The organism is Duganella sp. BJB1802, assembly GCF_013369445.1.
In the GTDB taxonomy this organism is placed as follows: Bacteria; Pseudomonadota; Gammaproteobacteria; order Burkholderiales; family Burkholderiaceae_D; genus Rugamonas; species Rugamonas vulcania_A.
On sequence record NZ_JABWEF010000002.1, the window covers coordinates 398,078 to 455,373 of the forward strand.

General features: G+C 66.3%; 49 protein-coding genes (2 of these 49 running past the window's edge). 27 read left to right on the forward strand and 22 right to left on the reverse strand.

Annotated elements, in window-relative coordinates:
• From HUX88_RS04945 to HUX88_RS04965, 5 genes are all read right to left on the reverse strand, one after another.
• Nucleotides 1-10, reverse strand: the 5' end (the start) of a protein-coding gene (locus tag HUX88_RS04945; RefSeq protein ID WP_176361026.1) for an aldose epimerase family protein. The gene continues 1,037 nt to the left of window position 1, outside the view; only the first 10 of its 1,047 coding nucleotides appear in the window; its start codon is at nt 8-10; its stop codon lies off the left edge, out of view.
• Nucleotides 11-96: 86 nt separating this feature from the next.
• Nucleotides 97-1,044 (reverse strand): family 43 glycosylhydrolase, encoded by a 948-nt coding sequence (locus HUX88_RS04950; protein ID WP_176361027.1) that lies wholly within the window; start codon nt 1,042-1,044, stop codon nt 97-99.
• Nucleotides 1,045-1,063: 19 nt separating this feature from the next.
• A complete protein-coding gene (locus tag HUX88_RS04955; RefSeq protein ID WP_117015538.1) occupies nt 1,064-2,416 on the reverse strand; it encodes an MFS transporter in 1,353 nt (450 codons plus the stop codon).
• 56 nt (nt 2,417-2,472) lie between these two features.
• Complete coding sequence (locus tag HUX88_RS04960; protein ID WP_176361028.1) at nt 2,473-5,370, reverse strand: TonB-dependent receptor; 2,898 nt, start codon at nt 5,368-5,370, stop codon at nt 2,473-2,475.
• A gap of 182 nt (nt 5,371-5,552) precedes the next feature.
• Nucleotides 5,553-7,025 carry an AMP nucleosidase gene (locus HUX88_RS04965; RefSeq protein WP_229219197.1) on the reverse strand — a complete coding sequence of 491 codons (1,473 nt, stop codon included), beginning with the start codon at nt 7,023-7,025 and terminating at the stop codon, nt 5,553-5,555.
• Nucleotides 7,026-7,193: 168 nt separating this feature from the next.
• On the opposite strand from HUX88_RS04965, the gene HUX88_RS04970 reads away from it, so the two are divergent.
• The 3 genes from HUX88_RS04970 to HUX88_RS04980 are packed head-to-tail and all read left to right on the forward strand — an operon-like array spanning nt 7,194 to nt 12,618.
• The gene (locus HUX88_RS04970) at nt 7,194-11,315 is read left to right on the forward strand and encodes a Pls/PosA family non-ribosomal peptide synthetase (protein WP_176361029.1); all 4,122 of its coding nucleotides are present in this window, start codon (nt 7,194-7,196) and stop codon (nt 11,313-11,315) included.
• Nucleotides 11,315-11,902 (forward strand): 4'-phosphopantetheinyl transferase superfamily protein, encoded by a 588-nt coding sequence (locus HUX88_RS04975; protein ID WP_229219198.1) that lies wholly within the window; start codon nt 11,315-11,317, stop codon nt 11,900-11,902. Before HUX88_RS04970 ends, HUX88_RS04975 begins: the two co-directional genes overlap by 1 nt.
• Nucleotides 11,899-12,618: a polysaccharide deacetylase family protein gene (locus HUX88_RS04980; protein ID WP_176361031.1), complete on the forward strand. Its 720-nt coding sequence runs from the start codon at nt 11,899-11,901 to the stop codon at nt 12,616-12,618. The genes HUX88_RS04975 and HUX88_RS04980 overlap by 4 nt, the downstream gene beginning before the upstream one ends.
• Here the strand turns inward: HUX88_RS04980 and HUX88_RS04985 are convergent.
• Both HUX88_RS04985 and bla read right to left on the reverse strand, forming a co-directional pair.
• Nucleotides 12,615-13,130, reverse strand: coding sequence for a hypothetical protein (locus HUX88_RS04985; RefSeq protein WP_117013797.1), 516 nt, complete (start codon nt 13,128-13,130; stop codon nt 12,615-12,617). The two genes, HUX88_RS04980 and HUX88_RS04985, sit on opposite strands and share 4 nt — an antisense overlap.
• 29 nt (nt 13,131-13,159) lie before the next feature.
• On the reverse strand, nt 13,160-14,047 hold the full coding sequence (bla, locus tag HUX88_RS04990) for a class A beta-lactamase (protein WP_176361032.1): 888 nt from the start codon (nt 14,045-14,047) through the stop codon (nt 13,160-13,162).
• A 105-nt stretch (nt 14,048-14,152) separates the two neighbouring features.
• Here bla and HUX88_RS04995 point away from each other — a divergent pair, with 105 nt between their 5' ends.
• Both HUX88_RS04995 and HUX88_RS05000 read left to right on the forward strand, forming a co-directional pair.
• Nucleotides 14,153-15,682: an FAD-dependent monooxygenase gene (locus HUX88_RS04995; RefSeq protein ID WP_176361033.1), complete on the forward strand. Its 1,530-nt coding sequence runs from the start codon at nt 14,153-14,155 to the stop codon at nt 15,680-15,682.
• Between the two features lie 66 nt (nt 15,683-15,748).
• A complete protein-coding gene (locus tag HUX88_RS05000) occupies nt 15,749-17,602 on the forward strand; it encodes a DUF885 family protein (protein ID WP_176361034.1) in 1,854 nt (617 codons plus the stop codon).
• 11 nt (nt 17,603-17,613) lie between these two features.
• Here the strand turns inward: HUX88_RS05000 and HUX88_RS05005 are convergent, their stop codons facing one another.
• A complete protein-coding gene (locus HUX88_RS05005) occupies nt 17,614-19,293 on the reverse strand; it encodes a S41 family peptidase (protein ID WP_176361035.1) in 1,680 nt (559 codons plus the stop codon).
• Nucleotides 19,294-19,702: 409 nt separating this feature from the next.
• Between HUX88_RS05005 and HUX88_RS32930 the strand changes: the two genes are divergently transcribed.
• Nucleotides 19,703-20,848 (forward strand): flagellin, encoded by a 1,146-nt coding sequence (locus HUX88_RS32930; protein WP_176361036.1) that lies wholly within the window; start codon nt 19,703-19,705, stop codon nt 20,846-20,848.
• A gap of 17 nt (nt 20,849-20,865) precedes the next feature.
• Here the strand turns inward: HUX88_RS32930 and HUX88_RS05015 are convergent, their stop codons facing one another.
• Complete coding sequence (locus HUX88_RS05015; protein WP_117013791.1) at nt 20,866-21,345, reverse strand: cache domain-containing protein; 480 nt, start codon at nt 21,343-21,345, stop codon at nt 20,866-20,868.
• 163 nt (nt 21,346-21,508) lie between these two features.
• Between HUX88_RS05015 and HUX88_RS05020 the strand changes: the two genes are divergently transcribed.
• The 3 genes from HUX88_RS05020 to HUX88_RS05030 are packed head-to-tail and all read left to right on the forward strand — an operon-like array spanning nt 21,509 to nt 24,379.
• Nucleotides 21,509-22,105: a YdeI family protein gene (locus HUX88_RS05020; RefSeq protein ID WP_176361037.1), complete on the forward strand. Its 597-nt coding sequence runs from the start codon at nt 21,509-21,511 to the stop codon at nt 22,103-22,105.
• A gap of 43 nt (nt 22,106-22,148) precedes the next feature.
• Nucleotides 22,149-23,420: a D-amino acid dehydrogenase gene (locus HUX88_RS05025; RefSeq protein WP_176361038.1), complete on the forward strand. Its 1,272-nt coding sequence runs from the start codon at nt 22,149-22,151 to the stop codon at nt 23,418-23,420.
• 41 nt (nt 23,421-23,461) lie between these two features.
• The gene (locus HUX88_RS05030; protein WP_176361039.1) at nt 23,462-24,379 is read left to right on the forward strand and encodes a tetratricopeptide repeat protein; all 918 of its coding nucleotides are present in this window, start codon (nt 23,462-23,464) and stop codon (nt 24,377-24,379) included.
• 7 nt (nt 24,380-24,386) lie between these two features.
• On the opposite strand, the gene HUX88_RS05035 is transcribed toward HUX88_RS05030, so the two are convergent.
• A complete protein-coding gene (locus HUX88_RS05035) occupies nt 24,387-25,358 on the reverse strand; it encodes a LysR family transcriptional regulator (protein WP_176361040.1) in 972 nt (323 codons plus the stop codon).
• A gap of 111 nt (nt 25,359-25,469) precedes the next feature.
• Between HUX88_RS05035 and HUX88_RS05040 the strand changes: the two genes are divergently transcribed.
• On the forward strand, nt 25,470-26,423 hold the full coding sequence (locus tag HUX88_RS05040; protein WP_176361041.1) for an MBL fold metallo-hydrolase: 954 nt from the start codon (nt 25,470-25,472) through the stop codon (nt 26,421-26,423).
• Between the two features lie 10 nt (nt 26,424-26,433).
• Complete coding sequence (locus HUX88_RS05045) at nt 26,434-27,072, forward strand: response regulator transcription factor (protein WP_117013785.1); 639 nt, start codon at nt 26,434-26,436, stop codon at nt 27,070-27,072.
• 6 nt (nt 27,073-27,078) lie between these two features.
• On the opposite strand, the gene HUX88_RS05050 is transcribed toward HUX88_RS05045, so the two are convergent.
• The 5 genes from HUX88_RS05050 to HUX88_RS05070 form a co-directional block, all read right to left on the reverse strand.
• Entirely contained in the window at nt 27,079-27,735 is a 657-nt protein-coding gene (locus tag HUX88_RS05050; RefSeq protein ID WP_176361042.1) for a YoaK family protein, read from the reverse strand.
• The gene (locus tag HUX88_RS05055; RefSeq protein WP_117013783.1) at nt 27,735-28,139 is read right to left on the reverse strand and encodes a DoxX family protein; all 405 of its coding nucleotides are present in this window, start codon (nt 28,137-28,139) and stop codon (nt 27,735-27,737) included. The genes HUX88_RS05050 and HUX88_RS05055 overlap by 1 nt, the downstream gene beginning before the upstream one ends.
• Nucleotides 28,139-30,049, reverse strand: a complete 1,911-nt coding sequence (locus HUX88_RS05060; protein ID WP_176361043.1) for an amidohydrolase — start codon at nt 30,047-30,049, stop codon at nt 28,139-28,141. Before HUX88_RS05060 ends, HUX88_RS05055 begins: the two co-directional genes overlap by 1 nt.
• The gene (locus HUX88_RS05065) at nt 30,049-30,318 is read right to left on the reverse strand and encodes a DUF1427 family protein (RefSeq protein ID WP_117013781.1); all 270 of its coding nucleotides are present in this window, start codon (nt 30,316-30,318) and stop codon (nt 30,049-30,051) included. The genes HUX88_RS05060 and HUX88_RS05065 overlap by 1 nt, the downstream gene beginning before the upstream one ends.
• Before the next feature lie 113 nt (nt 30,319-30,431).
• Nucleotides 30,432-31,097, reverse strand: coding sequence for a response regulator transcription factor (locus HUX88_RS05070; protein WP_176361044.1), 666 nt, complete (start codon nt 31,095-31,097; stop codon nt 30,432-30,434).
• A gap of 177 nt (nt 31,098-31,274) precedes the next feature.
• Between HUX88_RS05070 and HUX88_RS05075 the strand changes: the two genes are divergently transcribed.
• The 12 genes from HUX88_RS05075 (at nt 31,275) to HUX88_RS05130 (ending at nt 43,384) form a co-directional block, all read left to right on the forward strand.
• Entirely contained in the window at nt 31,275-31,961 is a 687-nt protein-coding gene (locus tag HUX88_RS05075) for a response regulator transcription factor (RefSeq protein ID WP_176361045.1), read from the forward strand.
• 55 nt (nt 31,962-32,016) lie between these two features.
• On the forward strand, nt 32,017-32,349 hold the full coding sequence (locus HUX88_RS05080) for a hypothetical protein (protein ID WP_229219199.1): 333 nt from the start codon (nt 32,017-32,019) through the stop codon (nt 32,347-32,349).
• Between the two features lie 123 nt (nt 32,350-32,472).
• Nucleotides 32,473-34,644 (forward strand): TonB-dependent receptor, encoded by a 2,172-nt coding sequence (locus tag HUX88_RS05085; RefSeq protein ID WP_176361047.1) that lies wholly within the window; start codon nt 32,473-32,475, stop codon nt 34,642-34,644.
• 50 nt (nt 34,645-34,694) lie between these two features.
• Nucleotides 34,695-35,348, forward strand: coding sequence for a MarR family winged helix-turn-helix transcriptional regulator (locus HUX88_RS05090; protein ID WP_176361048.1), 654 nt, complete (start codon nt 34,695-34,697; stop codon nt 35,346-35,348).
• A 78-nt stretch (nt 35,349-35,426) separates the two neighbouring features.
• Nucleotides 35,427-35,969 carry a carboxymuconolactone decarboxylase family protein gene (locus tag HUX88_RS05095; RefSeq protein WP_176361049.1) on the forward strand — a complete coding sequence of 181 codons (543 nt, stop codon included), beginning with the start codon at nt 35,427-35,429 and terminating at the stop codon, nt 35,967-35,969.
• A gap of 9 nt (nt 35,970-35,978) precedes the next feature.
• Entirely contained in the window at nt 35,979-36,491 is a 513-nt protein-coding gene (locus tag HUX88_RS05100; protein WP_176361050.1) for a redoxin domain-containing protein, read from the forward strand.
• Between the two features lie 70 nt (nt 36,492-36,561).
• The gene (rhlP, locus tag HUX88_RS05105; protein ID WP_117013775.1) at nt 36,562-37,392 is read left to right on the forward strand and encodes a rhombotarget lipoprotein; all 831 of its coding nucleotides are present in this window, start codon (nt 36,562-36,564) and stop codon (nt 37,390-37,392) included.
• On the forward strand, nt 37,385-37,906 hold the full coding sequence (rrtA, locus tag HUX88_RS05110; RefSeq protein WP_176361051.1) for a rhombosortase: 522 nt from the start codon (nt 37,385-37,387) through the stop codon (nt 37,904-37,906). The genes rhlP and rrtA overlap by 8 nt, the downstream gene beginning before the upstream one ends.
• A gap of 133 nt (nt 37,907-38,039) precedes the next feature.
• Nucleotides 38,040-40,436, forward strand: coding sequence for a TonB-dependent receptor (locus tag HUX88_RS05115; protein WP_229219200.1), 2,397 nt, complete (start codon nt 38,040-38,042; stop codon nt 40,434-40,436).
• Entirely contained in the window at nt 40,437-41,828 is a 1,392-nt protein-coding gene (locus HUX88_RS05120; RefSeq protein WP_176361053.1) for a serine hydrolase, read from the forward strand. It abuts the gene before it with no gap.
• On the forward strand, nt 41,825-42,745 hold the full coding sequence (locus tag HUX88_RS05125) for a MaoC/PaaZ C-terminal domain-containing protein (RefSeq protein WP_176361054.1): 921 nt from the start codon (nt 41,825-41,827) through the stop codon (nt 42,743-42,745). Before HUX88_RS05120 ends, HUX88_RS05125 begins: the two co-directional genes overlap by 4 nt.
• Before the next feature lie 63 nt (nt 42,746-42,808).
• Nucleotides 42,809-43,384, forward strand: a complete 576-nt coding sequence (locus tag HUX88_RS05130; RefSeq protein ID WP_117013770.1) for an NnrU family protein — start codon at nt 42,809-42,811, stop codon at nt 43,382-43,384.
• A gap of 4 nt (nt 43,385-43,388) precedes the next feature.
• Here HUX88_RS05130 and HUX88_RS05135 read toward each other — a convergent pair whose 3' ends face one another.
• Nucleotides 43,389-43,787 carry a hypothetical protein gene (locus HUX88_RS05135; protein WP_117013849.1) on the reverse strand — a complete coding sequence of 133 codons (399 nt, stop codon included), beginning with the start codon at nt 43,785-43,787 and terminating at the stop codon, nt 43,389-43,391.
• A gap of 98 nt (nt 43,788-43,885) precedes the next feature.
• On the opposite strand from HUX88_RS05135, the gene HUX88_RS05140 reads away from it, so the two are divergent.
• Nucleotides 43,886-45,421, forward strand: coding sequence for a class I SAM-dependent methyltransferase (locus HUX88_RS05140; RefSeq protein WP_176361055.1), 1,536 nt, complete (start codon nt 43,886-43,888; stop codon nt 45,419-45,421).
• On the opposite strand, the gene HUX88_RS05145 is transcribed toward HUX88_RS05140, so the two are convergent.
• The 6 genes from HUX88_RS05145 to HUX88_RS05170 form a co-directional block, all read right to left on the reverse strand.
• A complete protein-coding gene (locus HUX88_RS05145) occupies nt 45,398-46,435 on the reverse strand; it encodes a GGDEF domain-containing protein (protein WP_117013768.1) in 1,038 nt (345 codons plus the stop codon). The genes HUX88_RS05140 and HUX88_RS05145 overlap by 24 nt on opposite strands.
• Before the next feature lie 20 nt (nt 46,436-46,455).
• Nucleotides 46,456-49,545, reverse strand: coding sequence for an efflux RND transporter permease subunit (locus HUX88_RS05150; RefSeq protein ID WP_117013767.1), 3,090 nt, complete (start codon nt 49,543-49,545; stop codon nt 46,456-46,458).
• 13 nt (nt 49,546-49,558) lie between these two features.
• Complete coding sequence (locus HUX88_RS05155) at nt 49,559-50,704, reverse strand: efflux RND transporter periplasmic adaptor subunit (protein WP_117013766.1); 1,146 nt, start codon at nt 50,702-50,704, stop codon at nt 49,559-49,561.
• 37 nt (nt 50,705-50,741) lie between these two features.
• Nucleotides 50,742-52,262, reverse strand: a complete 1,521-nt coding sequence (locus HUX88_RS05160; RefSeq protein ID WP_176361096.1) for an efflux transporter outer membrane subunit — start codon at nt 52,260-52,262, stop codon at nt 50,742-50,744.
• A 207-nt stretch (nt 52,263-52,469) separates the two neighbouring features.
• Nucleotides 52,470-53,081, reverse strand: a complete 612-nt coding sequence (locus HUX88_RS05165; protein WP_117013764.1) for an EF-hand domain-containing protein — start codon at nt 53,079-53,081, stop codon at nt 52,470-52,472.
• 168 nt (nt 53,082-53,249) lie between these two features.
• The gene (locus HUX88_RS05170; RefSeq protein ID WP_217916225.1) at nt 53,250-54,815 is read right to left on the reverse strand and encodes a protease pro-enzyme activation domain-containing protein; all 1,566 of its coding nucleotides are present in this window, start codon (nt 54,813-54,815) and stop codon (nt 53,250-53,252) included.
• Between the two features lie 128 nt (nt 54,816-54,943).
• Here HUX88_RS05170 and HUX88_RS05175 point away from each other — a divergent pair, with 128 nt between their 5' ends.
• The 3 genes from HUX88_RS05175 to HUX88_RS05185 form a co-directional block, all read left to right on the forward strand.
• Complete coding sequence (locus HUX88_RS05175; protein WP_176361056.1) at nt 54,944-55,504, forward strand: XRE family transcriptional regulator; 561 nt, start codon at nt 54,944-54,946, stop codon at nt 55,502-55,504.
• A complete protein-coding gene (locus tag HUX88_RS05180; RefSeq protein ID WP_176361057.1) occupies nt 55,492-56,010 on the forward strand; it encodes a GNAT family N-acetyltransferase in 519 nt (172 codons plus the stop codon). Before HUX88_RS05175 ends, HUX88_RS05180 begins: the two co-directional genes overlap by 13 nt.
• 119 nt (nt 56,011-56,129) lie before the next feature.
• Nucleotides 56,130-57,296: the 5' portion of an alkaline phosphatase family protein gene (locus tag HUX88_RS05185; protein WP_176361058.1), read on the forward strand. It continues 507 nt past the right edge of the window; only the first 1,167 of its 1,674 coding nucleotides appear in the window; the start codon lies at nt 56,130-56,132; its stop codon lies off the right edge, out of view.

Here is a 57,296-nt window from a genome sequence, read left to right on the forward strand (position 1 = left end):
TGGGCTGCATGGAGGCTTTCTACGGCAACGGCGGCCGACGGAATTTGTTCCGTGGCCGCCGCGAGTGTTCTATAAATTTCCGCTTTCGCGGTGCGTTCAGGCTATCGAGGGCTTTCCAAATACCGGCATGCCCTGCTCGTCCCACTTCAGTGGTTTGACATAGGTGTGCCGGTCCGGGTTCCACAACGGATCGCCGATAATCTCGGTATAAGTGCGTGCATGATAAACCAACATCACGGTCTCGCCGTCGTCGCCGATGGTGAAGCTGTTATGTCCCGGTCCGTACACGCCGTGTTCGAAGCAGGTCTGCAGCACCGGCTGGCGCGACTTGGTCCACGATGTCGGGTCCAGCAGGTTGGCGCGGTCGTCCGCCCACAACAGGCCCATGGCGTAGTTCTCGTCGGTGGCGCTGGCCGAGTAGCTGATGAAGACCTTGCCGTTTTTCTTCAGCACCGACGGCCCTTCGTTGACCCAGAAGCCGCGGATCTCCCAATCGAATTCCGGCTTGCTCAGCATGACCGGCGGGCCGCCCAGCTGCCACGGCGTCTTCATCGGCGCGATGTACAGGTTGGAATTACCCTCGATGGCCACGTCCTTCTGCGCCCACAGGTAGTACAGCTGCCCCTTGTGGGTGAAGGTGGTGGCGTCCAGGCAGAAGGTGTCGATGCCGGTGTCGATCTGCCCCATGAACTCCCACTCGCCTTCCAGCGGATTGGGATTGGCGTTGCGGATCGCGTACATGCGGTGCTGGAACAGCTTGTGTTTGATCTCGCGGCTCGGCGCGGCGGCGAAGTAGACGTACCAGGCGCCGTCGTTGTAGTGCAGCTCCGGCGCCCAAACCAGTTCGCTGTACGGGCCCGTGTCGGGCTTGTGCCAGACATCGACCTTCTCCGCGTCCGCCAGGCCCGCGATGGTCTTGGCGCGTCGCAGCTCGATGCGGTCGTACTGCGGCACCGAGGCGGTGAAGTAGTAGTAGCCGTCGCTGTGACGAATGATAAAAGGATCGGCGCGCTGCTCGATCAGCGGGGTGAGGACTTCTTCCATTGCTTCCATTTCCTGAAAATTAGACTGCCACATAAGCTTTGACTCCCATCGCCGCCTTGACTTCGGTGTAGTACTTGTCGTTGATACGGTACTTGAACATCAACAGCCCCATGACGGTGTGGAAGAAGCCCGGTATCAGCGTCATCATCAAGACGATGCCGTGCAGCGCATAGGCGCTCTGCTCGACGTTGGGCACATAGGCGAAATGCGTCAGCAGCTTGCCGACCAGGATGCCGGCGATGCCCATGCCCGCCTTCTGGCAGACCGAGATGCCGCCGAACGCGAAGCCCGATACCCGCTTGCCGGTCTTGACGACGCCGTAGTCGATGGTCTCGGCGATGGACGACCAGAACACCGGCGCATGCAGGTCCACCACGAACGACAGCAGGAAGTACAACACAAACGCCAGCATGGTGTCGCCCGGTCCGACGAAGAAGTACATCGCGGCGCTGATCAGACCCACGCCGATCTGCGTCCAGCGGAACAGCTTGACCTTGCAATAGAACTTGGTGATCCAGGTCGAGGCGATCATCGACAGGATGGCGGCCACCACGCCGGTGGACAGGAAGGCCGAGATGGTCGGGCCGTCGGCGCCGAGATAGTATTTGGCGTAGTAGATGGCCACCGAGCCGCGCACCACGTAGCCGATGGTGCCGGTCACGCAGACGCCGCACAGGATCAGCCACTGGTCGTTCCGGACCAGCACCTTCACCTGCTCCCACAGCGACTGGCGCTGCACCACGTGCCGCACGCGCTCCTGGGTGGTGAAGAAGCAGAACAGGAACAGCAGCACGCCCATGCCGGCCATCACGGCCATGGCGAACTGGTAGCCGGCGGCCGCGTTGCCGCCGCCCCAGCGCTCCGACAGCAGCGGCACGATCACCGTCACCATGAAGGCGCCGATCTTGGCGAAGAACAGGCGGTAGCCGTTGGCGGACAAGGTCTCCTGCGGATCCTTGGACAAGGCGCTGGGCAGCGAGATGTACGGAATGCCGACGCCCGCCGTCATGATGGTCATGATGATGTAGGTCGAATAGGCCCAAACCAGCTTGGCGCTGTAGCCCCAGTCCGGCGTGGTGAAGACGAAGAACACGCTGAGGCCATACGGCACCGCCAGCAACAGCAGCCACGGACGGTAACGCCCCCAGCGGCTGGTGAAACGGTCGGTGATCTGGCCCATGGTCAGGTCGGCCATCGCGCCGACGAACTTCACCACGCCGAACATCAGCGCCAGGTCCATCGTCTTCAGGCCGTAGATGTCGGTGTAGAAGAAGGTAATGATCAACATCATCGACGAGATCACCACGTTCAGCGCCATGTCTCCAGCGCCGAAGCCTATTTTTTCCACCAACGACAATTTTTGATTCGACATCTGATACTCCAACAGGTTGGCGTTCCCGCTGACGGGAACGCTCTTAGGTCTTCCAGTTACATCTGCCAGCGCAAGGCGGCCGAGACCGAACGTCCGATCTGCAGCGTACCGAAATTGGTCAACTGCGGCGTACCCGCGCTGCCGAAGTGGTAGTACTGCTGCTGCATTTCATTGGTCAGGTTGACGCCGCTGATATCGACCGACATCCGGTCGTTGATCTTGTAGGAGATCTGCATGTCCACGCTCTTTTCCGGCTGACGCCAGATGCCGATCGGATTGGCGAACAAGGCCGCTTCGTTCCTGGCCAGGAAGCCGGAGCGCCACACATAGGACAGGCGCGCGCTGACCGGACCCTTTTCGTAGGCCAGCGTGGCGTTGTACGAGCTGTGCGACACGCCGAAGAACGGCGTCTCGAGCTGCGAGACGATGACGCCGGCATCATTGGCGTCGGGGACGTTCTGCGACGAGGTCAGCCGCGTGTAGCTGCCCTGGATGCCCAGGCCGTCCAGCAGGCTCGGCAGCCCTTTCGGGAAGTAGATCAAGCCGAGCTCGCCGCCTTTGATGTCGCCGTTGGAGGCGTTGACCGGCGAGTTGATGACGTAGTCGTAGCCGTTCGTATGGTCGCCGCCCGAGGTCGAGTTGCGGAACGGGTCGTTCGCCGGATCGACGTGCACCTTGTGACGCAAGCTCACCACCAGGCCGTCGATCTTGCGCTTGAACAGCGTGCCGTACAGCGCGCTGTCCTTCTGGAAGTACCACTCGCCCGTCAGGTCGAGGTTCTTGGAGTGGGTCGGCTTCAGGTCGGGATTGCCGCCGCTGCCCGAGCCATAACCCACCTTGGACACGTCGTCGCCCAGTTGCAGGACGGGATTCAGGTCGCCGAAAGTCGGGCGGCGCAGGGTTTCGCCGTAGTTGAAGCGCACCACGACGTCCTTGGCCGGGTCGTAAATCAGGGTCATGCTGGGCAGGACCTTGCTGGTCGACTTGCTGGCGCCGGACGGCGTGACCGCCTTGGTGGTGGCGTCGACCTTGTAGAAGTTCATGTCGGTATCGACCTTGACATAGCGCGCGCCGAAATTGCCGCGCAGGCGATGGCCGAACAGCTCGTTCTGGGTGTTCCCCATCACGAACAGGTTCTTCGTCTTTTCATCGACGTCGAAGGTCTTCTGCAGGCTCAGCTTGTCGGTCGTCAGGAAGTTCGCATCGGCCGCGTTGTACATCTTGCGCCACTCGTCGATATGGTCGCGGATGTAGTAGGCGTTGGGCTCCACCCAGGAGCGCGGAACGTCCGAGATGGACGTGCCGAAGTTCGCGTTGGTGGAGGAATACGCCGCGCCCAGCGAGGCCAGGTTGCGGCCCAGGAAGGCCGATTGCGTCCGGTTGGCCTCCGACGCCTTGCGGTCGTCGAAGCGCGCGCCGAACTGGATCGACTGCAGCGCACCCCAGTCGGCATCGTAGACGCCGCCCAGGCTGGCGGTCGCGGCGCTGCCCTTGTTGCGGTTGGCGGTGTCGTAGAACTGCGCGACATTCCACTTGCTCGGGTCGGTCAGGTCGGCGTTGTTGTTGAAACGGAAGGCCGTGTTGCCGCCGCCGCCATTGAAGTCGACCGAGATGGACGGCGCGACGCGATCGATCCGGGTGGCGGTGAATTCCGAGTGGAAGGTGCTGGTCTGGTACGACAGGTCGCCTTCCAGCTTCAGCTTGTCGCTGATGTCCCACTTGCCGTTCAGGGCATACACGTAGGAGTCGGTCGCCGACGTGGTGTAGTCGCCGCTGTTGAAGCCGTAGACGTTGTTGACGTTGCGGCTCTTGATGATGTTCGTCCCCGGGAAGGTCGTGATCGAGCTGGCGGGGTTGCTGCCGAGGTCACCCCACCAGTCGACAAAGCTGAACAGCAACTGGTTGAAGGTCTTGTCGCGATAACCGTTGTACATCGATTCGAAGGTGTAGACCGAATCGCTGTTCGGTTTCCACTGCAGGGCGATGTTGGCGGCGGGACGCTCGCGGTCGCCCTTGAGGTCGCTCTGAAAAACGGCGTCGCGCGCCAGGTAGTACGGATAAGCCTTGCCGTTGAAATCCAGCGTCGAACCGGCCGCGGTCGGCAAGCCGGTGTGGGTGCCGGGCGTCCAGATGTTGTTGTCGAAGATGCGCTGCAGCGGCGTGTAACCCGCGGGAACCTCGGCGGCGTTCGGGCTGGTGAACGGCACCATCGCGCCCGGCGTCACGCTTTCGTTGCGGTATTTCGTCTTGACTTCCGACAGGTTGACCAGCGCGCCGACTTCGCCGATGCCGGTTTGCCAGCGGTTGCTGAACATGGCGCTGAGCTGCGGGTTGGCCTTGTTCGCGGGTTCGAGGTAGGTTTCACGGGCCGACAGCGAAATCTTCTGGCCCTTGAAATCGAACGGCCGCAGCGACTTCACGTCGACCTGGCCGGCGATGCCGGTTTCCAGCTGGCTGGCGTCGCGCGTCTTGTAGACGTCGATCTGGCGAACCAGGGTCGACGGGATGTCCTGGAGCGCGACCTGGGTGCCGGACGCGGTGAAAATGGTGCGGCCGTTCCAGGTTGTCTGGACGTCGGGCAGGCCACGGATGGACAAGGTGCCGACCTCGCCGCCGGCGCGGTCGGTGACCTGGATCCCGGTCACGCGCTGCAGCGCTTCGACGACATTGTTGTCGGGCAGCTTGCCGATGTCTTCGGCGACGATCGATTCCACCACCTGGTCGCTGGTGCGCTTGATCGCCAGGCTCTTGATCAGCGATGCCTTGACGCCCGTGACCACCACGGTCGCGGCGTCGGTCGGGGTGTCGGTCGGTTGCGTCTTTTCGGCGGCGGCTTGCGCCCACACCGAGGCGCTGCTGAGCAGGCCGGCCGCAGCCAGTACCGCGACGCCGGTTTTCAGGACAAGGCGATGCTTCGCCTGGGACTCGACAGTCCCGGTCATTTGCTTGTTCATATGTCTCCAGTGTTATCTTTTTTATGTGTTTTCGACTAACTCGGAATTCATCTTATGGGCTGGCAAAAAAACAAACCAATCAATTTTTTCCGGTTTTTGATATCGAAAAAGGTATCACCAAAGGCGGAGCAAACGAAAAAAAAGCCCGCGCTTGGCGGGCTTCATGCATTTTTTGCATGGATTTACTGGAACGCGACCTCCGTGAAGCTGCGTAACTTGCGGCTGTGAAGCTTGTCCACGCCCAGCGCGCGCAGCAGTTCCAGCGCGCGAATGCCGATCCGTAAATGCTGGTCGACACGCTCGCGGTAAAACTGGTTAGCCATGCCGGGCAATTTGATCTCGCCGTGCATGGGCTTGTCGCTCACGCACAACAAAGTCCCGTACGGCACGCGGAAACGGAAGCCGTTGGCGGCGATGGTGGCGCTTTCCATGTCCAGCGCGATCGCCCTGCTCTGGCTGAACCGGCGCTCCGGCGTGCGCTGCGGCAGCAGCTCCCAGTTGCGGTTGTCGGTGCTGGCGACGGTGCCGGTGCGCATCACGCGCTTCAAATCGTGGCCGGTGAGCTGCGTGACCTCAGCCACGGCGGCCTCGATCGCCACCTGCACCTCGGCCAGCGGCGGGATCGGCACCCACAGCGGCAGGTCCTCGTCGAGCACGTGGTCCTCACGCACATAGCCGTGCGCCAGCACGTAGTCGCCCAGCTGCTGCGTGTTGCGCAGGCCGGCGCAGTGGCCCAGCATCAGCCACGCATGCGGGCGCAGCACGGCGATGTGGTCGGTGATGGTCTTGGCGTTGGCCGGGCCGACGCCGATGTTGACCATCGAGATGCCGGTGCCGTCGGCGCGCACCAGGTGGTAGCCCGGCATCTGCGGCAGGCGCGGCGGCTGCGCGCCGTGCGCGTCGCTGGCCTGCACCGCCTGGCCGACACGGCGCGTGACCATGTTGCCCGGTTCGATGAAGGCGATGTAGTCGTCTCCCGGCGCGCCGGACGCCTGGCCCATCAGCTCATGGCCCAGCTTGACGAACTCGTCGATATAAAACTGGTAGTTGGTGAAGAGCACAAACTTCTGGAAGTGCTCGCACGAGGTGCCGGTGTAGTGGCGCAGGCGCTGCAGCGAGTAGTCCACGCGCGGCGCCGTGAACAGCGACAGCGGCTGGGCCTCGCCCGGCGGCGGCTCGTGGGTGCCGTTGGCGATGCCGTCGTCCATCGCGGCGAGGTTGGGTAGATCAAAAACGTCGCGCATCAGCAGGCGCCGCTCCGCGCTCATATTGCCTTCGATGTGCTCGTGCTCGGCGAACGAGAAGTGGATCGGGATCGGCTGCGAGCTGGTGCCCACCTCGATGCGCAGGTGGTGGCTGCCGTGGTTCTTCAGCAGCAGCTTGAACTGTTGCTGGTAGTAGCGCGCGAACAGGTCGGGCCGGGTCAGCGTGGTTTCGTAGGTGCCGGGGCCGGCCACGAAGCCGAACGCCAGCGTCGAATCGGCGCGCGCCACGGTGTCGGTGTGGACCCGCACGAACGGGTAGCAGCCGCGCACGTGCTCGCCGACATCCTCGCCGGCCACAAAGCGTTTCATGGCATCGCGCAGGTGGGCGACGTTGGCCTCGTAAATGGCCAAAACCTGTTCATAAGCGGCAATCGGATCGTCAAATTGCATGGGGGCGATAAACGGACGGTTCATTGACATGCGGCTCCTCGGTGACACAGGAAAATCTCCCTATATTTCCCATTGTAAAGGCTGACAGCGGAACTTGCATTCTTCCTCTATTGGAACGCACATCCGTACCGTACAATGACACCCGCCAACACAAAATAAAGTCTCAGCATGAACGACCCAGTAACACCGCACATTCCGCAATCGCATCCAGACATTCTTTACGGGAAACCGCAAAGCGAGTTGCTGCGCGAGGAAATCCTGGCGGACCTGCTGGAAGCAAGCGCCGCCCGCACCCCCGACCACACCGCGCTGATCTTCGGCGCCCGCAGCCTCAGCTACCGCGAACTGAACGCCCAGGCCGACCTGGTGGCGGCCCGCCTGATCGACGCCGGCGTGCGCCCGGGCCAGATCGTCGGCCTGTGGCTGCCGCGCGGCATCGAGCTGCTGGTGCTGCAGGCGGGCATCGCCAAGGCCGGCGCGGCCTGGCTGCCGGTCGACGAGGACATCCCGGTCGACCGCCTGCAAGTGTGTCTGGACGACGCCGACGGCGCCGGCGTGCTGACCTGCGCCGCCTTCGCGCCGCGCCTGGCGGACATCGGCCGTCCCGTGTGGACCGCCGAGGCGCTGCTGGCCGCGCCGCCGGCCGGCGCCACGCTGTCGCGCCGCGCCGCCGTCTCGCCCGACGTGCCGGCCTACGTCATCTACACCTCCGGCTCGACCGGCAAGCCGAAAGGCATCCTGATCACCCAGCGCAGCATCTGCCACTTCCTGCGCAGCGAGAACGCGGTGCTCGGCGTGAGCGCGCAGGACAAGGTCTATCAGGGCTTCTCGGTGGCCTTCGACATGTCGTTCGAAGAGATCTGGATCGCCTACCTGGTTGGCGCCACGCTGTGGATCGGCCCCAAGGAAATCAGCGGCGACCCCGAAACGCTGCCGCGCATGCTCGACGAGAACCGGGTCACGGTGCTGCACGCCGTGCCCACGCTGCTGGCGCTGTTCAATCAGGAAGTGCCCAGCCTGCGCCTGATCAACCTGGGCGGCGAGATGTGTCCGGAATCGCTGGTGGAGCGTTGGTCGCGCCCCGGCCGGCAGATGTTCAACACCTACGGTCCGACCGAGGCGACGGTGTCGGCCAGCCTGGCGCGCCTGCAGCCGGGCCATCCGGTCACCATCGGCACGCCGCTGCCCAACTACGGCCTGCTGGTGATCGACACCAGCACCGAACCGGCCATCGCCGCCGCGGCCGTGGCGCAGGGCCCCGACGCGCCAGCCGGCATCGACGCCGACAACCCGCTGGCACAAGCGGCCGCGGCGCCGCACGAACCGGCGCTGCGCCTGCTGCCGCGCGGCGAGATCGGTGAGCTGTGCATCACCGGCCCTGGCCTGGCGGCCGGCTACCTTGGCCGACCGGACCTGACGGCGGAAAAATTCCTGGTCAACCCATGGTCCAGCGGCCAGCACGACGCCCGCCTGTACCGCACCGGCGACCTGGCCCGCATCGACGCCGACGGCGAGGTGCTGTGCCTGGGCCGTGCCGACGACCAGGTGAAGATACGCGGCTTCCGCGTGGAGCTCGGCGAGATCGAGGCCGTGCTGGCGCAGCAGGAAGGCGTCGGCACGGTCGCTGTCTTGCTGCGCAAGGACGACGGCATCGACCAGCTGGTGGCCTACATCGTGCCGGAAGCCGGCGCCACGCTGGACGCCAGGACACTGCGCGCCAGCCTGGCCGCCACGCTGCCGCCGTACATGGTCCCCGGCCGCTACGAAATGCAGGAAGCCATGCCGCGCCTGACCTCCGGCAAAATCGACCGCAAGGCGCTGAAGGCCATGCCGCTGAGCGCACCGCCGGCCGGCGGCAACGAGGAATCCGACCTGCCCGAGACCCCGGGTGAGGAAGCGCTGTTCGCCGCGCTGGCCACGCTGTTCCCCGGCCAGCCGGTGCTGCGCCAGGCCGACTTCTTCACCGACCTTGGCGGCCACTCGTTCTTCGCGGCGCGCCTGGCCTCGGCCCTGCGCGCCGATCCGCGCTTCGCCCACATCACCGTGCGCGACATCTACCAGCAGCGCCAGGTCGGCAAGATCGCCCTGGTGCTGGCCGACGCGCCCAAGGCCGCCGAGGCGGAGGCCGACTGGACGCCGCCCTCCTCGCTCAAGCGCTGGACCTGCGGCGTGGCGCAAGTGGCCGCGATGCCGGCGCTGGTGGCGCTGCGCATGGCGCAGTGGCTGGCGCCGTTCTTCACCTATCACTTCTTCACCGGCGATCCTGGCGACTCCGTGGCGATCGCGATCGCCGCCTCGGTCGGCGTGTTCCTGCTGGCGACGATCGGCGAATTCTGCATCGCCATCGCCGGCAAATGGCTGATCGCCGGCCGCCTGCAGGCCGGCGACTATCCGCTGTGGGGCATCACCTACTATCGCTGGTGGCTGGCCGACCGACTGGTGGAGGCGGCGCCTGCCTACCTGCTGAGCGGCTCCTCGCTCAACGCCTGGTGGCTGCGCGCGCTGGGCGCCAAGGTGGGCAAGGACGTCATCATCGGCTCGATGACCTTGCGCTCGCCGGACCTGCTCAGCATCGGCGACAACGTCAGCATCGGCAACGCCGTCAACTTCGAGAACGCCCGTGTGCAGCGCGGCCGCCTGCTGCTGGGCCAAATCACGCTGGAAGACGACACCTGCGTCAGCTCCTTCGCCGTCATGGAGGGCAATACGCATATCGAAGCGCTGGGCCACCTGGAAGGCCAGTCAGCGCTGGGCGACGGCATGCGCGTGCCGGCCGGCCGCGTGTGGGCCGGTTCGCCGGCGCGCGACACCGGCGCCTTCGACACCACCCGCCTGCCGCCGCGCCCACAAGCCAGCGCCGCGCGCCGCATGGGTGAAGGCTTGTTCTTCATCTTCGGCATCCTGCTGATCGTCACGCTGTTCTTCATGCCGGTGTTCCCGAGCTTCGTGCTGATCGACTGGTTCGACGAAGCCGGATGGCTGCCGTGGATCCAGGGCGACGACGTGCGCGTCCAGCTGCTGCGCTACTTCCTGCTGGCCTTCCCCGCCAGCACGGTGCTGATCGTGCTGACGGCGCTGCTGTCGGCCGGCATCCGCTGGAGCGTGCTGCCACGCCTGCAGCCGGGCCGCTCGGCCATCCACAGCAACACCTACTGCGCCAAGTGGCTGGTGAGCCAGATCCAGGAATCGAGCCTCAACGTCCTGCACGGCATTTACGCCACCGTGTTCGCGCCGTACTGGTATCGCCTGCTCGGCGCCAAGGTCGGCAAGGACGCCGAGATCTCCACCGCGCTGGGCGTGGTGCCGGACATGCTGACCCTGGGCGACGAAACCTTCATCGCCGACGCGGTCATGCTGGGCGACGAGGAGATCGACGGCGGCTGGATGATCATGAAGCCGACCGTGATTTCGCACCGCAGCTTCGTCGGCAACGGCGCCTACATCCCGGACGGCACGGTGCTGCCGGAGCATGTACTGATCGGCGTGCACTCGCGCGCGCCGGACAACGAGCAAATGAAAAGCGGCGACACCTGGCTGGGCTCCCCGCCGATCAACCTGCCCGCGCGCGAGCAGACCAGCGGCTATCCCGAGAACCTGACCTTCCACCCGTCGCCCATGCGCCGCCTGGGCCGCGGCCTGATCGAAGCGTTCCGCATCGTCGCGCCGCATGCGCTGGTGATCGCGGTCGGCTACACGCTGGTGCTGGCGGTGATGCCGGCCGCCGGCGCCGGCCGCTGGGCCGAGGTGACGTGGGACCTGACCCTGGCGGGCCTGGGCTACGGCATCGGCAACTACATCTTCGTGGTGCTGCTCAAATGGCTGCTGATCGGCCGTTACCGCAAACAGTCGGAGCCGATGTGGACGCCGTTCGTGTGGCTGTCCGAGGGCGTGACCAACCTGTACGAAGGCATCGCCGTGCCGAACTTCATGCGCTACCTGCGCGGCACGCCGTGGCTGCCGCTGGCGTTCAACATGCTCGGTTCGCGCATCGGCAAGGGCGTCTATCTCGACACCACCGACATCACGGAATTCGACTGCGTCCACATCGGCGACCACAGCGAACTGAATGCGCTCACCTGCCCGCAAACCCACCTGTTCGAGGACCGCGTGATGAAGATCGACCGCGTCACCATCGGCAAGAACGTCTACATGGGACCGCGCAGCGCGGTGCTGTACAGCGCCGTCGTCGGCGACAACGCCCGCCTCGGCGCGCTGACGCTGGTGATGAAGGGCGAGCAGATTCCCGCCAATGGCTACTGGGCCGGCTGTCCCGCCGCGCCGGCGCGATGATGGAGCTGATCGTCCATCCCTGGCCGGGACCCGTGCCGACGCAGCAGGACGGCGTCGTGGCGATCTACATAACGGTCGCGCACGACATGCCCCGGGCGCACCAGCGGGCTGAAATCCGGCGCGCGATATCCGAGGTGCTGGCCGCGCTGACCGGCAAGCCCGCGGCAAGCTTCGGCATCCACTCGCTCCCGGGCCATCCCCTGAAAGTCGTCGTGGACGGGCATGACAGCGATATCGGCTGCTCCTTCAGCCACGAGGACGGATGCTCGATCGCCGCGGTCAACCTGCACGGCGCGGTCGGCATCGACCTGATGCGCGTGTATGAAGTCTTCAACTGGCAGGCCGTGGCGCGCGACTATCTCGGCCCGGAAGCCTGCGCCGCGCTGGCCGCCACGCCCGCCGCCGACAGCACGCTCGCATTCGTCCTGGCGTGGACCCGGCATGAGGCCACGCTCAAATGCCACGGCATACAGCTTGTCGAATGGTCGGAGGACCTTGCGGTGCCGGCGACGGTCACGGCGTCCACCATGCTGCCGAATAATCTGGTAGCCTCGCTGGCACTCCCACTTCAGGACCAAGCACAATGAGAATCGCGATAGCAGGCTTGCTGGTCACGCTGGCCGGCCTGACCAACGCCGCCGACTGCGGCCCCGATAAGCTGGGCACCGCCCGCACCATCACGCTGAAGCGCGAGGCCGCGCTGTACGGCGCGCTGCAGCACGCGCCGCTGCCGCTGCAAAAGAACGAAATCGTACTGACCTTCGACGACGGCCCGATGCCGGAAACCACGCCGCTGGTGCTCAAGGCGCTTGAGGACCAATGCGCGCGGGCCACGTTCTTCATGGTCGGGACCAATCTGGAGAAATCGCCCGAGCTGGCGCGGCGCGTGGTGGCGGAAGGCCACTCGGCCGGAGTGCACAGCCAGACGCACACAAACCTGACCACGATGAGCGAACCGGCGCAGCTGGCCGATCTGCGCCAAGTGCGGGCGGCCTACCAGACCGTCTTCGGCAAGGCCACGCCGGCCTATCGCTTCCCTTACCTGGCCGAGACGCCAGCCACGCTGGCCGCGCTCAAGGACGCCGGCGTCACCGTGATGTCGATAGACCTCGGCATCAACGACTGGCTGCCGGAGGACACCACCGAGATCCTGGTCGAGCGCCTGGTCAAAAGCCTGGACACCACCGGCGGCGGCATCCTTCTCATGCACGACGTGAACGTGCCGACCGCGAAGGCGCTGCCGTCGCTGCTCAAGCTACTCAAGCAGCGCGGCTACAGCGTGGTCCACCTGGAGTGGAATTAGGCGGGAGCGTCGAGGAAGAAGATGGCGGTCAGCTTGGCCGGCGTCTTCTCGGTGGGCTTGTCGATCTGGATCTGGGCGCAGTCCTCGGCCACCAGGCTGCGCCAGTTGCCGACACCGGCGGCGGAAAATATCGTATGCGCCTTGGAGCTCATGCTCATGTCGATCGCCAGGCGCGCATTGCGCTCGCCGGTCTTGGCGTAGTTCACGCCGCGCAGTTCGATGCCGTAGGCCGCCAGCCAAGGCTCCCACAGGCCGGACTCCACGCCCTGCACGATGCGGTTCAACATGACCTCCAGCGTCAGGCCCTTCTTGACCGTGGCGCGCAGCACCTGCAGCGAAGGCGCATGGCGCGCATCGGTGCCCTGCTTGCCGGCGCCGCTTTCGCCGATCGCCTTCGCTTCCTTGGAAAAGGCCGCGTCGCGCTCCGTGTAGTCGCGCATGCGCGCGTAGAAATCGGCGTTCAGGAAGGGATTCGCTACCCGGCCCGCAGGCGCTTGTTTTTGGTTCGTCATGGTCAGGCCTTAAAGTGTAAGGCCGTAGTTTAACCGACTCGGAAGGCCTCGACGACTATCCTGGTCGCTTCGGCGATGATCTCGCTGCGCGCCTTGTCATCCTTGCCCGGCTGGGTGAAGTAGACCACCAGCGCCACCGGCGCCTTGCCCGGCTGCCAAATGACGCCGATATCGTTGGTGGTGCCGTAGTCGCCGGTGCCGGTTTTGTCGGCCACCTGGCTGCCGGCCGGTACGCCGGCGCGGATGCGGGTGTCGCCGGTGGTGGTCCCCAGCATCCAGTCCTTGAGCTGCTTGCGCTGCGCCGCGCCCAGGCCATCGCCCAGCACCAGCTTGTGCAGCGACTCCACCATCGACGCCGGCGTCGTGGTGTCGCGCGGATCGCCGGGCAGCGCGGTGTTGAGCTCCGTCTCCATGCGGTCGAGGCGGAATTCCATGTCGCCGATCGCGCGCGCGAACGCCGTCACCGCGGCCGGCCCGCCGATCTGCTTCATCAGCAGGTTGGCCGCCGTGTTGTCGCTGGTCTGGATGGTGGCCTCGCACAGCGCCGCGACGGTCATGCCCCGGCCGATATACTTTTCGGTGACCGGCGAATACGTCACCATGTCGGCCTTCGAATACCGCACCCGCTTCTTCAGCAGCGCCGGCCCCTTGGCCAGCACCGCCGCCGCCAGCATCATCTTGAACGTGCTGCAGAACGGGAAGCGCTCATCGGCGCGATGCAGCAGGCGGCGGCCGTCGGCCGTGTTCATCGCGGCCACGCCCAGCCGGCCGCCCGAATCGGCCTCCAGCTTGGCCAACAGCGCCGCCGCCGACAGCGGCATGGATGACGGCGCGTTGTCGAGCAGGTCGGCGGCGTTGGCGAAAGGAGCGACGGCAAGCGCCAGCAACAGGGTACGGCGAGTGGCGGAAACGGTCATGGCGCATAGGTGCAAGTTAAACAATGTTTCGCATCTTACCAGCCGTTTCTTAAGCTCGTATTCAATCGAACGCGCCCCGTCGGGCGGCGGATGTAGACTCATTACATGGCCCCTCAAGTCCTCATCGTCGGCGCCGGTCCCACCGGCTTGGTGCTCGCCATCCGCCTGGCTCGGCATGGCGTTGCCCTGCGCATCATCGACAAGAACAGCGGCCCGGGCCAGGCTTCGCGCGCCATGGCGGTGCATGCGCGCACGCTGGAGTTCTACCGGCAGCTGGGCTTTGCCGATGTCGTCGTCAACCTCGGCATCAAGGTCGAAGCCATCCACCTGCGCGAGGGCGGCGAGGATGTGATCGAGCTGCCGTTCAAGGACATCGGCGCGGGACTCAGCCCCTACCCCTTCGTGCTGGCCTTCCCGCAGGACGACCACGAACGCTTCCTGGTCGAGCAGTTGAAGGCGCTCGGCGTCGAGGTCGAATGGAACACCGCGCTGGCGTCGTTCACGCAGGACGAATGGGGCGTGCGCGCCATGCTGGAACGGGACGGCGCCCATGTGGCCTGCAACAGCGCCTACCTGTGCGGGTGCGACGGCGCCCATAGCCGCGTGCGCGAATCGCTCAAGCTCGATTTCGCCGGCGGCACCTACGACCATCTGTACTACGTGGCCGACGTCAAGACCTCGGGCCCGGAAAACCGCGACCTGGTCGGCCATATCGGCGCCAACACCTTCGCGCTGATGCTGCCGGTGCGCTCGCGCGGCATGCAGCGCCTGATCGGCATCATGCCGCCGCAGGCGGAGGCCATGCCGGAGCCGGGGTTCGAGGACGTCCGCCCTGTGCTGGAGCCGCTGCTCGGCATCAAGGTGGAACAGGTCAACTGGTTCTCCACCTACCGCGTGCACCATCGCGTGGCGTCGCAGTTCCACTCCGGCCGCTGCTTCCTGAGCGGCGATGCCGCCCACGTCCACAGCCCCGCCGGCGGCCAGGGCATGAACACCGGCATCGGCGACGCCGTCAACCTGTCATGGAAACTGGCCCAGGTGCTGCAAGCCCGCGCCGATCCCGCCCTGCTCGACACCTACCAGGCCGAACGCATCGTCTTCGCGCGCAAGCTGGTGGCCACCACCGACCGCGTGTTCCAGCTGGTGGTGTCGCAAGGCGCCGGCGGGCAGCTGCTGCGCAACTGGCTGGTGCCGCACCTGCTGCCCATGCTGGCCGGCTTTGCGGCCGCGCGCCGCACGGCGTTCAAGACCTTGTCGCAAGTGCAGATCCACTATCCCGACAGTCCCCTGAGCGCGGGCCGCGCCGGCGACGTGATCGGCGGCGACCGTCTGCCGTGGGTGCCGCAGGCCGACGGCGGCGACAACTTCGAGGCGCTGCAATCGCTGGAGTGGCAGTTGCACGTCTACGGCGCGGCCTCGCCCGCGCTGGACGCCACGGCCTGCGGGCTGTCGCTGCCGCTGCACGTCTATCCATGGACCGAGGCCGCCGCCGACGCCGGCCTGCTGCGCGACGCGGCCTACCTGGTCCGGCCGGACATGCACGTGGCGCTGGCCATGCCGCGCCAGGAACTCGACACCCTGCACGACGTGGCGGCGCGCCACCACTTGCGCTTCGCCCACCGCAAAATTGATTGACACGCTTCCCGGCATCAGGCTAAGGTCTTCACCGCACGAATTCTTTGCCAGCCTATAAAGGAAGCCATGAACCACCAGCCCCAGAATTTCTCCCGCCGCCAACTGCTGTTGTCCGCACTGTCCGCCGCCACGGTCAACGCGCTGCCCGGCTTCGCGCTGGCGCAGGCCGCGCCGGCCGACGCCAGGTTCTCCACGCTGCTGGAGAACTTCGCCGACGAGATTCTGCGGCTGGCGCCGACCAGTGCCACCTCGCTGGGACTGGACAAGGACGCGCGCGCCGGCCTGAAGGCGCAGTTGGAAGATGTGTCGCCGGTTGGCGATGCCGCCTGGGCCGCGCAGGTCAAGTCCATGCTGGGCCGCCTGTCCGCGCTGGACCGCGCGGCCCTCGGCGCCGACGCGCAACTGCGCTACGACACGGTGCGCTATGCCGCCGGCGAAGGCGTGGCGGGCTTGCGCTTCCCGTTCGGCGGCGCCGCCAGCGGCTTCTTTGGCGGCACCTCGCCCTTCCCCGTCACGCAGCAGGACGGCGCGCTGACCCGCATCCCCGAATTCCTCGACTCGCAGCACCAGATCTCCAACGCCGCCGATGCCGAGGCCTACCTGGAACGCGTGGCCGGCATGGCGCGCATGCTGGACCAGGAGACCGCCCGCATCGTCGAACAGGCCGGCCACGGCGTCATGCCGCCGGACTTCATCGCCCGCACCGCGCTGGGGCAGTTGAAGGACTACCGCAAGACCGCCGTCGCCGCGCAAAAGCTGGTGACGTCGATCGGCGAACGCACCGAGAAACTGGGCATCGCCGGCGACTGGACCGCGCGCGCGGCCAAGCTGGTCGAGGGCATGGTCTATCCGGCGCTGGACCGGCAGATCGCCGCCTTCGCCAAGGCCACCGCCAAGGCGACCGACGTCGCCGGCGTGCACCACCTGCCCGACGGCGCCGCGTACTATGAATGGGCGCTCAAGCTGGGCACCTCGACCAGTCATAGCGCCAAGGAGATCCACGCGATCGGCCTGGAACAGAACAAGCAGCTGCAGGCGCGCATCGACACCATCCTCAAGGCGCAGGGCATCACGCATGGCACGGTGGGCGCGCGCCTGACGGCGCTGGCCAAGGATCCGAAGCGCTTCTACGCCGACAACGACCAGGGCCGCGAACAGCTGATCGCCTACTGCAATGAGCGCATCCAGGCCGTGCGCGCGCTGATGCCGAAGATCTCGCACATGGATTTGAAGGTGCCGCTGCAGGTCAAGCGCGTGCCGGCCGATATCGAGGCCGGCGCGGCGCTGGGCTATATGAACTTCGCCTCGCTGGACGGCTCACGCCCGGCGATCTACTACATCAACCTGAAATCGACCACGCTGTGGCCGAAGTCCGAGCTGGCCACGCTGACCGCGCACGAAGGCTTGCCGGGCCACGCCTTCCAGGGTGCCTACCTGGCCGAGCATCACGACGAGCTGCCGCTGATCGCATCGCTGATGGGCTTCAACGCTTTCGTCGAAGGCTGGGCGTTGTATGCGGAACAGCTGGTCGACGAATTCGGCCTGTACGCCAACGATCCGTTCAGCGAGATCGGCTATCTCCAGGCGCAGCAGTTCCGTGCGTGCCGGCTGGTGGTCGATACCGGCATCCACGCGATGAAGTGGACGCGCCAGCAGGCGATCCGCTTCCTGGTCGAGAATACGGGGCGCGGCCTGCAGGCGATGACCAGCGAGATCGACCGCTATTGCGTGTCGCCGGGGCAGGCGTGCGGCTACAAGATGGGCCACAACGAAATCCTGCGCCAGCGCGAGCGCGCCAAGGCCGCGCTGGGCGGCAGGTTCGACCTGGCCGCCTTCAACGACGCGCTGGTGCAAAGCTGCGGCGTGCCGCTGACCGTGCTGCCGACCGTGGTGGACCGCTACATCAACGGCGCGCGATAGAACTGCGGCCCTTATTCCCGCTGTATTTCGGCGATCGCGGCATCCAGCACTTCGTCGCGCATCGCACGTAGTCCCTTGATGGTCGGCTTGACCTCGATGTCGGGAATGATCCCGACACGCTGGGTGGGCCGCTTATCGGGATAGAACACGCCGATACCGCTGATCATGGTCCTTAAGCCTCCAGGCAAGGGAATCGAGGACACGTTGCCATCGGCGCCGGCCGTCGTGCTCCCGACCACCTTGGCGCGTGCCCCCACCCGCAAGGCCATTGCCGTGTATTCGGACTGGCTCTGTGACTTCTCGTCGACCAGTATCATCACCTTGCCTGGATAATGGGCCGCCTTCGGCGCAATCGTGAGCTCAGCCCCCCATTTGAAGCCACCCGGATTGGAGAGATCCCCCGCCGTGAATCGCACAAACTTGGTTGGCTTATCGATGAAATACGGACCGAGGACAAAAGGCATGAAGTCCGACGGGTAGTTCCGGATATCGATGATCAAGCCCTTGGTATGCGCGGCGCGCTCCATGTAGTCCGGAATATTGTCGCGCTTGACGGACGACAGTTTGATATACGCGATGTCCTCACCAAGAAGCTGGAAGGTTTCGCCCGCTTTGTCATGGGTTAGCCGCGCCTTGGACGCGGCTCGCGGTGGCCGGGAGACCGACATCTCCCTTAAGCCATCGCCTTGCCGCACCTTCAGTCGCGCGATCCCGCAATCGCCGACGGTCATGTTTTCAGCCACATCTCGCAAGCGAGTCGGCTCATTCGAGGCCGCGTAATAAGGCCGCCAGGAATCGACAAGCCGGGAAACCGGGACGTCATCGATCGCTTCGATGATATCGCCTGGGCGTAGCCCAGTTGCCGCGCCAGCTTCTTCGTTCGTGTAGCCGGTGACCGCCGCCCCCCCTTCCACGAAGCGGATCCGGAGCGGCAGCTGGCATGCCCCCACCGGTGGGCGCACCTGAAGCGAACTCCATAAATTGGCGTGAGTATCGTTGATGCGCGCAATGACGGCCATCATCGCCAATTCATAGGCTGGGCGATCTTTTGCCAGGGCCACAGGGATGATGGACTCCCGTAGTACGTTGTCCCAGTTTTCGCCGATCTCTTCGCGGTATGGCGCCCAATACTCGACAATATTCCAGAACCGGAACAAGGCGAGCAGCTGGAAGCCGGCATCCGGAAAAATCAGCGCTTTATACTCGGCTTCCTTGTCGAATATGGGATTGCTTATTTGGGGCACCAAGGAAATGTAGGACTGCGTTTTCGCGCTGCTACGATTCAAGTAGATCCTGTTCAGATCGTTCCTGAGCTCCGCGCTGAGCAGATGCGTATCGTTCAACCACTCCAGATTCGGCAACAATTGGAAGTCCTGCTTGTCCAGTTTGGCGCAAGGATTACATTCCGCGATCGGTTCTAGTTTCGCGATCCATCCGTGCAGAATGCCATCGGCACTGCCGCGATCGGGTGCCGCCAGAACCACCGGCAGTATTCTCAGCAGTTCGTAGTCCCACTGGTGCTGCCCACCGACCACGGAGGGATGGTGGTACTTCAAGAATCCCCAGACCTTGGCGGCGATGGCGAGGTTGTCGACTTGTATGGGACTGAGCTGTTTGAGGCTGATGCGGGAGCCCGCATCAAATTCGTGGTTCCAGTCGACCGCCTGTGTGTCGGCTTGGGCTGTGGCCATGCTCAAAGTGAAAACACAGGCGACAAGCGTGTTGCGAAGTATATTTCTGAGCATCAATACCTGCCTAATAGTGGTCTATCGATTTGTCATTGCCCTAGCTGTCTGCCTAGCGAATGGGCAATGGGCATCGCTGGCCGTACCGGCCACCGCGACGCAGAGTAGCATCTTGCCAGTCTGAAAAGATTCACACTTTGTCACCGGCGCGTTTTCGCCCCTGCAGCCGCCTTGTCTGTTGCCGCGCGCCGAGGGAATTTTTCCGTAGAGGTATATGATCGCCCCAAGCGAGAGCACAAAGTGGTAAAGTCGAACTTCGTCCTGGACAAGACGAAGACCGGGTCGCGACCGTCGCATTTGCCCCGTCCTCGTCCGGGATACACAGGGACGGGCCTGACACCGCATCTATCGCCGCATGCTGAGCATACGCACCAACGCCGCCTCGCTGTCCGCACAAAACGCCCTGTTCCACATGGAGGGCAGGACAGCGATCGCCATGACGCGACTGGGCAGCGGCTTCCGCGTCAACTCGGCCCGCGACGACGCGGCCGGCCTGCAGATCGCCACCCGGCTGACCTCGCAGTCCCATGGCATGGCGGCGGCGCGGAGCAATATCCAGAAGGCCATCTCGATCCTGCAGACGGCCGACGGCGCGCTCGACGAGAGCAGCGCCATCCTGATCCGCATGAAGGACTTGGCCACCCAGGCCGCCGACGCCTCGGCCACGTCCGGCGACCGCGTCGCGATGCAGGCCGAATACACGGCGCTCAGTCATGAGTTGAGCAATATTTCCAGCGCGACCACCTTCGGCGGCAGCAAGCTGCTGCTAGGCGACACGGCGGCGGAGCGGGCGGGGGTGGTGACGGCGACCGCCAACGCGGTGGCCAACGCGGCCAACACGGCCGCCGCGCACGCCGCCGCCGTGGCCGCCTACAACGCCGCCGTCGCCGCCAACGCCGCCGGACCGACGCTGGCCACGCAAGCGGCCGTCGCCAGCACTTCGGGTGCGGCCGCCACGGCGGCCGATACCGCCAGCATCGCCGCGATCGCCTCCACCGACGCCCAGGACTACGCCGCCGCAGTGGCCACGGCGGCGGCGGTCGACGGCACGTTTTCCCGCACGGTCTCGTTCCAGATTGGCGCCTCCGCCAGCGAGGTGCTGGTCTATAACCTGACGCCCTTGCTGAGCAATATGCACACCGCCCTGCACGCTGCCTCGACCACGTACGACACCTTCGGCATCTCGGTCAAAGGCAGCGGCACCGACCTCGTCATCGCGTCGGCGGCCTCCGCCTCCATCGACAAACTGAGCCAGGCGCTGGACGCCGTCGCCACAGTGCGCTCCAGCCTGGGCGCCACGACCAATCGCCTGAGCCATTCGGACAGCAATCTGGCCAATATGAGCGCCAATACCATCCAGGCGACCGGCCGCATCATGGACACCGATTTCGCGCAAGAAAGCGCCGAGATGGCCAGCGATCAATTGCTGATGAAGACCGGCAGCGCCATGCTACGGGACAGCGGCAGCATCTCGTCCCTGCTGATGTCGCTGCTCAAATAGGGCGGCGGCGCGGCCGCCTATTTGACGAAATACGTGCCGACACAGACCATGGTGTCCCCCGCGCCGCGCTCGCAATACGAGCGTTTCAATTCATAGCCCTGGCTGTTCGGATTGGTGAATTTGTAGGGACCGTACCAGCCACGCGATGTGCTCTTGACCATGTCGATCATCCCCTGGATGAATGGATTGCCGTCGACATCCTTGATGGCGGCCAGGTTCTTGCCCACCATCTTGGGATTGGCGCCCTGCGCCAGGCAGATGCCGCCGAAATCATAGACGAACACATACAGGTCGCGGTCCTTGAAGGCGCCGTCCGGATGTTCGGTGAAAGCCTTGTAGGCGCTCTCCGGCCCGGCCGACTTAACCAGCGCGACGGCCTTTTTCACCATCTCCTGCGCCTCCTTCTCGCTGCCGTGCTCGGCCGCGCCGGCCGGCGCCGCGCTCAACAGGGTCAAACAGCATACGGCGCCCAGCGAATTACGCAACAGTGTGTTCATCGTGTCCCCATCTTCGTCGAAAGAATTGGCCGCGCGTTCGCGACGTTGCTTTGATTCTACTCCACCCGGCCGGCCGAACACGCCCTTTAGTACCCTGCGCAGTCGCGCCAGCGGGCCGGGTATAATTATTTTTTTGCCACTGTTGATTCCATCGAGGCGCACCATGACAGAGAAGACTTTGAATCCCAGGGTTGATGCCTACGTCGGCAAGCCAGGCACATGGCAGGACGCATTCAAGAAGTTGCGCGCCATCGCCCTCGACTGCGACCTGGCCGAGGACTTCAAATGGGGCCATCCCTGCTACACGCTCGACGATCAGAACATCGTGCTAATGCACGGCTTCAAGGAATACTGCGCGCTGCTGTTCTTCAAGGGCGCCTTGATGCAGGATCCCAAATCCATCCTGATCCAGCAAACCGAGAACGTGCAGGCCGGCCGCCAGATTCGCTTCACCAGCGCCGACGAGATCGCCAAGATGGCGTCGACCTTGAAGTCCTACATCCGCGAAGCCATCAAGGTGGAGCGGTCCGGCGCGCAAGTGGCATTCAAGAAGACCGCCGAATTCGCCATGCCTGAGGAATTCCTGAACCAGCTGGAGGAATCCCCCGAGCTGCAGGAAGCCTTCGCCGCGCTGACGCCGGGCCGGCAACGCGGCTACCTGCTCCACTTCTCCTCGGCCAAACAGGCCAAGACCCGCGAGTCGCGCGTGGCTAAATGTGTGCCGCATATCCTCAAGGGCAAGGGCCTGGACGACCTTTAGATGATAAACTCTCGCCTCTACGCGGGAAAATTTATACATCTGGATGAAAACCATAGCCATCATTGGCGGCGGCATCACCGGCGTCACCACCGCCTACGCGCTTGCCAGGCGCGGCTTCGCCGTCACGCTGCTGGAACGCCATCGCTATGCGGCGATGGAGACTTCCTTCGCCAACGGCGGCCAGCTGTCCGCCTCCAACGCCGAGGCATGGAATCACAGGGACACCGTCGTCAAGGGCCTGAAGTGGATGCTGAGGAACGACGCGCCGCTGCTGGTCAATCCGAAACCCAGCTGGCATAAGCTGTCGTGGTTCGCGGAGTTCATCGCCGCCATTCCCCACTATCGCGACAACACCATCGCCACCGCCAAACTGGCCGTGGCCGCGCGCCGGCATCTGTTCGGCTGGGCCGAGGAGGAAGGCATAGACTTCGACCTCAAGCGCGAAGGCATCCTGCACATCCACCGCGACCGCGCCGACTTCGAACACGCGGCCGAGGTCTCGAAGCTGCTGGCGCAAGGCGGCCTGCCGCGCCGCGCCGTCACGCCGGACGAGATGCGCGCCATCGAACCCACATTGACCGGCCAGTTCCACGGCGGCCATTACACCGAGAGCGACAGCTCCGGCGACATCCACAAGTTCACCACCGGCCTGGCGCAAGCGGCGCAGCGCCTGGGCGTGGACCTGCGCTTCGACCAGCACGTGACCAGGGTCCGCGCCGACGCCGCCGGCGCGGACATCACCGTCACGCACGGCGATACCGACGACATTCAACGCTACGACGCGGTGGTGGTCTGCGCCGGCACCGCCAGCCGCGAGATCGCGGCCATGCTGGGCGACCGCGTCAACGTCTACCCGGTCAAGGGCTACTCGATCACCGTCCACCTGAACGACGCCGCCAGCCAAGCCGCCGCGCCCAACGTCAGCCTGGTGGACGACGCCACCAAGCTGGTCGCCAGCCGCCTCGGCGCGGACCGCCTGCGCGTGGCCGGCACGGCGGAATTCAACGGCTACAACCGCGACATCCGCGCCGACCGCATCGCGCCGCTGCTCGACTGGGTGCGGCAGTGCTTCCCAGGCGTCTCCACGCGCGAGGCGACGCCCTGGGCCGGCCTGCGGCCGATGATGCCCAACCTGGTCCCGCGCGTGGGCCGGGGCAAGGCGCCCACGGTGTTCTACAATACCGGCCACGGCCACCTGGGCTGGACTTTATCGGCAGCGACCGCCGACATCATCGCCGACTCGGTGCTGGCCGCACTGGGCGCGCCATCGATATCGGTTAGCCAACGTACTGCCCAAGACTTGAAAATGGCGTAAACTGCCACCATATCGAGCCTGTCCCTACAAGGAGATCTGACATGACGGCAAAATCTTTCGCACGTATGACCCTGCTGGCCAGCGCCCTGGCGCTGGCGGTGCCGGCGTTTGCGGCCGAACCCACGATACACGATGTGTATGTCGCCGCTGAAGCAGGCAAGTACACCGACGCACAAGCGCTGATGGACCAGGTCCTGAAGGCCCACCCGAAGAGCGGCACCGCGCACTTCGTGGAAGCCGAACTGCTAGCAAAGCAAGGCAAGTTCGCCGCCGCGCAGGCAGAACTGGCCACAGCCGAACGCCTGTCGCCCGGCCTGCCGAAAGTGGACCCCGCCGCGCTAACCAAGCTGCGCACGCTGCTGGCCGACGGCCAGAAGCCGCGCGCCAACTACTCGCAGCAGCAGCCGGCCCGCAGCAACGCCGGCTACAGCAATGGCAACTACGGCGCACCGCAGAGCAGCGGCATCCCCTGGGGCACCATCCTGATCCTGGGTGGCGGCCTGCTGGGCTTCATCTGGCTGGCGACGCGCTTCATGTCGCGCCGTAACCAGCAGACCGACAGCTACAACAATCCGGCCGGCTTCAATCCCGGCGGCGGCGCGGCTCCCGGCTATGCGCCCGGCGCCTACCCGCAACAGGGCTATCCGCAGCCGGGCTACGGCCAGCCGCAAGGTAGCGGCATGGGTTCGCGCATCATGGGCGGCCTGGCGACCGGCGCGGCGGTGGGCGCGGGCATCGTGGCCGGCGAGGCGATCGCACGCCAGTTCACCGGCGGCAATCACGATTCCGGCAACCGCGACCAGCCACGCAACGACATCGTCTACGACGATCCGTCACGCGATGAACTGCTGCGCCGCGACGACATGGGCGGCAACGACTTTGGCGTCAGCGGCGGCTGGGACGACGGCGGCAGCAGCGGCGGCGATAGCGGCGGCGGTGGCGGCGGCGACTGGGACTAATCCCACCTCACGGGGCGCGGCGCTCGCCCGCCCCGGCAGCTTCCATCGCAAGATCCCAATACGGCGGATCGCCGAAATACTCCTTCAAATGACGTATCAGCAGCTGGGCCTTGACCTGGTTGGAGCGGCCCGGCATGTGCACCGCGTGCACCGCCGACTCGTGCGGCTCGCGCCGGCCCGACGCCGCGCCCCGCTGCACCGGCGCCATCGGGAACACCGGCACCAGCTGGCCCGCCACGATGGCGTCGCTCACCAGCCAGTTCGCCAGGTGCACCAGGCCGGCGCCGCCGATGGCCGCGTGCAGCAGCGTGTCGGTGTCGTCGCAGCGCAGCTTGCCCTTGACGGCGAGCGGCTGGTTCTGGTTCACCCCCTCGAAACGCCACCAACCGCGCGGCGCGGTGCGTCCGGTCACGGTCAGGCATTGGTGGTTGAGCAGGTCCATCGGCGTTTTCGGCCAGCCGTGGCGCTCCAGATAGGCCGGGCTGGCGCTGACCACGCGGTTTTGCACCGCCAGCCGGGTCGCCACCAGGCCGCTGTCGGGCAGCACGCCGGCGCGCACCGCCACGTCGACCCGGCGCGCGGACAGGTCGACGATATCGTCGCTGACGTGCAGATCGACCTCCAGCAGCGGGCAGTGCCGCAGAAAATCGGCGACGGCCGGCGCCACGTGCAGCCGCCCGAACGCGGCCGGCGCGGTCACGGTCAGCAGGCCGCGCGGTTCGCTGTCGAGCTCCCGCACGTCGGCCTTGCCCTCGGCCAGCTCGGCCAGGATGTTGCGTGCGCGCGGCAGGAAGCGTTCGCCGGCGTCGGTCAGCAGCATTTGCCGCGAGCTGCGCAACAGCAGGCGCGAGCCCACCTCGGCCTCCAGCGCATCGAGCTTGCGCGACACCGACGACACCGCCATCTTCAACTCCACCGCCGCGCGCGACAGGCTGCCCTGCTCCACCACCGCCAACAGGCACCTCAATCCGTCTATCATCACGCCTCCAATCTTTGCATATCACGCAAAATTAATTTGCATTAATCTATATTGTGCCGTTTTTTGCAAAGATGCATACTGCGTTTAGTAAATTCAACAAAAGGAACAATAATGCAATTCATCAGCAAACTCAGCCCGCTTGCCGCCGCCCTGGTCTTCGCCGCCAGCGCCCCCGCCTTCGCCGCCGCACCGCTGGCCGGCACCAACGCTCCCGGCTTCTTCCGCGTGATGCTGGGCGACTTTGAAGTCACCGCCATCAGCGACGGCACCGTCGACCTGCCGATGAACAAGCTGCTGCACCAGCCGCAGGCCAAGACCGACCAGGAACTGGCACGCGCCTATCTGGCCAGCCCGCTGGAAACCTCGGTGACCGGCTACCTGGTCAACACCGGCACGAAGCTGGTGCTGATCGACACCGGCGCCGGCAATCTGTTCGGGCCGACGCTGGGCAAGCTGCTGGCCAACCTGAAAGCCTCGGGCTATCAGCCGGAACAGGTCGACGAAGTGCTGATCACCCACATGCACCCGGACCACGTCGGCGGCCTCGCGGCCAACGGCCAGGCGGCCTTCCCCAACGCCACCGTGCGCGCCGACCGTCACGACACCGACTACTGGCTCAGCCAGGCCAACATGGACAAGGCGCCGGCCGACAACAAGGGCTTCTTCCAGGGCGCGATGGCGTCGGTGGGTCCATACGCCGCCAGCCAGCACCTGCAGCCGTTCGACGGCGCCACCGAGATCACGCCGGGCATCCGCGCGGTCGCCAGCTACGGCCACACGCCGGGCCACATCAGCTATCTGGTGGAGAGCAAGGGCAAGAAGCTGCTGCTGGTGGGTGACCTGATCCACGCCGGCGCGGTGCAGTTCGACCATCCCGAGGTGACCATCGGTTTCGACAGCGATCCGAAGGCCGCCGCCGCCGCCCGCCACCAGTTCTTCACCGCCGCCGCCAAGGACGGCACGCTGATCGGCGCGGCCCACCTGCCCTTCCCCGGCCTGGGCCACCTGCGCAGCAACGGCAAGGCCTATGTGTGGGTGGCGACCAACTATACCCAGCTGCGTTAAACTGGGCAGCATGGAACAGAGTCTCATCCCTCGCCCCATCGACGTGCTGGTCGTTGACGACCACCCCTTGCTGCGCATGGGGTTGGGCGAAGCCATCGCCAGCCAGGACGACATGCGCGTGGCCGGCGAGGCCTGCAACGGCCACGAGGCGGTCGAACAGTACGAGGCGCTGCGGCCGGACGTCGTCATCATGGACATCGTCATGCCGGGCATGTGCGGCGTCACCGCGCTGGAGGCGATCCGCGCGGCGCATCCCTCGGCGCGCGTGGTCATGCTCACCACCTACAAGGGCGACGTGCAGATCCTGCGCGCCGTGCAGGGCGGCGCCGCCGGCTTTTTGTTGAAGAGTACCTTGCGCAAGGATTTGCTCGACACCATACGCGGCGTGCACCAGGGGCAGCGCCGCATCCCGCCGGAGATCGCGATGGAACTGGCCCAGCACATGGGCCAGGGGCCGTTGAGCGCGCGCGAGACGGAGGTGCTGAGTCACGCGGCCAACGGCCAGTCCAACCGCCGCATCGCCGAGCAGTTGTCGATCTCCGAAGAGACGGTGAAGGCGCACATGAAGAATGTGCTGGCCAAGCTGGCCGCGAACGATCGCACCCACGCGGTAACGATCGCCCTCAAGCGCGGCATCATGTCGATCTAGCGGCCGTCAATCGGCGGCCGTGCAGGCCAGCCAAAGCAGCAGCGCGCAAGGCAGCAGCAGGCCGTTGAACCCGGCCTGCATGAAGGCCAGCGCCCCGCTGATGCATCCCACCGCGAACGCCAGCACCGGCCAGGCCAGCTTCTTCAGGCGCCCACGCGCTTCGGCGTCGCCGCGCAGCGTGTCCACCAGGTCGATCACCAATTGCGTCACGTTGCCGGTCATGACGGTGGTGGCGGCCACCTTCCCCAATAACAGCTTGCCGTAGGCGTTCTGCACCGCCATCGCGGCGGCGCACAGCATGCCGGTCAACAGCGTCAGCGGCGCCTCGGGCGCTTCGATGGGCGCGCCCGCCCACGCGCTGGCGACGCTGCCCGCCATCAGCGCCGTCTGCAGCAGGAAGCTGTTGCGCAGCTGGCGGCTGCCGGCGCGTTCCCAGCGCAGGATCAGCAGCCGCGCCAGCGCCACCGCCAGCACGAACACCGGGAACACCAGCAGCTTGAGCCAGATGTCCTGCGCCGGCCGCGCCATCGCGCGGCCGAGCAGCACGAAGTTGCCGGTGACGTGGGCCGTGAACAATCCGAACAGGCCGATGAAGCCCAGCGTGTCCACGTAGCCGGCCAGGAAGCCCAGCGTCATGCTTTGTTTGGTATCGCCGCGCTGCATCAGGCTTCCTTCTTCTGGATGTCGTGCCAGGCCACCAGCAGGAAGGCGCCGGCCAGGCCCAGGTGCTCGAAGAAGCCGTTGGCCATCATGAAGCGCTCCGGTCCCGCGACTTCCCAGAAACGGTTGGCGACGAAGGTGGCCATCAAGGTGAACGCGGCCAGGTAGCCAGCGCCCAGCCAGCGGTGGTAGCCGGTCAGGATCATCAGCGACGCGCCCAACTCGCCGGCGATCACCAGCGCGGCCATCGGGCCGGCCGGCGACAGGCCGAAGTGATGCATCTCGCCGATGGCCGACTGGAAGTCCATCAGCTTATTGATGCCGCCCTGCAGATAGGCGGCGCAGATCAGCAACAGGCAGATCCAGCGCAGCCACGGCGCGCGCAGTGGTTTGAACAACGCCTCCATCACACCGCCCAGCAGGCGCAGCCCAGCGCGCCCCAGAAGCTCTTCAGGTCCGACGTGGGCAGCTTGCTGGCCCACGCGCTGGCGTGCTGGTGTCCGTGGACGTTGCACTGGTTGGCGCAGCCGCACGCGGCCTGCTGCTGGCGCAGCTGCTGTTGCTGGCGCTTGCGCTGCTCCAGCTCCTTCAGCGCGGCGCGGTTGTTGCCGATCTGTTCCCCCCAGCCGGCGTAGCCGCCGAAGCGGCGCACCGGCGACCAATCCGGCATGGCCGGCGGCGGCGCCTCGTCGTGGCTGGCGAATTCGCCCGCCGCGTAGACGATCTTGCCGCCGACGATGGTCAGGCGCGACGTCATGTCGGCGATCTCGCTTTCGGCGCAGGCATAGAAGTCCTTGTCCGGCACGATCAGGTCGGCCAGCTGGCCCGCTTCGATGCGGCCCTTCTTGCCCACCTCATTCGAGAACCAGGTGGTGTTCTCGGTCCACATGCGCAGCGCGGTCTCGCGGTCCAGGCAATTGGCGCGCGGGTACATCTGCATGCCGCCCACGGTCTTGCCGGTGATGAGCCACGACAGCGACACCCACGGGTTGTACGAGGCCACGCGGGTGGCGTCGGTGCCGGCCGAGACCTTCACGCCCGCCTCCAGGATTTTCTTGACCGGCGGCGTGGCCTCGGCCGCGCCGTGGCCGTAGCGCTCGACGAAGTATTCGCCCTGATAGGCCATGCGGTGCTGCACGGCGACGCCGCCACCCAGCGCGGCGATGCGGTCGATCGACTGGTCGGAGATGGTCTCGGCGTGGTCGAAGAACCAGTTCAGTCCCGTCAGCGGGATGTCCTGGTTGACGCGCTCGAACACGTCCAGCGCGCGGCTGATGGTTTCGTCGTAGGTCGCGTGCATGCGCCACGGCCAGCGGTTCTGCGCCAGCACGCGCACCACGCCTTCCAGGTCGTCCTCCATGGTCTCCGGCATGTCGGGGCGCGGCTGGCGGAAGTCCTCGAAGTCGGCCGCCGAGAAGGTCAGCATCTCGCCGGCGCCGTTGTGGCGGAAGTAGTCGTCGCCCTGCTGGTACTTGACGCTCTGCGTCCAGTTCAGGAAGTCTTCCTTCTCATGCGCCGGCTTTTGCGTGAACAGGTTGTAGGCCAGGCGTATCGTCAGCTGCTTGGCGTCCGCCAGCTGCTGGATCACCTGGTAGTCTTCGGGATAATTCTGGAAGCCGCCGCCGGCGTCGATGGCGCCGGTCACGCCGAGGCGATTGAGTTCGCGCATGAAATGGCGCGTCGAGTTGACCTGGTATTCGAGCGGCAGCTTGGGGCCCTTGGCCAGCGTCGAATACAGGATGGCCGCATTCGGCTTGGCCAGCAGCAGGCCGGTGGGATTGCCGGCGCCGTCGCGCAGGATCTGGCCGCCGTGCGGTTCCGGCGTGTCCTTGGTGTAGCCGACTGCACGCAGCGCGGCGCCGTTGAGCAGCGCGCGGTCGTACAGGTGCAGGATGAACACCGGCGTATCCGGCGCCACCGCGTTCAGTTCCTCGATGGTCGGCAGGCGCTTCTCGACGAATTGATGTTCGGTGAAGCCGCCCACCACGCGCACCCATTGCGGCGCCGGCGTGATCGCCACCTGCGCCTTCAGCATGCCCATGGCGTCGGCCAGGCTGCGCACGCCGTCCCAGCGCAGCTCCAGGTTGAAATTCAGGCCGCCGCGGATGATGTGCAGGTGGTTGTCGATCAGGCCTGGCAGCACGCGCTTGCCTTGCAGGTCGATGATCTTGGTGTGCGGACCGGCCAGCGCCATGATCTCGTTGGCGCGGCCCACGTGCGTGAAGCGGCCGTCCTTGATGGCGACCGCCTCCGCGTGGGGATTGGAGCGGTCCAGCGTGGTGAACAGGCCGCGGTGCAGGATCAGGTCTGGATTCATTATGCGTTCCCCTTGGTTTCATCATTCTTCTGCGCGGACGGCAGCTGGCCGAAGCAATGCGGCTTGACGTGGTCCTCGATCCACGAGACCTGCTTGGCCTCGGGCTGCCACAGCTGGCGCAGCAGCGGCGGCAGCTGCTCGCCGAGCAGGATACCCAACAGGCCAACCAGCGCCACCACCGGCGGCGCCGGCGAACGCACGTTCAGGAAGCCATAGATTAATCCAACCAGCAGGCCTACGGCCAGCGACACGATATACATTTTGGACATGGGATTTCCTCAGATAAGGGTGAAACAACATGGTTCCAGTCTAGAGATCCGCGCCGCTTTTGCCATCACCGGTATTGATCGCCGTTTCCTCATCCTTTGGAGATAGATACGGGTCAGTAAGGCCCGCCAACCTGGCCGCAGGCATGCAGGTCGATGATGCCGCGCTCGATCGCCCGCGTCACCGCGTGGGTGCGGTCGCTGGCATTGAGCTTGGCCAGGATGCTCTTCATGTGCACCTTGACGGTTTCCTCCGAAATCGCCAGGTGCACGCCGATACGCTTGTTGCTCTGGCCCGCGGCCACCAGCTGCAGCACCTCCACCTCGCGCTTGCTCAACGCGCTCTCGTGCCAGTGCTGGGCGATGCAGTTGGCCACCGCCGCCGGTATGCAGCGGCGGCCTTCGTGCACGTTGCGCACGGTCGCCAGCAGCTCCTTGCGCAGCAGGCTTTTCAACAGATAACCGGCGGCGCCGGCGGCGATCGCGCGCCGCGCCAGGGCGTCGCCCTCGTAGGTGGTCAGTACGACGATGCGCGCGTCGGGGAATTCGGCGCGGATGGCGATGGTGGCGTCGATGCCGTTCATGTCCGGCATCTGAATGTCCATCAGCGTGACATCGGGCCGCAGCCTGCGATAGCACTCGATGGCCTGCAGGCCGTTGCAGGCTTCGGCGACCAGCCGCATGTCCCCCTCGGCGGCGATCACGCTGGCGATGCCCTCCCTGAGCATGGGGTGATCGTCGACGCTTAGCACGGTAATCGGCGTTGTTTGGGCCGTTGTCATCGCGTTCTCACTGGTCGTACCGGAACCCGGCAGCATGCCACAAACGCGCCGCTTCAACCATCACCCTATCGGGTTAGCGGACGCACCCCGGATCGGGGCGTGGTGAAATCGTTAATCCAGTTTACTCTTCTGCCGTAGGACAGCAACCGACAACGGAATCATTTGGGGAGAAACGAGATGCGACTGGATACCAGGAACTGGTCACACGCCGCTCACAGCGGCAATGGCATGGCGGCCGGCGGCGCCATCGACAACCATGACAGCAAGGTGCGCGTGCTGATCGCGCACGGCGACGCCATCGTCAGCGCCGGCCTTGCCGCGCTGCTCGGCGCGGAATGCGACATGCAGCTGGCCGAGACCCAAGCGGCAACGGCGGACGTCATCATCCTCGATTACAAGGGCGCACTGGAACACATGCGCCAGCGGGCCAACGCGCCGCAGCACGGCGAGCCGCAGGCGCGCGTGCTGATCGTGACCCAGATGGAGCGCGAATGGGAAGTGCGCAGCGCGATGATGGCCGGCATCCACGGCTATCTGCTGCAGAACTGCGCCGCCGACCAGCTGCTGACGGCGGTACGCACGCTGAGCCGAGGCATGCGCTACCTGAGCGCGGACCTGAGCCGCTGCGTGGCCGACAGCTTCACCCGCATCAACCTGACCAGCCGCGAGACCGATGTGCTGCAATTGCTGGCGCAAGGCCAGTGCAACAAGTCCATCGCGCGCGAACTGGGAATCGGCGTCGGCACCGTCAAGACCCACGTCAAGGGCCTGTTCGATAAACTGGGCGCCACCGCGCGCACCCACGCGGTGGTGCTGGCCACGCGACGCGGCCTGGTGGGCGAAGGCTCCGCCAGCCGGCATTGACCGCATGACGAGAATGTCATTGGCGTATCTTGCGGAAGCCCTGTAAAATCCGCGCATGCAAACACATACACTCTCCGTAGGCACCTCGCATCGGCAAACGCGCATCCAGCGCGTCCTGATGCTGTTCGTGCTGGTGTTCCTGTCGCTGCAGCTGATCGGGGCGAGCTCGCACAAGCACGCCTATACCGACACCCAAAACGATTGCGCGGCTTGCGCAGTCGCGCACATGCCGGCCGGTGTTCCGCCGCCGGCGGTTGCGGTGGTGCCGGTGGCGATGCTGGTCTCCCTGCCCGCCCTCGTCCCGCAGCATTCCATCCGGGCCCGCCGGATCGACTTCCTCACCCCGCCCTCGCACGCGCCGCCCGGCGTAGCCCCTTTCTCCGCCTGATCCGCTTTTTCCGTTACGTTTAACACGGCCGCACTTTTGCGTCCCGTGCGCGCAGCCGCGCGCCTGCCCGACACGATCGCGCAGGCCGGAGGCTAGCCACGCCCGAACATTCAAGGATTTACCATGCAACACACGCCACAACTCCGCGCCCTGCCACTGCTGCTGGCAGCCGCCTTCTACGCCCACCACGCCAGCGCCGCCGACGATGCCGGCGCCAGCCCCGCCGCGCCGGCCAACGCCGACGGCAGCCCGATGCAGCAGGTGGAAGTGACCGCCGCCCATCTGAAGAGTGCCCGCATCGACCTGTCGCCGAATGTCGGCACCACCGTCTATTCGATCGACCGCCACATGATCGAACAGCTGGGCCGTGGCGACAATACGCCGTTCAATGAAGTGCTGCTGCGCCTTCCGGGCGTGAGCCAGGATTCGAAGGGCTCGGGCTCCATCCACGTGCGCGACGATCACGCCAATGTGCAGTACCGCGTCAACGGCGTGCAGCTGCCGGAGAGTATCAGCGGCTTCGGACAGTCGATCGACACCCGCTTCGTCCAGCAGACCGACTTCATCACCGGCGCGCTGCCGGCGCAATTCGGCCTGCGCACCTCGGGCATCGTCGACATCCAGACCAAGGAAGGCACGGTCAAATCCGGCGGCCGCGTCGGCGTTCTGGTGGGCGGCAACGACTATGTCGAACCTAGCGCGGAATTCTTCGGCACCCAGGGCGCCTTCAACTACTACCTGTCCGGCAGCTACCTGTCGAACGCGCAGGGCATCGAGAATCCGCTGCCGGCCCGCAGCGCCCTGCACGACCGCACCAAGCAAAGCAAATCGTTCGGCGCCCTGTCGTGGTTCCTGGACGACCAGACCCGCCTGGGCCTGATGTTCGGCACCTACAACGGCCGCTTCCAGATCCCGAACAATCCCGACCAGGCACCCGGCTTCTCGCTCACCGGCCAGAGCGACGCCGCCGCCGGCACCAGCAAGTTGCCCTCGTCGCAGCTGAACGAGAACCAGCGCGAAGTGAACCGATTCCTGGTGCTGTCGCTGCAAAAAAGCGTGGGCGACCTGAATTACCAGGTCTCGGCCTTCCACCAGTATTCGGAACTGCACTACATGCCCGACGCGCTGGGCGACTTGATCTACAACGGCGTGGCCTCCGACACGCTGCGCTCCAACTCCGCAAGCGGCGCGCAGTTCGACGGCAGCTACAAACTGAACGCCGGCCACACCGTGCGCGCCGGCCTGGCCTACTCGCGCCAGACCACCCACAGCGACAACGCGGTGGCGGTGTTCGACACCGTCGACGGCGCGCAATCGGGCACCGATCCGCGCACCATCATCGACAACAGCAGCAAGACCGGCAAGCTGTCGAGCTTCTACCTGCAGGACGAATGGCATATCGCCGCGCCGCTGACGCTGAACTACGGCGTACGCTTCGACAAGGTCTCGGCCTTCGTCGACGAGCAGCAATGGAGCCCGCGCGTCAACCTGGCGTACCAGGTGGCCAAGGGCACGGCGCTGCACGCCGGCTATTCGCGCTACTTCACCCCGCCGCCGCAGGAACTGGCCGCGCAATCGAGCATCGACAAATACGCCAACACCTCCAACGCGCCGCAGGTGCCGGTGTCGGACAACGTCAAGGCCGAGCGCACCAACTACTACGACATCGGCTTGAGCCACCAGTTCAACGAGCAGCTGACCGTCACCGCCGACGCCTACTACAAGAAGATCCGCAACATGCTGGACGAGGGCCAGTTCGGCCAGGCGCTGATCCTGTCGCCGTTCAACTACGACCGTGGCTACGCCAAGGGACTGGAACTGTCGGCCGTGTACAACCAGTCCAACTGGGGCGGCTTCCTCAACCTGACCACGCAGCAGGCCAAGGGACAGAACATCGTCTCCGGCCAGTCGCTGTTCGGGCCGGACGAACTGGCCTACATCGCCAACCACTACATCTACGTCGACCACGACCAGACCTACACGGTATCGGGCGGTGCCCACTACCACTGGGGCGAGACGAAGTTGAGCGGCGACTTCCTGTACGGCAGCGGCTTGCGCATGACGCCAGACGGCGCCGCGCCCAACTCCGGCACGCTGCCGCACTACACCACCGTCAACCTGTCGCTGACGCACAACTGGAAGAACACGCCGATCGGCAATGTCGAAGGCCGCCTCGCGCTGGTCAACGCCTTCGACAAGAGCTATCTGCTGCGCGACGGTTCCGGCGTCGGCGTGGGCGCGCCGCAGTACGGCGCCCGCCGCACCTTGTACGCCGGCCTTTCGGTGGGATTCTGATTTAGTTAGGAGTCCTTGTTAAATTGAAATCCCTGTGTATAATGCACAGCATGGACACCAAAGCAGACAAACCGTGGAAGGATACGCCCGACGTCTCGGCGCGCATCGTCACCGCTATCGGACGCATCGCCAGCGTGATGCGCTCCGGTATGTGGGAGTTCGCCACGGCCGAAAACCTGAATCCGGCGCAGGCCGAGATCCTGCAGCTGCTGCAAGGCCGCAAGCAGGGTGTGCGCCTGTCCTGGCTGGCGTCGCAGCTGTCGATCAGCGCGGCCAGCGCCAGCGATTCGGTGTCGGCGCTGGTGTCCAAGGGATTGCTGTACAAGGCCAGGGCGGAGGACGACGGCCGCGCCACCGCCCTGTTCCTGACCGACGAAGGCGCCGCCACGGCGGCCCGCATCGGCGACGCGCTGAGCTTTGCCGAGAATGCGGCGTCCGCCCTGCCCTCGGCCCAGCAGACGGAATTGCTGGCCGGCCTGTTCAAGCTGATCGCCCAGTTGCAAAAGACCGAGCGCTTCCCCGAGATGCGCGCCTGTCTGTCGTGCCGGTATTTCGAAGCGAACCGCCATCCCGGCAAGCCGGCGCCGCATCACTGCGGGCTGGTGAACGCACCGCTGTCGGTGGCGCTGCTGCGCATGGACTGCCCGGAACAGGTGCCGGCCGATCCCGCCACGCGCCAGCGCAACTGGAAGGTGTTCGCCTGAGATTTTTTTTGACCAAATTAGTTAGGACTCCTATTTGTTTTTACCGCAGTGCTTTTTTAAACCATGAAAGGAAACACCATGAACCGCATCTCCCTCGTCTCCCCTGCCGACACCATCGGCGAACGCCAACAACTGCTGGCGCAAATCCAGAGCGCGTTCGGCGCCACGCCGAACATGTTCAAGGCCGTCGCCAATTCCACCGCCGCGTTGAAAAGCATGTGGGGTTCGTTCGGCGCGCTGGGCGGCGGCGTGATCGACGCCAGGCTGGGCGAACAAATCGCCGTCGCCATCGCCGACCGCAATGCATGTGAATACTGCCTGGCCGCGCACACCGTCCTGGGACGCAAGGCCGGCGCCAGCGCCGAGGAGATGAGCGCGGCGCAAGCCGGCCACTCCAGCGATCCGAAGACCGCCGCCGCGCTGCGCTTCGCCATCGCGGTCGTCGGCAACCGCGCGCAGATCAGTGACGAGGACGTGGAAGCGCTGCGCGCGGTTGGCTTCAACGACGAGGCCATCGTCGAGATCATGGCCCACGTCGCGCTGAACCTGTTCACCAACTACGTCAACGTGGCGTTCAAGGTGCCGGTCGACTTCCCCGCCGTGAAACTGCGCGCCAAGTAAGGAGCCGCCATGCACACTATCGCCCCCGAGCTCCAGGTCGCGGCCTGGCTGAACACCGCGCAGCCGCTGTCGTTGCGGCAGTTGCGCGGCAAGGTCGTCGCCGTCCATGCCTTCCAGATGCTGTGCCCCGGCTGCGTTTCGCACGGCATCCCGCAGGCCAAGACGATACGCAGCAATTTCGACGAACAGGACGTCGCCGTGATCGGACTGCATTCCGTCTTCGAACACCACGACGCCATGACGGCGAAGGCGCTGGAAGCCTTTGTGCACGAGTACCGCATCCAGTTCCCGGTGGCGATAGACCAGCCCGCGCCGCGCGGCGCCGTGCCGATGACGATGGCGCAGTACCAGCTGCGCGGCACGCCGACGCTGCTGCTGATCGATCGCCAGGGCCGGCTGCGGCTGAACCATTTCGGCCGCGCCGACGACATGCAGGTCGGCGCGCTGATCGGACAGCTGCTGGCCGAAGCTCCGTCCGGGGCCGAAGTACACTGCGACGATACCGCCTGTAGCATCCGGTGATGCCTGTGCCTCCCGGCCTTTCAGCCGGGAGGTACAGGGCCATATAATCCGCGATCACCGGAGAATCCCCATGCGTATCCTGAATATCCTGCTCATCGCGCTGGCCGCTTCCTTGCTGTCCAGCTGCGCCTTCATGACCAGTGGCCGCAGCGTCAAGCAGACCGGCAGCATGGTCGACTATCTCTACCCCGACGCCAAGGATGCGCCGGTCATGACGCCCACCGTCACGCGACTGCGGCCGCCGGTGCGGGTCGGCATCGCCTTCGTTCCCGGCGCCGGCTGGGGCAACGGCCTGCCTGAAACGGCCCGCATGAAATTGCTGGAGCGCGTGCGCGACTCCTTCTCCAAGCACCCGTACATCGGCAAGATCGAAATCATCCCGACCCAGTACATGCGCGCCAGGGGCGGCTTCACCAACCTTGAACAAGTAGCGCGCATGTTCGACGTCGAAGTGGTGGCGCTGCTGTCCTACGACCAGGTGCAGTTCAACGACTCCAATGCGCTGTCGATGCTGTACTGGACCATCATCGGCGCCTACGTGGTGCATGGCGACCAGTACGACGTGCAGACCATGCTCGACGCGTCGGTGTTCGATGTGCAGAGCCACAAGCTGCTGTTCCGCGCGCCCGGCACCAGCCAGGTCAAGGGCAGCGCCAGCATGGCGGGCTTCAGCGAAAAATCGCGCGCCGCGCAGACCGAGGGTTACAACGCCGCCGTCGACCAGTTGATCCCCAATCTGCAGGCGGAGCTGGACAACTTCCGCGAACGCATCAAGCACGACGCCAACTACCAGGTCGAAAACAAGCAAGGCTACAAGGGCGGCGGCGCGATGGACTGGGCCAGCCTGGCGCTGGTGGCGCTGCTGGCCGGCTTGGCATGGCGGTTGCGCCGCCGTGGTTGAGCTGTTGGAGTTCGACCGCCGTGCACTGCTGGCCGGTGAGTTCTGGCGGCTGTGGACCGGTCATCTGGTCCACTACTCGGCGCAGCACGCGCTGATCGACTTTGCCGTGGTGCTGGCCGCCGCCGTGATCGTGGTGCAGCTGAGCGCCTCGCCGGCCGACGGCATGCGCCGCCTGCTGCTGGCGCCGGGCCTGGGCGCGCCCTTCATCTCGCTGGGCATGCTGCTGATCGCGCCGCACTGCCTGTACTATCGCGGCGCGTCCGCCATCGCCGCGATGCTGGTGGTGATGGCCGGCGGCGCGCTGTGGCCGCGCGCCACCCGCTCCATGCGCGCAGCCCTGCTGCTGATGGCCGCCACGCTGGTCGCCAAGATCGCCGCCGAAGCCGCTGGCGCGGTCCACGGCTGGTCCAACCTGCCGCTGGACGTGGTGGTCGCATGGCAGGCGCACCTGCTGGGCGTGATCGCCGGCGCCCTCACCCTGCCGTTCAGGAAGCCCAGGCTACAACTGGATTAACTATCGATGTGAATCCGACCGATTTGTGTTTCACAAGCCTCAACGTTGCCGTTAATTCTTGTGTATATAGCATGGATGTAGGCATAATCGTCTGCACCGCCCAGGTGGCCGCTGTTTTCCAATGGAGGACGATTTGAGCATCCCTGCCCGCACCGTAATTTCCGCCAGCCTCGCCGCAGCCTTCCTCATCCCGCCCGCGTGGGCAGCCGACGACATCCCGTCGGTCGTCGTCACCGCGCAGTCCCGCAAGCAGTTCGTGCAGGACGTGCCGATGACCATCCAGGTATTGACCAACAAGGACCTCGACGCCATCGGCGCCAAGGACCTGGGCGACCTGAATGGCTACGTTCCGGGCCTGGTGGTCGACGCGTCCGAGCCGACGCAGCCCGGCTTCGGCATACGCGGCGTGCAGACGGGCGACTTCGGCATCGCCACCGATTCGCCGGTCGGCATCTATGTCGACGGCGTCTACACCGGCAAGACGGGCGGCGCGCTGATGAACTTCATCGACGTCCAGCGCATCGAAGTGATCAAGGGCCCGCAAGGCACGCTGTTCGGCCGTAACAGCGCGGCCGGCGCCATCGCCATCACCACCAATGAACCGGGCAAGGAGCTTGACGCCTCGGGCCATGTCAAGCTGGGCAAGTACGGCCGCGCCAACGCGGACGCGATGCTGAACATCCCGATCACCGACACCTTCGCCGCGCGGCTGGTGGCGGTGCGTTCGGGCAGCGAGGGCTGGATCGACAACACGTCCACCGGCAAGAAGTCCGGCGGCGACAAGGACTGGGCCACCCGGCTGACGCTGCGCAAGGACTTCGACGCCGCCAAGCTGGTGTTCGCGTGGGAGCACGAGAACATGGAGCAGTACGGCCGTCCGGCGTTCGGCGTCATCAAGGACCCCAGGCTGCCGCTGGGCGGCTACACCGGCGTCTATGACGCGGCCTACACCGCCAACTTCGTCAATCCCTTCAACGCGCCGCTGCAGAACGACGACCAGGGCAGCGAGGGACGAATGTTCGACGGCGCCACGCTGCGCTTCGAAACGCCGCTGGCCGGGATGAACTTCACTTCCACCACCGCCTATCGCCGCTTCAGCACCCACAACATCACCGACAACGACGGCGGTGCGCGGCCCGACCTGTTCCTGACCACGCTGGACGCCAAGCGCGCCCACAGCTTCCAGCAGGAGTTCAAGCTGTCGGGCAAAAACGATAAGCTGGACTGGATCGCGGGCCTGAGCTTCTACCACAACAACGAACACCAGGACGCCGGCGCCTTCGTCACCACCGGCACGCTGGACACCCTGAGCCAGTTCGCCGGAGGCCAGCCGAATTTCGCCATGCTGTTCGCCGGCCTGGGCGCGGCGGGCCTGCCGGGCGTGGGCGCGGACACGGTGTTCAGCTGGGACGAGACGCACTACAGCGACGTCCGGACCAAATCGGCCTCGCTCTACGGCGACACCATCTGGCACGTGACGCCGTCCACCAACGTCACCGCCGGCCTGCGCTATACGCAGGACAAGAAGCGCATGACGTGGTTCGTGCCTGGTCGCGTGTCGCCGCAGCTGGACACCTTCCTCAACAGCTTCGGGCCGCTGGCCGGGGTGGATGCTTCAACCTTCCCTTCCAACGTGATCTTCAGCACGGCGGCGCAACTGGCGGGATCGCCCGTCACGCGCGAGAAGGACTGGAGCGACTGGAGCCCGCGCCTGGTGGTGGACCATAAGCTGAACAAGGACACGCTGCTGTTCACATCCCTGTCGCGCGGCTACCAGGCCGGCGGCTTCAATATCTTCACGCCGCCCAATCCCGCCGCGCCGGCCGCCGCCGGGCAGGACCCGAGCTTCGCGCCCGAGAAGATGACCAACTTCGAAGCCGGCATGAAGCTGGCCCTGCCCGAGTTGCGCGCCACGATCAACGCCTCGCTGTTCGCCTACAAGTTCAAGAACCTGCAGGACATCCAGCTGTACAGCGTGGGCACGGTGCCGACCTATAACGTGGTGTCCAGCGACCAGAAGGCGCATGGCCTGGACCTCGATGGCCGCATGCGCGTCACGCCGCGCGTGACGGTGTTCGGCGGCATGGAGTACATCGACCAGACCTACACCCGCTATCAGCGTCTCGACGCGGCCGGCCATGTCACGCTGGACTTGGGCGGCCAGCCGGTGGGCACGCCGCGCATGACGGCGATGGCGGGCGTGAACCTCAACTGGGAAACGATGGGTGGCCGAAGCAGCCTGAATTTCCAGGGCACGCATTCGACCGCGCAGCGCTGCAACAGCGACACCGCCAAGCTTCAATGCCTGAGCACCGCGCAGCTGAAAACCGGCGGCGCCACCAGCAAGTTCGATCTGCGCCTGGGTTGGGACAGCCCGAGCTCACGCTATGGCGTGGCGCTGTTGGTCAACAATGTGTTCGACCAGCGCTACATCACCAATCTGGGAGGACAAACGGAGCAATACGGCGCGCCCTATGCCTACCTGACGCCGCCGCGCACGATCGCGGTGGAATTCCGGGCCAGCCTGTAGATGGCCAAGTGGTTGAAGCTCGCCGCCGTGGCAGCCGTGGTGCTGGCCGGCGGCGTGCTCGCGCTGGCGCTGCATCCGCCGGAGCTGCTGCGCGTCGGCGCGAACTACGGCGCCAAGATGGTGTGCTCGAATGTGTTCATCGCCGGCCGCGATGCGCAGGCCGTGCTGGCCGACGATGTGCAGGCGCCGGGCCATCCCATACTCAAGCTGCTGAGGGTGCGCGTCGACCAGGAGCGCAAGCTGGTGCGCGCCGACCTGCTGGGCTTTGTCGGCAATGGCCTGGCCGTGTACCGGCCCGGCACCGGCTGCGCGGTGGTGCCGGACGGCGATGTCGGGACGGCCGCGCGGTACACCTACTCTCCCCTTAAAATCTGGGCGCCGTCGGCCACCGTGCCGTGGCCGACAGGTTCGCTGCCGCTGGCCATGCCGGCGGTGCAGGCCTTGCTGGACCAGGATGCGCTGGCAGGTCCCGGCATGCGCGGCGTGGCCGTGGTCCACCACGGCCGGCTGGTGGCGCAGCGCTACGGCGATGGTTTCAATGTCGCGACGCCGCTGCTGGGATGGTCGATGACCAAGACCGTCACCGCCGCGCTGGTCGGCATCCAGATCGCCGACGGCAAGCTCGCGCCGCGGCAAAGCGGCTTCTGGCCCGACGCCGCCGATCCGCGCGCCGCCATCACGCTGGCGCAGCTGATGGCGATGAGCAGCGGCCTGCAATTCAACGAGGGCTACGGCGATGTCTCGGATGTGACGCGCATGCTGTACCTGGAGCCGGACATGGCGGCCTACAGCGCTTCCCGGCCGCTGGCGCAGGCGCCGGGCAGCGCGTGGAACTACTCCAGCGGCACCACGCTGCTGCTGTCGCGGATCTGGCAGCGCGCGGCGGCGGCCGGCGGCAAGCAGGCGCCGACGTCGGCGGCCGTGCTGGCGCTGCCGCACGAGCGCCTGTTCGAGCCGCTGGGCATGAGCAGCGCCGTGATGGAGGCAGACGCGCGCGGCAACCTGGTCGGCTCCAGCTATATGTATGCGACCACGCAGGACTGGGCGCGCTTCGGCCAGCTCCTGCTGCAGGACGGCGTCTGGCAAGGCAAGCGCCTGCTGCCGGAAGGCTTCGTGGCCGGCATGCAGCTGGTGGCTCCTGCTTCCGGCGGCCAGTATGGACAAGGCCAGGTCTGGCGCTGGGGACCTTCAGGCACCACGCCGGAGGGACAGGACCCGGACCCGCCATTCAAGCTGCCCGCCGACACCTACTGGCTGGAAGGCCATGACGGCCAGACCATCACGGTGATACCGTCGAAGGATCTGGTGGTGGTGCGGCTGGGACTGACGCCGGACCGCCTGAACTATCAACCGCAGGCGCTTGTGGCGGCCGTGATCAAGGCGCTGGAATGACGGCGGGTGTCGTCCCATACAGCCTGCTGCGCCACCAGGGAGCGATGCTGCGGGCCAGCGCCGGCATGCTGCTGCAGGCGGCCGGCCGCGTGCTGCTGCCGCCGCGCCGGGAAGTGGTCGACCATATGCCGCCGTCGGCGCATGGCACGCAGCGGCACGCCATCGCGCCCATCGAGCGCCGCATCGATGCGCCGCCGGCGCAGCTGATCGGCCACTACATCCGCTGGTGCGGCGCGGCCGGCCGTTATGACGGCGAGCTGCCGCCGCACATGGTCTCGCAATGGAGCCTGCCGCTGGTGAGCGCGCTGCTGATGCAACTGCCCTACCGCCTCACCGGCATCATCAACCAGGGCGTGTCGCTGACGGTGCACGGGCCGCTGCCGCGCGCCACGCCGCTGGTGCTGCGCGCGTCGGTCGAGCAGGTGACGCATGCGGATGGCTGGGCCAGGATCGTGGTCGCCGTCGTCACCGGAACGGCGTTGCAGGCTTGTCTGGTGGAGACGCGGCTGCACCTGCGCGTGCGCCTGCCCGGTGCGCGCGTCGCCGCTGCGGCGCCGGCGCGGCCGCCCGATCCCGAGTGGCGGACGGCGGGCACGTGGCGCGCCGAAGCCGGCGACGGCCTGCGCTTCGCGCTGCTGACCGGCGACTTCAATCCCATCCACTGGTGCGGGCCGCTGGCGCGCCGTTCTCTGTTCGGCGGCCTGGTGCTGCACGGCTTCGGCAGCCTGGCGCGCAGCGTCGAGACGCTGGCGCCGGGCAGTTACACCGAGCTCGATGTGCGCTTCCTGCGCCCGGTCGCGCTGCCCAGCGGCGCGCTGTCGGTGCAGTTGGCGCAGCAGGCCGACACCGACGGCTGGCGCGCGCTGCGCCTGGCCGGCGCCAACGACACGGTCCACCTGGCCGGCCGCCTGCGTTGACGTTGCGTGCCGCCGCCGGCCGGTGTATCGTCTGCGCAGTCAACCAACACCAAGGACGCGACGATGACGCCAATGATACTGGGCTTGCTGATATTCCTCGGACTGCATTCGGTCCGCATCTTCGCCGACGACTGGCGCACCGCCATGCGCGCCCGCCTGGGCGAAAACGGCTGGAAGGGGCTGTATTCGCTGGTGTCGCTGGCCGGCTTCGGGCTGCTGCTGTGGGGCTACGGGCTGGCGCGCCAGCAGCCGGTGGTGGTGTGGTCGCCGCCGGTGTTCATGCGGCACATCGCGGCGCCGCTGATGGTGTTGTCCTTCATCCTGCTGGTGGCCGCCTACGTGCCGCGCAACGGCATCAAGGCGCGCCTGCATCATCCGATGACGCTGGCCGTCAAGGTCTGGGCGCTGGCCCACCTGCTGGCCAACGGCACGCTGCACGACATCATCCTGTTCGGCGGCTTCCTGGTGTGGTCGGTGCTGCTGTTCCGCTCGGCCCGCAAGCGCGACGCCGCCGCCGGCACCGTCTACCCGCCCGGCAAGGGCGTGGCGACGGCGGTCACGGTGGTGGCGGGGATCGCGGTGTCGGTGCTGTTCGCCCACTGGCTGCACCGGATGCTGATCGGCGTGAGCCCGTTCTGAAGGCTCAGCGGCATTTGCCCCGTATCACCGCCGCGATCACCCACGGCAGCGAGTACGGCCCCACCACCGCGACCGGCCCGATGTAGGCCGGCTGCAGCTTGAGCGCGTCGTCATGCAGGCAGTCGGGCACCTTGGCCTGTTCGAAGGCGGCGCTCATCTTGTCGTGCATGCTGGGCGTGGTGGTGCCGTAGACCCCGGAGGACGCCTTGGCCGGATCGACCGGATGCGGGTCTTCCGCGATGGTGTCGCGCACGGCCTTGCGGATCAATGCGTCGGACAGCGGCGGCGGCTGGCTCAGGTCGCCCGCGACCGGTTCGGCCGGCTTCACCGCCGGCGCTTCCGGCAGCGACCAGGCGGCCAGCGGCATGGCCGCCAGACAGGCCGCAACAACGATTTCCTTCATCCCGGCTCCCATCCCGCACACAATAAGGCACTAAACCCGCTCATCATAACAAAACAGCATTAAAATCGACAGACCACATTCATGGCGAAGGATGGATTATGACGGACTGGACCAGCGGCTACGTCGCGGACATCGGCTATACCTACGGTTACTATGATGCGCTCAACCCGCTGCGGGCCAATCTGGCGCTGCTGAAGGAGGGCCTGGCGCCGCCGCAGGTCGCCACCGCGTGCGAACTGGGCTTCGGCCAGGGACTCAGCATCAACGTCCACGGCGCCGCGTCGGGCGTCCAGTGGTACGGCACCGACTTCAATCCGGCGCAGGCCGGCTACGCGCAGGAACTGGCCGCCGGCATCGACGGCGGCCCCCGGCTGTTCGACCAGGCCTTCGCCGAATTCTGCAGCCGGACCGACCTGCCGGACTTCGACTTCATCGGCGTACACGGCATCTGGAGCTGGATCTCGGACGAAAACCGCGCCATCATCGTCGACTTCGTGCGGCGCAAGCTCAGGGTCGGCGGCGTGCTGTACATCAGCTACAACACCCAGCCCGGCTATGCGGCCATGGTCCCCATGCGCGATCTGATGACGCAGCACGCCGCCACGCTGACGCCGCCGGGCGCCGGCGTGCTGGCCAAGGTCGATGGCGCCCTCGCCTTCGCCAACCGGCTGATGGCCACCAATCCCCTGTTTGCGCGCACCAATCCGCAGATCGCGGAGCGGCTGAAGTTCATGGAAACCCTCGACCGCCATTACCTGGCCCACGAGTACTTCAACCGCGACTGGCTGCCGATGTCGTTTGCCGACATGGCGCAGCTGCTGTCCACGGCCAAGCTGGACTTCGCCTGCTCGGCCGCTTTCACCGACCTGGTCCCGGCGCTCAACCTGACGCCGGACCAGCAGCTGCTGCTCAAGGAACTGGGCGACCCGACGTTCCGCGAAAGCGTCTACGATTTCATGGTGTGCCAGCAGTTCCGCCGCGATTACTGGGTCAAGGGCAAGCGCCCGCTGCGGGCGGTCGAGTGCGCCGAACAGCTGCGCGCCCAACGCGTGGTGCTGTGCGAAGCGCCGGCATCGGTCACCCTCGCCATCAAGGGCGCGCTGGGCGACGCCGCGCTGACCGAGGCCATCTACGCCCCCATCATCGAGCTGCTGGGCGATCACGCGGTGCGTACCATCGGCGACATCGAGGCGTCGCTGCGCAGCGAGGGCATCGTGCTTGGCCAGCTGCACGAGGCCTGCCTGCTACTGGCGAGCAAGGGCGTGCTGGCCGCCGCCCAGGACCCAACCGTCGCCAACGCGCGCCGTCCGCAAACCGACCGCCTGAACCGGCGCCTGCTGCGCCAGGCGCGCTGCGGCGGCGAGGTGTCCACGCTGGCCAGCCCGGTGACCGGCTCCGGCATTCCGGTCGGCCGCTTCCAGCAGCTGTTCGTCGGCGCCATCCTGCAGGGCAAGCAGCAGCCGTCGGAATGGGCGCATCACGCGTGGCAGGTGATCAAGGCGTCGCAGCAGACCATCTCCAAGGAAGGCGTCGTGCTGGCCGGCGACGAACAGAATCTGAGCGAACTGACCGCCCAGGCCACCGAGTTCCGCGAACGCCGGCTGCCGCTGCTACGCGCGATGGGCATAGTCTGACGCCGGCTCGACCGCCGCCACGCGGACGGTGTCGCGGCCGCCCTGCTTGGCCGCGTACAGCATGGTGTCGGCCTGCTGGAGCCAGCCGGCCGGCGTGCCGCGCTTGTCCATGAAGGCCACGCCGATCGACACCGTCAGCGGGTGGCCGTCGATCAGGGTGGCGCCTGCCACGGCGGCCCGCAGGTTCTCGGCCAGCCGCGTGGCCGCGCCCAGCTCGGCGCCGTTGGCGATCACCGCGAACTCCTCGCCGCCGTAGCGGAACAGGCGGTCGGTCGAGCGCGTGTGCAGGCGCATCACCTCGGCCAGCCGCCGCAGCGCCTGGTCGCCGGCCGCGTGGCCGTAGCTGTCGTTGACCTGCTTGAAGTGGTCCAGGTCCAGCAACAGCAGGCAGGCCGGCAACTGCGGACGGCGCTCGTCGGCGTGCTCGGCCAGCTTGCGGTCCAATGCGCGGCGGTTGCCGATGCCGGTCAGGAAGTCCAGCTCGACCTCGGTGTGCAGCGCCTTGTTCTGCTCGCCCGTGCGGTAGGCGAAGATGTAGGCGAACAGGTTGACCAGGCCGATGGTGACGATGATGGTCAACAGGTTCAGCACCGCCATCTGCGACACCAGGATGGCCACCAGCGCCGCCAGCGTGACGCTGTTGATCGCCACCGCCACCCGCGGCCGCAGCACGAAGTAACAGGCGATCATGGTCGGGTAGACCCAGTAGATCAGCGATACGCCGCGCAGGTACACGATGGCCAGCAGGCCGGCCGAGTAAAACAACGTGACGCAGAAACCGGCGACGCGGTGGCGGCCGGTGCGCCACACGTGCACGATCACCGCCAGCATGGCCAGCACCAGCGCCATGTCCACCGCCGCCGCCATCCATTGGCGCTGCACCAGCCGGTACACGCCGAACGGCAGGATGCTGGGGATGGTCAGCGCGCACAGCAGCATCAGGATCACTTCCTCGATGCTGCGCTTGCGCCGGCCGGACAGCCAGCCGAAGCGGCCGCCCGCGCCCTTGCCCATGCCGGACACCTCGCGCGGCTTCAGGTCGGCTGGCCGGCGGGGGCCGGCGCCGCGCCGCCGTGGCCGGCGGCGTGCGGGTCGGCCTGCGGATCGGCCTTGTGCTGGCCGGACAGGAACATATACATGGCCGGCACCACGAACAGCGTGAACAGCGTGCCGATCGACAGGCCGGTGAAGATCACCAGGCCCATCGCGTGGCGCCCTGCCGCGCCGGCGCCGGAGGCCACCACCAGCGGCACCACGCCGAACACCATGGCCGCCGTGGTCATCAGGATGGGGCGCAGGCGGGTGGCGGCCGCCTCCTCGATGGCCTCGCGCTTGCTCTTGCCGGCGATGCGCAGGTGGTTGGCCACCTCGACGATCAGGATGCCGTGCTTGGAGATCAGCCCCATCAGCGTCACCAGCCCGACCTGGGTGTAGATGTTGATCGAGGCGAAGCCGAGGAAGATGAAGGTCATCGCGCCGAACAGCGCCATCGGCACAGAGAACAAAATCACGATCGGGTCGCGGAAGCTCTCGAACTGCGCCGCCAGCGCCAGGAACACGATGATGACGGCGAACGCCATCGTCACCAGGAAGCCGCCCGACTCGCTCATGAACTGGCGCGAACCGCCCGAGTAGTCGACCGTGTAGCCGGTCGGCGCCACTTCCTTGACGGTGTTGCGCAGGTATTCGAGGATCTCGCCCTGCGAGGCGCCGGTCACGCCGGAGATGGTGGCCGAGTTGAGCTGCTGGAAGCGGGTCACCGACTCCGGCTGCACGCTGTACTTGATGCTGGCCACGGTGCTGGCCGGGATCATGGCGCCGCTCGGGGTCTTGATGTAAAAGTCCAGCACGTCGGACGGGTTGAGGCGGTCGACCTGCTGCACCTGCGGGATCACCTTGTACGAGCGGCCCGAGATCGAGAAGTAGTTGACGTAGCCACCACCCAGCGCCGCGCCCATGGCGTTGCCGAAGTCCTGCTGCGTCAGGCCCAGCGTGGCCAACTTGTCGCGGTCGACCTCGACGCGCGCCTGCGGCGAATCGATCTTCAGGTCGACGTCGGCGAAGTAGAACTTGTTGTCCTTGCGCGCCTTGTCCAGCACCGCCTGCGCCACCGTGTTGAGGTTCTCGAACGGCTCGGTGGTGGTGATGACGAACTGCACCGGCAAGCCCGAGCTGCCCGGCAGCGCCGGGAACTGGAAGGCCGCCACGCGCCCGCCCGCCACGTGGTTCCACTTCTGCTGCAGCTCCTGCTGGATCTCGTGCGCCGAGCGCGATCGCTTGTCCCACGACTTGAACAGCACGCCGCCGATGCCGGCGTTGGTGGTCGGCACGCCGGTGATCTGGAACATCTGCTCGTACTCGGGCAGCGAGTGCGAGATGTCGAAGATCTGCTTGGCGTAGGCCTGCATCTGGTCCGAGGTGGCGGTCGGCGCGCCGACCACCTGCGACAGCACGATGCCCTGGTCCTCCTCCGGCGCCAGCTCGGACTGCGACATCTTGAACATCAGCCCCAGCAGCAGGCTGAGGATGACGCCCATGACGATCAGCACCGGCCAGGTGTTGAGCAGGCTGTGCAGCAAACGCAGGTAGCCGTTGTGGACCTTCTCGAACACCTTGTCGATGGCCTTGACGAAGCGGCCCTCGTCCTGCTTGGCGTCGAAGAAGTGGCCGCACATCATCGGCGACAGGGTCAGCGCGACGATGCCCGACACCGCCACCGCGCCGGCCAGCGTGAAGGCGAACTCGGTGAACAGCGCGCCGGTCAGGCCGCCCTGGAAGCCGATCGGCACGTACACGGCGATCAGCACCACCGTCATCGCCAGGATGGGCGAGCCGAGCTCGCGCGCGGCGATGATGGCGGCGTCGAACGGCTTGATGCCCTCCTTCATGTGGCGGTCGACGTTCTCCACCACGATGATGGCGTCGTCCACCACCAGGCCGATGGCCAGCACGATGGCCAGCAGGGTCAGCAGGTTGATCGAGTAGCCCAGCATCAGCATCACGAAGAAGGTGCCCACCAGCGACAGCGGCATGGCGATCACCGGCACGATCACCGCGCGGAAGCTGCCCAGGAACAGGTAGATGACGATGGTGACGATGATCAGCGCCTCGACCAGGGTCTTGACCACCTCGTCGATGGAGGTGTTGATGAACTCGGTCGAGTCGTAGACGATCTCGCCGGTCAGGCCGTTCGGCAGCTGCTCCTTGATCGGCGGGAAGGCCTCGCGCACGCGCTTGGCCACGTCCAGGATGTTGGCCTCGGGCGCGACCTTGATGCCGATGAACACCGAGCGCACGCCGCTGAAGGCGACGTTGAAGTCATAGTTCTCCGAGCCCAGCGTGACGGTGGCGATGTCCTCCAGGTGGACGATGGCGCCGCCCACCTGCTTGACGGCCAGCGCCTTGAACTCGTCGACCGTGTGCAGGTCGGTGCCGGCGGTCAGCGGCACGGTCACCATCTGGCCCTTGGAGGCGCCCAGCCCGGTCAGGTAGTTGTTCTGCGCCAGCGCGGCGCTGACCTCGGTCGCGGTGACGCCGTGCGCGGCCATCTTGCCGGCGTCCAGCCAGGCGCGCAGCGCGAACTGGCGCGCGCCCAGCAGCTCGGCGGTCTGCACGCCCTGGATCGAGTCCAGCTTGGGCTTGACCACGCGCGCCAGGAAGTCGGTCACGTTGTTGGTCGGCAGCGTGTCGCTGTAGAAGCCCATGTACATGGCGTCGGTGGTCTGGCCGGTCTGCACCGTCAGCACCGGCTGCTGCGCCTGCTGCGGCAGCTGGTTGCGCACCGAGTTGACCTGGGTGGTGATCTCGGTCAGCGCGCGGTTGGAATCGTAGTTCAGCCGCAGGGTCGCGGTGATCACCGACACGCCGCTGTTGGACGACGAGGACAGGTAGTCGATGCCCTGCGCCTGCGCGATGGCGGACTCCAGCGGCTGCGTGATGAAGCCGGCCACGGTGGAGGCGTCGGCGCCGTAGTAGGTGGTGGAGATGGTCACCACCGCGTTCTGCGTCTTCGGATACTGGTTGATCGGCAGGCTGAACAGCGAACGCAGGCCCAGCACCACGATCAGCAGGCTGACCACGCTGGCCAGCACCGGCCGCTTGATGAAGATGTCGGTGAAATTCATGGCGCGCCTTCCCTTAGTGTTCCTGCGGCGTCGGATTCGGGTTGTTGGCCGGCTGCACCTTGTTGTCGATCACGGCCGGCGTGCCGTTCTTCAGTTTCAACTGGCCGCTGGTGACCACGGTCTGGCCCTCCTTCAGGCCGGTGAGGATGGCGACCTGGTCGCCGCGCGTCGGGCCGGTGGTGACGAACACCTGCTGCGCCACCAGGTGGGCGTTGCCCTTGTCATCCTTGAGCGTGTCCTTGGCGTTGGCCGGCGGCGGCGCCAGCACGAACACGGTCGAGCCATACGGGTTGTAGGTGATGGCGGTCTGCGGCAGGGTCAGGTATTTCTTCTTGTCGCCCTGGTCCAGGCTGACGTTGGCGAACATGCCCGGCAGCAGCTGGCGCTTGGCGTTGGGCACGGTGGCCTCGACCTGCACGTTGCGCGTGGCGGCATCGACCTTGGGGCTGATCGAGGTCACCTTGCCGGGGAAGGCCACGCCCGGATAGGCGTCGGCGCTCAGGTTGAGCTTCTGGCCGATGGACAGGCCGGCCAGCTGTTTCTGCGGCACGAAGAAATCGACATAAACAGTATCGATGGTTTGCAGCGTGACCAGCTTGTCGCCTGGATTGAGGTACTGGCCCGGATTGACGGCGGTGATGCCCAGCTTGCCCGCGAACGGCGCGCGGATGGTCTTCTTGTCGACCACGGCCTGCTGCTGCGCGGCCAGCGCCTTACGGCTCTTGAGGTCGGCCTCGTCGTTGTCGAGCTGGGCCTGGCTGATGGCCTGGGCGGCGAACTGCAGCTTGTCGCGCTTGAGCACGGAAGCCGACAGGTCGGCGGCGGCCTGCAGCGCGCGCAGCTGGGCGATGTCGGCGTCGGCGTTCATCTCGAACAGCAGCTGGCCGGCCTTGACCTCGTCGCCGGACTTGAAGTGCACCTGGCGCACCAGGCCGGCGATCTCGGAGGTGACGTCGACGCCGCGCACCGGCACCAGCGTGCCGACCGAGCTCAGTTGCGGCTGCCATTCCGACACCTCGGCCTTGATCGCCGTGACGGTCTGCGCGCCGGGCTTGGGCGAGTTGGCGATCAGCTGCTTGATCTGCAAATATTTGCCGAACGCCAGCACGGCGATCAGGACAAGGACGGCGCCTATCATGATGAACATACGCTTGGTCATGTATCGTTCTCCTGCTTTTTAGTGTTGTTTGATGTGCTTACTTGGCGCTGCCATACGGCGCGGCGGCCGAGACCGCCGTGGCGGCAGGCGCGCCGCCGGCGCGGTTCCACCAGCCTCCGCCCAGCGCCTGGAACAGCGCGGCCGTGTCGGCGTAGCGGGCCGCCTGCGCCTGCACCAGCGCCACATGGGCCTGCTGGTAGCTGCGCTGTGCGTCCAGCAGCGCCAGGTAGCTGATGCCGCCCAGCTTGTACTGCTGGGTGGCCAGCGCCAGCGATTCGGCCGCCAGCGACTCGGCCTCGGCCTGCGCCTTCAGCGCGGCGGCGTCGGAGTCCAGCGCGCGCAGGCTGTCGGCCACGTTCTGGAAGGCGTTGAGCACGGTGGCGCGGTACTGGGCCGCCGCGACGTCGTAGGCCGCCTCGGCCCCGCGCTTCCTGGCGCTCAGCGCGCCGCCGTTGAAGATGGGCGCGGTCAGGCCGGCGGCCAGGTTCCAGGCCGTGGTCTCGGCGTCGAACAGCTTGCCGAAAGTCTGGGCCGAGGAGCCGTAGCTGCCGCTCAGCGTGAACTGCGGATATTGCGCCGCCGTCGCCACGCCGATCGCGGCGCTGGCCGCGTGCAGCTGTTCCTCGCTGGCGCGGATGTCGGGCCGCTGGCGCACCAGCGCCGACGGCAGCGACACCGGCAACGCGTCCGGCAGGGTCAGCGACTCCAGCGCGAACTCGGGCATGCCGGCCTCGCTCGGCAGCTTACCAGCCAGCACGGACAGCTGATGGCGGCTTTGCGCCAGCGCCTTTTCCAGCGGCGGCAAGGTGGCGGCCACCTGCGCGGCCTGGTTGCGCTGGCTGAGCAGGGTGTTGCGCGGCACGGCGCCCAGCTGGAATTGTTTGTCGATCACGCCCAGCTGCTGGTTGAGCGCGTCCAGCACTTCGCGGGTGGCCTTGAGCTGCGCGCGCAGCGAGGCTTCGCGGATGGCGGTGGTGACCACGTTGGCGCTCAGCGTCAGATAGGTGGCCTCGACCTGGAAGCGCTGATAGTCCACCTGCGCCTGCGCGCCTTCCAGCGTGCGCCGCGTGGAGCCGAACACGTCCGGCGTGTAGGCCACGTTGACCGAGGCGTTGTACAGGTTGAAGACGCCGCCCTTGGCGCCGCCGGTCTCGGCGGTCTTCTGGCGGGCCACGCCGAGCTGGCCGTTGACCGAGGGATAGACCAGGCTGCCGGCCTGGGCGTTGTAGCTTTCCTGCGCCTGGCGCAGCGATGCTTCGGCCGCCGCCATGTTGGGGTTCTGCGCCAGCGCGCCACGGATCAGCTGGTCCAGCGCAGGCGAGCGGAACACCGTCCACCATTGCGCGGGGATGTCCTGCCCCGCCACGAACTGCTGGGCGCCGCCGGCCGCGCCGGGCGACGATACGGTCGTGGACGCCAGCGGCGTGGGGGTGTAGCCGTCCCCTGCCGCGGCGGGCGCGGCGGGAGTCTTGAAGTCCGGGCCGAGCGCGCAGCCGCCCAATCCCGCCGCGACCAGCGCCGCCATGCCAGCGCGCAACGCATGCCGCCGGAATTGCATGAAGTTTTGATTTCTCACAAAAAAACTCCCACCTGAGCTTGACGCCCGACCAAAAGGTTAACTGAACTGCACTTTTGCCCGACATATTCGCACTTTTTTTGTGCTGAGTGTGTTTTTTATATGAGGTGCGGGCTCAGAAACTTGCTGGACGAAAAAAAACGGGCTCCGCCGTCAAGGCGAAGCCCGCTTCCGGATGGGGGGGCTGGATCAGGCTGCTTCAGCGGTGGCCACCACGCCGTAGGCGCGGTTGGCTTCGGTCAGGGAGAAGGCCGAAGGGCCGTTCACCACGGAATCGGCCGCGCGCTCGCTGCTGCGGTAGGTGATCGGCATCAGGTAGCGGCGCAGTTCCTCAGGGCTGATCTTGCCATCCTTGTTGGTGTCGGCGACGGCCAGGTCGACCTTGCCGCTGCCCAGGACGCCGTTTTCATCGACACCCGGCAATGGTTCCGGCGATACCAGCTTGGCGTTGTCGTCCGCGCTGGCGTCCAGGCCGAACTTGGCGTGGAAAAACTGGGTCTCGGGACGCTGCACCAGGCGCTTCAAGCCTTCGTCGAATTGCTTCAACGCCAGCTTCATGCCATCGTCGTCCGATTCCGCCACCGCCTTGACCACCGCGCTGGCGCGGTCGGCGGCGTTGACCGTGTGCGAGGGATCGATTTGCAGCGGGGCGTTGAAGCCCGGCAGCGACAGATAGGCGGCGACCGAGGCGTTCAGGTCGGCGTCGGCGACAGGCGAGGCGACTTTTTTGGGCTCAAGCGTCTTCTCCGCAGCCGTGGCCGCAGCGAGGGTGGCACCACCAATGTTGTTCACCATAATCATAATCGACTCCTGTTTGACGACGCGTGAAGCGGCCGAACAATAAAAACTTCTACCCCATCATTCTATCAAGGAATTGGCAACAATCACCATTTTTGGCGGCCTGACAGGCGAAAAAGTGTCTTTTTCCCATGCGAAACTTGCACTTAGGAATTATTCCAATTTGCGAAATTAATCACTTAGCGCCTGCAATAGTTTTTCCCCATCGGGACAGCCCCAACCGGTGCAAGCATCCCAGCCGGCGGTCGCCTGTTGCGCGCCGTTGTTGCCGTTCGTAACGTCCCGGGTCACACCCTTGCCCTGCAGGGAACCGTACAGCAGCGGGTTGAGGAAGCCGACCGGACGGCCCAGGCGCTGGTTGATCAGCGCCAGCAGCCCGGCCCACAGCGGCGCCACCGCGCTGGTGCCGCCGAACACCAGGTTCTGGCCGTCCACCCGCACCTTGTAGCCGCTGGCCGGATCGGCGTCGCCGGCCACGTCGGGCACGCCGCGCTTGGACTGGCCGTCCGCCACGCCCAGTTGATAGTCCGGCCGGTTGAAGAAGTTGCTGTAGCCGCCGCCGGTGGCGCTGTTGGGGCCGCTGTTCCAGACGGTTTCGACCGCCGGGCCGCCGTCCTGCAGCGCCACGCGGGTGCCGCCGCAGGCCAGCGCGTGCGGCGCCGAGGCCGGGAAGTCCACGTGCTGCGCGCCGTCGGCCACGCCGTCGGTGGAGCCGTTGTCGCCGGCCGCGCACAGGATGGTCACGCCCATCGCGGCGGCGTCGGTGAAGGCTTGCTCGAAGGCGGTCATGGCCTGCCCGGTCCAGGCCGATTCGGGCGCGCCCCAGCTGATCGAGATCACCGACGGCTGGTTGACCTCGTCGTGCACGGCGGCGGTGATGGCGTCCAGGAAGCCGCGCTCGGTGTTGGGGGCGTAGTACACCGCGATCGTCGCACCCGGCGCCACCGAGGCCGCCACTTCGATGTCGAGCATCACTTCGCCGTCGGCGCTGTTGGCGGTGGTGGGCCGGTTCTTGGCGTGGTCGATGCTGACCGTCTTGACGCAGGGCGGCTTCAGGCCCAGTTCGTGGAAGTAGATCTTCAGGTCGCGCGGCCGGCTGCCGCCGCCCAGCTCGATGATGCCGATGCACTGGCCGCTGCCGTCCAGCCCCTGCGGGAAGTTGTACAGGCTGGCCAGCTGCGGCGGCGAGAACGCGATGTTGGCCGCCGCCGCCGAGGCGAAGCCGTCCGCCTGCAGGCGCTGGAACTTGGGCGTGGCCACCGGCCGGTCGTCCAGCCCGAACACGCCCTCGACCACGCCGGCCAGCTGGTCCGGCACGCTGAGCTCGCCGACCCGGCCGCGGTAGCTGCCGTCCGGGTATTCGTATTCCTCCAGCTGGACGCCGAAGGCGCTGCACATCTGGGCGGCGGTGCCGGCCAGCACCACGCGCCGCTGGGCCGCGTTGCTGCTGATGACCACCATGCCGTGCTGGGCCGCGAAGTCCTCGACCGTGGCGATGTCGGCGTCGCTGGCGCCGTGCGACTGGGCGAACTGCTCGCGGCTCAGATACTGGCGCGCGAGCGGCCGGGTGTCGGCCGCGGCGGCCTGCAGGTCCAGCTGCGCGCGCTCGGGCGCGTGACGCAGCCGCACGGTGATTTCGATGGTCTGCTCGTCCGCCACCGGACCCAGCGCGACCGCGCCCTGCAGCGCCAGCTGGCCGCTGCCGGGGATGATGTTGGAGTGGGAAGTCGTTGCCATGGTCGTCTCCTTTGGTATCGGTTGTCCTCAGACGATACTGGCCGCGATGGCGATGCGATTGATGCAGCGCAGAGGTGTCGCTGATTGCGCACTTGCGCAGATCTCATATTCGGGATACATTCCCATTTATGAGAAATGACATCGAATCCCGCCTGGCCCTGCGCCTGGCCGCCCTGCGCGAGGAGCGCGGCCTGTCGCTGGAGGAATTGGCCGCCGCCAGCGGCATCAGCCGCGCCACGCTGTCGCGCATGGAGCGCGGCGAAACCAGCCCCACCGCCGCCCTGCTGGGCAAGCTGTGCGCGGTGTTCGGCCTGCCCATGTCGCGCCTGGTGGCCGAGGCAGAGGCCCAGCCGGGCGAGCTGCTGCGCGCCGCCGACCAGGCGCTGTGGCAGGATCCCGCCACCGGTTTCAGGCGCCGCATGGTGTCGCCGCCGGCGCGCGGCTACGCGGTCGAGCTGGTCGAAGGCTGGTTGCCGCCCGGCGCCCGCATCGAGTACGAGCGCGCGCCGCTGGCCGGCATGGAGCAGCACCTGTGGATGCTCGACGGCGCGCTGGAATACACCCTCGACGGCGCGGTCCACAAACTGGAGACGGGCGACTGCCTGCGCTTCCACGTGTTCGGCGCCACCGCCTTTTACTGTCCAGGGCCGTCGCCGGCCCGCTACCTGATCGCCCTATGCCCACCATAATCCAACTCGACGCCGCCGGCCTGCATCGCCACGCGGCCAACCTGGCGCATGTGCTGCGCGACTGCGTGCTGCACGGCGCCAGCGTCGGCTTCCTGCTGCCATGCCCGCTGGAGGAAGCGCAGGCGTTCTGGCAGTCGCTGGCGCCGCAGGTCGAGCGCGGCGAACGGCTGCTGTACGCGGCGTTCGATGCGGACGGCGCGCTGTGCGGCACGGTGCAACTGGTGTTGTGCGGCCTGCCCAACGGCCGCCACCGGGCCGAGATTTCCAAGATGCTGGTGCATTCGTCGGCGCGCCGGCGGGGCATCGCCCAGGCGCTGATGCGGCACGCGCTGGAGCGGGCCCGCGCGCTCGGCTGCACGCTGGTGGTGCTCGATACCTGCACCGGATTCCCGGCGCAAACGATGTACGAGAAGCTGGGCTTCGCCGTCACCGGCATCGTGCCCGATTACGCCGCCCTGCCCGACGGCACGCTGGGCCCGGCCACTTTCATGCATCTTCAATTGTGACCGTTGCGCCGCCAGGCGGCGCGGGCTGTCATCGAGCCGTCACAAGGTTGGGGTAGGATATCGCGGGCGCATGGTAGGCTGTGCGCCCACGATCCCTCACAACCAGACGACGAACCAACATGACCAAGAAACTGTCCCTGCCCGCACTCGTAATCGCGACCTCCTGCCTTGCCCTGCAAGCCGCCTATGCTGCCACCCCGGCCGCAAAACCGGCCGAGGCGGCCCAGCCCAAGCTGGTGGTGGTGCTGGTGGTGGACGGCCTGCCGAACGAACAGGTGCTGCGCTACCGCGACCAGTTCGGCCAGGGCGGCCTGCGCCGCATGCTGGACCAGGGCGCGTCGTTCAACAACGCCCACCAGGCGCACGGCATCACCGTCACCGCGATCGGCCACAGCGCCGTGCTGACCGGCGCCTACCCGTATGTGCACGGCGTGATCGGCAATAACTGGATCGACCCGGTCACCAAAAAATCGGTGTACTGCACCGAAGACACCAACTACACCTACATCGACGAAGACACCAAGCCCAGCGACGGCACCGCGCCGACCCGCCTGAAGGTCGACACGCTGGGCGACCAGCTGCGCTATGCCACCGGCGGCCGCAGCAAGGTGGTCACCGTGTCCGGCAAGGACCGCGGCGCGATCCTGTTGGCCGGCAAAACCGGCACCGCCTACATGTACATGGACAAGAGCGGCAACTTCGCCAGCAGCACCTTCTACATGAAGGCGCATCCGGCCTGGGTCAAACAATACCAGGCCACCAAGCCGCAGGACCGCTACTACGGCAAGTCGTGGACGCCGCTGCTGCCCGAAGCGGCCTACGCCAACGACGCCAGCGAGGACCTGAATCAGGTCAAGGCCGGCACCCACAACCGCCTGCCCTACGCCTACTACAGCGAGAACGGCGGCATCGACGCCGACTACTACAACCGCCTGAAGACCGGCCCCTTCCTCGACCAGCTGACGCTGGACTTCGCGCGCGCCGCAGTGGAAGGCGAAAACCTCGGCCGCAACCCGGCCGGCGTGCCGGACCTGCTGGGCGTGAGCCTGTCGGCGCACGACTACGTCAACCACGCCTTCGGCCCGGAAAGCAAAATGTCGCACGACCACCTGCAGCGCGTGGACCGCATGCTGGCCGACTTCTTCAACTACCTGGACAAGCGGGTCGGCATGGACAACGTGCTGGTGGTGCTGACCGCCGACCATGGCTTCCCCAACACGCCCGAGTTCTCGCAGACGCAGCACATCGACGCCCAGCGCATCGACGGCGACAAGCTCATGGCCGCG

What these genes read in the sequence shown, in the direction of transcription:
- HUX88_RS04965 (WP_229219197.1), bottom strand. Translation starts at nt 7,025, where the DNA reads ATGCAATTTGACGATCCGATTGCCGCTTATGAACAGGTTTTGGCCATT.
- HUX88_RS05160 (WP_176361096.1), bottom strand. Translation starts at nt 52,262, where the DNA reads ATGCAATTCCGGCGGCATGCGTTGCGCGCTGGCATGGCGGCGCTGGTC.
- HUX88_RS04995 (WP_176361033.1), top strand. Translation starts at nt 14,153, where the DNA reads ATGGCCCCTCAAGTCCTCATCGTCGGCGCCGGTCCCACCGGCTTGGTG.
- HUX88_RS05175 (WP_176361056.1), top strand. Translation starts at nt 54,944, where the DNA reads ATGAGAAATGACATCGAATCCCGCCTGGCCCTGCGCCTGGCCGCCCTG.
- HUX88_RS05070 (WP_176361044.1), bottom strand. Translation starts at nt 31,097, where the DNA reads ATGACAACGGCCCAAACAACGCCGATTACCGTGCTAAGCGTCGACGAT.
- HUX88_RS04960 (WP_176361028.1), bottom strand. Translation starts at nt 5,370, where the DNA reads ATGAACAAGCAAATGACCGGGACTGTCGAGTCCCAGGCGAAGCATCGC.
- HUX88_RS04980 (WP_176361031.1), top strand. Translation starts at nt 11,899, where the DNA reads ATGAGAATCGCGATAGCAGGCTTGCTGGTCACGCTGGCCGGCCTGACC.
- HUX88_RS05085 (WP_176361047.1), top strand. Translation starts at nt 32,473, where the DNA reads ATGCAACACACGCCACAACTCCGCGCCCTGCCACTGCTGCTGGCAGCC.
- HUX88_RS04950 (WP_176361027.1), bottom strand. Translation starts at nt 1,044, where the DNA reads ATGGAAGAAGTCCTCACCCCGCTGATCGAGCAGCGCGCCGATCCTTTT.
- HUX88_RS04975 (WP_229219198.1), top strand. Translation starts at nt 11,315, where the DNA reads ATGGAGCTGATCGTCCATCCCTGGCCGGGACCCGTGCCGACGCAGCAG.
- HUX88_RS05075 (WP_176361045.1), top strand. Translation starts at nt 31,275, where the DNA reads ATGCGACTGGATACCAGGAACTGGTCACACGCCGCTCACAGCGGCAAT.
- HUX88_RS05080 (WP_229219199.1), top strand. Translation starts at nt 32,017, where the DNA reads ATGCAAACACATACACTCTCCGTAGGCACCTCGCATCGGCAAACGCGC.
- HUX88_RS05030 (WP_176361039.1), top strand. Translation starts at nt 23,462, where the DNA reads ATGACGGCAAAATCTTTCGCACGTATGACCCTGCTGGCCAGCGCCCTG.
- HUX88_RS05180 (WP_176361057.1), top strand. Translation starts at nt 55,492, where the DNA reads ATGCCCACCATAATCCAACTCGACGCCGCCGGCCTGCATCGCCACGCG.
- HUX88_RS05015 (WP_117013791.1), bottom strand. Translation starts at nt 21,345, where the DNA reads ATGAACACACTGTTGCGTAATTCGCTGGGCGCCGTATGCTGTTTGACC.
- rhlP (WP_117013775.1), top strand. Translation starts at nt 36,562, where the DNA reads ATGCGTATCCTGAATATCCTGCTCATCGCGCTGGCCGCTTCCTTGCTG.
- HUX88_RS05050 (WP_176361042.1), bottom strand. Translation starts at nt 27,735, where the DNA reads ATGCAGCGCGGCGATACCAAACAAAGCATGACGCTGGGCTTCCTGGCC.
- HUX88_RS05020 (WP_176361037.1), top strand. Translation starts at nt 21,509, where the DNA reads ATGACAGAGAAGACTTTGAATCCCAGGGTTGATGCCTACGTCGGCAAG.
- HUX88_RS05025 (WP_176361038.1), top strand. Translation starts at nt 22,149, where the DNA reads ATGAAAACCATAGCCATCATTGGCGGCGGCATCACCGGCGTCACCACC.
- HUX88_RS05040 (WP_176361041.1), top strand. Translation starts at nt 25,470, where the DNA reads ATGCAATTCATCAGCAAACTCAGCCCGCTTGCCGCCGCCCTGGTCTTC.
- HUX88_RS05165 (WP_117013764.1), bottom strand. Translation starts at nt 53,081, where the DNA reads ATGATTATGGTGAACAACATTGGTGGTGCCACCCTCGCTGCGGCCACG.
- HUX88_RS05005 (WP_176361035.1), bottom strand. Translation starts at nt 19,293, where the DNA reads ATGGCCACAGCCCAAGCCGACACACAGGCGGTCGACTGGAACCACGAA.
- HUX88_RS05095 (WP_176361049.1), top strand. Translation starts at nt 35,427, where the DNA reads ATGAACCGCATCTCCCTCGTCTCCCCTGCCGACACCATCGGCGAACGC.
- HUX88_RS05140 (WP_176361055.1), top strand. Translation starts at nt 43,886, where the DNA reads ATGACGGACTGGACCAGCGGCTACGTCGCGGACATCGGCTATACCTAC.
- HUX88_RS05100 (WP_176361050.1), top strand. Translation starts at nt 35,979, where the DNA reads ATGCACACTATCGCCCCCGAGCTCCAGGTCGCGGCCTGGCTGAACACC.
- HUX88_RS05120 (WP_176361053.1), top strand. Translation starts at nt 40,437, where the DNA reads ATGGCCAAGTGGTTGAAGCTCGCCGCCGTGGCAGCCGTGGTGCTGGCC.
- HUX88_RS05035 (WP_176361040.1), bottom strand. Translation starts at nt 25,358, where the DNA reads ATGATAGACGGATTGAGGTGCCTGTTGGCGGTGGTGGAGCAGGGCAGC.
- bla (WP_176361032.1), bottom strand. Translation starts at nt 14,047, where the DNA reads ATGACCGTTTCCGCCACTCGCCGTACCCTGTTGCTGGCGCTTGCCGTC.
- HUX88_RS05135 (WP_117013849.1), bottom strand. Translation starts at nt 43,787, where the DNA reads ATGAAGGAAATCGTTGTTGCGGCCTGTCTGGCGGCCATGCCGCTGGCC.
- HUX88_RS04955 (WP_117015538.1), bottom strand. Translation starts at nt 2,416, where the DNA reads ATGTCGAATCAAAAATTGTCGTTGGTGGAAAAAATAGGCTTCGGCGCT.
- HUX88_RS05125 (WP_176361054.1), top strand. Translation starts at nt 41,825, where the DNA reads ATGACGGCGGGTGTCGTCCCATACAGCCTGCTGCGCCACCAGGGAGCG.
- HUX88_RS05055 (WP_117013783.1), bottom strand. Translation starts at nt 28,139, where the DNA reads ATGGAGGCGTTGTTCAAACCACTGCGCGCGCCGTGGCTGCGCTGGATC.
- HUX88_RS05145 (WP_117013768.1), bottom strand. Translation starts at nt 46,435, where the DNA reads ATGGGCAAGGGCGCGGGCGGCCGCTTCGGCTGGCTGTCCGGCCGGCGC.
- HUX88_RS05060 (WP_176361043.1), bottom strand. Translation starts at nt 30,049, where the DNA reads ATGAATCCAGACCTGATCCTGCACCGCGGCCTGTTCACCACGCTGGAC.
- HUX88_RS05170 (WP_217916225.1), bottom strand. Translation starts at nt 54,815, where the DNA reads ATGGCAACGACTTCCCACTCCAACATCATCCCCGGCAGCGGCCAGCTG.
- HUX88_RS04970 (WP_176361029.1), top strand. Translation starts at nt 7,194, where the DNA reads ATGAACGACCCAGTAACACCGCACATTCCGCAATCGCATCCAGACATT.
- HUX88_RS32930 (WP_176361036.1), top strand. Translation starts at nt 19,703, where the DNA reads ATGCTGAGCATACGCACCAACGCCGCCTCGCTGTCCGCACAAAACGCC.
- HUX88_RS05045 (WP_117013785.1), top strand. Translation starts at nt 26,434, where the DNA reads ATGGAACAGAGTCTCATCCCTCGCCCCATCGACGTGCTGGTCGTTGAC.
- HUX88_RS05130 (WP_117013770.1), top strand. Translation starts at nt 42,809, where the DNA reads ATGACGCCAATGATACTGGGCTTGCTGATATTCCTCGGACTGCATTCG.
- HUX88_RS05090 (WP_176361048.1), top strand. Translation starts at nt 34,695, where the DNA reads ATGGACACCAAAGCAGACAAACCGTGGAAGGATACGCCCGACGTCTCG.
- HUX88_RS05150 (WP_117013767.1), bottom strand. Translation starts at nt 49,545, where the DNA reads ATGAATTTCACCGACATCTTCATCAAGCGGCCGGTGCTGGCCAGCGTG.
- HUX88_RS04985 (WP_117013797.1), bottom strand. Translation starts at nt 13,130, where the DNA reads ATGACGAACCAAAAACAAGCGCCTGCGGGCCGGGTAGCGAATCCCTTC.
- HUX88_RS05065 (WP_117013781.1), bottom strand. Translation starts at nt 30,318, where the DNA reads ATGTCCAAAATGTATATCGTGTCGCTGGCCGTAGGCCTGCTGGTTGGA.
- HUX88_RS05155 (WP_117013766.1), bottom strand. Translation starts at nt 50,704, where the DNA reads ATGACCAAGCGTATGTTCATCATGATAGGCGCCGTCCTTGTCCTGATC.
- HUX88_RS05000 (WP_176361034.1), top strand. Translation starts at nt 15,749, where the DNA reads ATGAACCACCAGCCCCAGAATTTCTCCCGCCGCCAACTGCTGTTGTCC.